47 protein-coding genes and 2 pseudogenes (1 of these 49 cut by a window edge) are annotated in these 56,548 nt (G+C 73.6%); 25 read left to right on the top strand and 24 right to left on the bottom strand.

The genetic code is table 11. From position 1 onward, the window contains the following. Positions 1 to 273 precede the first annotated feature (273 nt). From ACIBJF_RS31950 to ACIBJF_RS31980, 7 genes and pseudogenes are all read right to left on the bottom strand, one after another. Positions 274 to 1,311 (bottom strand): annotated as a pseudogene (locus ACIBJF_RS31950) (serine/threonine-protein kinase); the annotation flags it as partial. Positions 1,312 to 1,431: 120 nt separating this feature from the next. Further along, positions 1,432 to 2,730, bottom strand: coding sequence for a DUF6986 family protein (locus ACIBJF_RS31955; protein WP_399178929.1), 1,299 nt, complete (start codon positions 2,728 to 2,730; stop codon positions 1,432 to 1,434). Between the two features lie 184 nt (positions 2,731 to 2,914). Next, complete coding sequence (locus ACIBJF_RS31960; RefSeq protein WP_399178931.1) at positions 2,915 to 3,877, bottom strand: electron transfer flavoprotein subunit alpha/FixB family protein; 963 nt, start codon at positions 3,875 to 3,877, stop codon at positions 2,915 to 2,917. 55 nt (positions 3,878 to 3,932) lie between these two features. Continuing rightward, complete coding sequence (locus ACIBJF_RS31965; RefSeq protein ID WP_399178932.1) at positions 3,933 to 4,718, bottom strand: electron transfer flavoprotein subunit beta/FixA family protein; 786 nt, start codon at positions 4,716 to 4,718, stop codon at positions 3,933 to 3,935. A gap of 217 nt (positions 4,719 to 4,935) precedes the next feature. Beyond that, the gene (locus ACIBJF_RS31970; protein WP_399178934.1) at positions 4,936 to 5,445 is read right to left on the bottom strand and encodes a flavin reductase family protein; all 510 of its coding nucleotides are present in this window, start codon (positions 5,443 to 5,445) and stop codon (positions 4,936 to 4,938) included. Between the two features lie 44 nt (positions 5,446 to 5,489). Continuing rightward, positions 5,490 to 5,570: a putative leader peptide gene (locus tag ACIBJF_RS31975; protein ID WP_351617915.1), complete on the bottom strand. Its 81-nt coding sequence runs from the start codon at positions 5,568 to 5,570 to the stop codon at positions 5,490 to 5,492. Positions 5,571 to 5,653: 83 nt separating this feature from the next. Further along, positions 5,654 to 6,067, bottom strand: a complete 414-nt coding sequence (locus ACIBJF_RS31980; RefSeq protein ID WP_399179009.1) for a TlpA family protein disulfide reductase — start codon at positions 6,065 to 6,067, stop codon at positions 5,654 to 5,656. Between the two features lie 75 nt (positions 6,068 to 6,142). On the opposite strand from ACIBJF_RS31980, the gene ACIBJF_RS31985 reads away from it, so the two are divergent. Both ACIBJF_RS31985 and ACIBJF_RS31990 read left to right on the top strand, forming a co-directional pair. After that, positions 6,143 to 6,559, top strand: a complete 417-nt coding sequence (locus ACIBJF_RS31985; protein ID WP_399178936.1) for a DUF4395 domain-containing protein — start codon at positions 6,143 to 6,145, stop codon at positions 6,557 to 6,559. Positions 6,560 to 6,747: 188 nt separating this feature from the next. Continuing rightward, complete coding sequence (locus ACIBJF_RS31990) at positions 6,748 to 7,476, top strand: lysophospholipid acyltransferase family protein (RefSeq protein WP_399178938.1); 729 nt, start codon at positions 6,748 to 6,750, stop codon at positions 7,474 to 7,476. Positions 7,477 to 8,028: 552 nt separating this feature from the next. Here ACIBJF_RS31990 and ACIBJF_RS31995 read toward each other — a convergent pair. The 4 genes from ACIBJF_RS31995 to ACIBJF_RS32010 all read right to left on the bottom strand — a co-directional run bounded on the left by ACIBJF_RS31995 (position 8,029) and on the right by ACIBJF_RS32010 (position 11,950). After that, on the bottom strand, positions 8,029 to 8,619 hold the full coding sequence (locus tag ACIBJF_RS31995; RefSeq protein ID WP_399178939.1) for a transglutaminase domain-containing protein: 591 nt from the start codon (positions 8,617 to 8,619) through the stop codon (positions 8,029 to 8,031). A 78-nt stretch (positions 8,620 to 8,697) separates the two neighbouring features. Further along, positions 8,698 to 9,768 (bottom strand): threonine aldolase family protein, encoded by a 1,071-nt coding sequence (locus tag ACIBJF_RS32000; RefSeq protein ID WP_399178941.1) that lies wholly within the window; start codon positions 9,766 to 9,768, stop codon positions 8,698 to 8,700. Next, positions 9,765 to 10,556 carry an SDR family NAD(P)-dependent oxidoreductase gene (locus tag ACIBJF_RS32005; RefSeq protein ID WP_399178942.1) on the bottom strand — a complete coding sequence of 264 codons (792 nt, stop codon included), beginning with the start codon at positions 10,554 to 10,556 and terminating at the stop codon, positions 9,765 to 9,767. Before ACIBJF_RS32005 ends, ACIBJF_RS32000 begins: the two co-directional genes overlap by 4 nt. After that, positions 10,553 to 11,950: a DUF6421 family protein gene (locus ACIBJF_RS32010; protein ID WP_399178943.1), complete on the bottom strand. Its 1,398-nt coding sequence runs from the start codon at positions 11,948 to 11,950 to the stop codon at positions 10,553 to 10,555. Before ACIBJF_RS32010 ends, ACIBJF_RS32005 begins: the two co-directional genes overlap by 4 nt. Before the next feature lie 393 nt (positions 11,951 to 12,343). Here ACIBJF_RS32010 and ACIBJF_RS32015 point away from each other — a divergent pair, with 393 nt between their 5' ends. Next, a complete protein-coding gene (locus ACIBJF_RS32015) occupies positions 12,344 to 13,027 on the top strand; it encodes a glycerophosphodiester phosphodiesterase (RefSeq protein ID WP_399178944.1) in 684 nt (227 codons plus the stop codon). A 3-nt stretch (positions 13,028 to 13,030) separates the two neighbouring features. Here the strand turns inward: ACIBJF_RS32015 and ACIBJF_RS32020 are convergent, their stop codons facing one another. Next, the gene (locus ACIBJF_RS32020; RefSeq protein WP_399178946.1) at positions 13,031 to 13,570 is read right to left on the bottom strand and encodes a GNAT family N-acetyltransferase; all 540 of its coding nucleotides are present in this window, start codon (positions 13,568 to 13,570) and stop codon (positions 13,031 to 13,033) included. 71 nt (positions 13,571 to 13,641) lie between these two features. Between ACIBJF_RS32020 and ACIBJF_RS32025 the strand changes: the two genes are divergently transcribed. Both ACIBJF_RS32025 and ACIBJF_RS32030 read left to right on the top strand, forming a co-directional pair. Beyond that, complete coding sequence (locus tag ACIBJF_RS32025) at positions 13,642 to 14,034, top strand: VOC family protein (protein WP_399178947.1); 393 nt, start codon at positions 13,642 to 13,644, stop codon at positions 14,032 to 14,034. Between the two features lie 958 nt (positions 14,035 to 14,992). Then, complete coding sequence (locus ACIBJF_RS32030) at positions 14,993 to 15,757, top strand: VOC family protein (RefSeq protein ID WP_399178949.1); 765 nt, start codon at positions 14,993 to 14,995, stop codon at positions 15,755 to 15,757. Between the two features lie 52 nt (positions 15,758 to 15,809). On the opposite strand, the gene ACIBJF_RS32035 is transcribed toward ACIBJF_RS32030, so the two are convergent. Next, the gene (locus tag ACIBJF_RS32035) at positions 15,810 to 16,289 is read right to left on the bottom strand and encodes a MarR family winged helix-turn-helix transcriptional regulator (protein ID WP_399179011.1); all 480 of its coding nucleotides are present in this window, start codon (positions 16,287 to 16,289) and stop codon (positions 15,810 to 15,812) included. A gap of 224 nt (positions 16,290 to 16,513) precedes the next feature. After that, on the bottom strand, positions 16,514 to 18,106 hold the full coding sequence (locus ACIBJF_RS32040; protein WP_399178950.1) for an FUSC family protein: 1,593 nt from the start codon (positions 18,104 to 18,106) through the stop codon (positions 16,514 to 16,516). 175 nt (positions 18,107 to 18,281) lie between these two features. On the opposite strand from ACIBJF_RS32040, the gene ACIBJF_RS32045 reads away from it, so the two are divergent. From ACIBJF_RS32045 to ACIBJF_RS32060, 4 genes and pseudogenes are all read left to right on the top strand, one after another. Then, entirely contained in the window at positions 18,282 to 18,839 is a 558-nt protein-coding gene (locus tag ACIBJF_RS32045; protein ID WP_399178952.1) for a DUF5134 domain-containing protein, read from the top strand. 112 nt (positions 18,840 to 18,951) lie between these two features. Next, positions 18,952 to 19,689: a phosphatase PAP2 family protein gene (locus ACIBJF_RS32050; RefSeq protein WP_399178953.1), complete on the top strand. Its 738-nt coding sequence runs from the start codon at positions 18,952 to 18,954 to the stop codon at positions 19,687 to 19,689. A 33-nt stretch (positions 19,690 to 19,722) separates the two neighbouring features. After that, positions 19,723 to 19,845 (top strand): annotated as a pseudogene (locus ACIBJF_RS32055) (phosphatase PAP2 family protein); the annotation flags it as partial. A 35-nt stretch (positions 19,846 to 19,880) separates the two neighbouring features. Beyond that, positions 19,881 to 20,570: an HAD family hydrolase gene (locus tag ACIBJF_RS32060; RefSeq protein ID WP_399178954.1), complete on the top strand. Its 690-nt coding sequence runs from the start codon at positions 19,881 to 19,883 to the stop codon at positions 20,568 to 20,570. A 48-nt stretch (positions 20,571 to 20,618) separates the two neighbouring features. Here ACIBJF_RS32060 and ACIBJF_RS32065 read toward each other — a convergent pair whose 3' ends face one another. After that, complete coding sequence (locus ACIBJF_RS32065) at positions 20,619 to 20,867, bottom strand: DUF2630 family protein (RefSeq protein ID WP_399178955.1); 249 nt, start codon at positions 20,865 to 20,867, stop codon at positions 20,619 to 20,621. 252 nt (positions 20,868 to 21,119) lie between these two features. On the opposite strand from ACIBJF_RS32065, the gene ACIBJF_RS32070 reads away from it, so the two are divergent. Then, entirely contained in the window at positions 21,120 to 21,788 is a 669-nt protein-coding gene (locus tag ACIBJF_RS32070) for a TetR/AcrR family transcriptional regulator (RefSeq protein WP_399178957.1), read from the top strand. Between the two features lie 32 nt (positions 21,789 to 21,820). On the opposite strand, the gene ACIBJF_RS32075 is transcribed toward ACIBJF_RS32070, so the two are convergent. Beyond that, a complete protein-coding gene (locus tag ACIBJF_RS32075; RefSeq protein WP_399179013.1) occupies positions 21,821 to 22,423 on the bottom strand; it encodes a DUF6214 family protein in 603 nt (200 codons plus the stop codon). 194 nt (positions 22,424 to 22,617) lie between these two features. Between ACIBJF_RS32075 and ACIBJF_RS32080 the strand changes: the two genes are divergently transcribed. Further along, positions 22,618 to 23,952 (top strand): FAD-dependent oxidoreductase, encoded by a 1,335-nt coding sequence (locus tag ACIBJF_RS32080; RefSeq protein WP_399178959.1) that lies wholly within the window; start codon positions 22,618 to 22,620, stop codon positions 23,950 to 23,952. A gap of 161 nt (positions 23,953 to 24,113) precedes the next feature. After that, positions 24,114 to 25,481: a nucleobase:cation symporter-2 family protein gene (locus tag ACIBJF_RS32085; RefSeq protein ID WP_399178961.1), complete on the top strand. Its 1,368-nt coding sequence runs from the start codon at positions 24,114 to 24,116 to the stop codon at positions 25,479 to 25,481. Here ACIBJF_RS32085 and ACIBJF_RS32090 read toward each other — a convergent pair. Then, the gene (locus tag ACIBJF_RS32090) at positions 25,422 to 25,775 is read right to left on the bottom strand and encodes an ArsR/SmtB family transcription factor (protein ID WP_399178962.1); all 354 of its coding nucleotides are present in this window, start codon (positions 25,773 to 25,775) and stop codon (positions 25,422 to 25,424) included. The two genes, ACIBJF_RS32085 and ACIBJF_RS32090, sit on opposite strands and share 60 nt — an antisense overlap. Positions 25,776 to 25,910: 135 nt before the next feature. On the opposite strand from ACIBJF_RS32090, the gene ACIBJF_RS32095 reads away from it, so the two are divergent. Continuing rightward, positions 25,911 to 26,990 (top strand): NADH:flavin oxidoreductase/NADH oxidase, encoded by a 1,080-nt coding sequence (locus ACIBJF_RS32095; protein ID WP_399178963.1) that lies wholly within the window; start codon positions 25,911 to 25,913, stop codon positions 26,988 to 26,990. A gap of 628 nt (positions 26,991 to 27,618) precedes the next feature. Here ACIBJF_RS32095 and ACIBJF_RS32100 read toward each other — a convergent pair. The 3 genes from ACIBJF_RS32100 to ACIBJF_RS32110 all read right to left on the bottom strand — a co-directional run bounded on the left by ACIBJF_RS32100 (position 27,619) and on the right by ACIBJF_RS32110 (position 33,578). Then, positions 27,619 to 31,947: an HAD-IC family P-type ATPase gene (locus ACIBJF_RS32100; protein ID WP_399178965.1), complete on the bottom strand. Its 4,329-nt coding sequence runs from the start codon at positions 31,945 to 31,947 to the stop codon at positions 27,619 to 27,621. A gap of 8 nt (positions 31,948 to 31,955) precedes the next feature. Further along, the gene (locus ACIBJF_RS32105) at positions 31,956 to 32,549 is read right to left on the bottom strand and encodes a hypothetical protein (protein WP_399178967.1); all 594 of its coding nucleotides are present in this window, start codon (positions 32,547 to 32,549) and stop codon (positions 31,956 to 31,958) included. A gap of 270 nt (positions 32,550 to 32,819) precedes the next feature. Then, complete coding sequence (locus ACIBJF_RS32110) at positions 32,820 to 33,578, bottom strand: PaaX family transcriptional regulator C-terminal domain-containing protein (protein ID WP_399179014.1); 759 nt, start codon at positions 33,576 to 33,578, stop codon at positions 32,820 to 32,822. 71 nt (positions 33,579 to 33,649) lie between these two features. On the opposite strand from ACIBJF_RS32110, the gene ACIBJF_RS32115 reads away from it, so the two are divergent. Continuing rightward, a complete protein-coding gene (locus ACIBJF_RS32115; protein ID WP_399178969.1) occupies positions 33,650 to 35,329 on the top strand; it encodes a DNA alkylation response protein in 1,680 nt (559 codons plus the stop codon). 167 nt (positions 35,330 to 35,496) lie between these two features. Beyond that, a complete protein-coding gene (locus tag ACIBJF_RS32120) occupies positions 35,497 to 37,482 on the top strand; it encodes a HEAT repeat domain-containing protein (RefSeq protein ID WP_399178970.1) in 1,986 nt (661 codons plus the stop codon). A gap of 76 nt (positions 37,483 to 37,558) precedes the next feature. On the opposite strand, the gene ACIBJF_RS32125 is transcribed toward ACIBJF_RS32120, so the two are convergent. After that, entirely contained in the window at positions 37,559 to 38,149 is a 591-nt protein-coding gene (locus tag ACIBJF_RS32125) for a hypothetical protein (RefSeq protein ID WP_399178972.1), read from the bottom strand. A 287-nt stretch (positions 38,150 to 38,436) separates the two neighbouring features. Between ACIBJF_RS32125 and ACIBJF_RS32130 the strand changes: the two genes are divergently transcribed. The 4 genes from ACIBJF_RS32130 to ACIBJF_RS32145 all read left to right on the top strand — a co-directional run bounded on the left by ACIBJF_RS32130 (position 38,437) and on the right by ACIBJF_RS32145 (position 42,378). Then, a complete protein-coding gene (locus tag ACIBJF_RS32130) occupies positions 38,437 to 39,522 on the top strand; it encodes a WD40/YVTN/BNR-like repeat-containing protein (RefSeq protein WP_399179016.1) in 1,086 nt (361 codons plus the stop codon). Positions 39,523 to 39,613: 91 nt separating this feature from the next. Continuing rightward, the gene (locus tag ACIBJF_RS32135; protein WP_399178974.1) at positions 39,614 to 40,291 is read left to right on the top strand and encodes a uracil-DNA glycosylase; all 678 of its coding nucleotides are present in this window, start codon (positions 39,614 to 39,616) and stop codon (positions 40,289 to 40,291) included. Beyond that, positions 40,288 to 41,262 carry an N-acetylglucosamine kinase gene (locus tag ACIBJF_RS32140; RefSeq protein WP_399178976.1) on the top strand — a complete coding sequence of 325 codons (975 nt, stop codon included), beginning with the start codon at positions 40,288 to 40,290 and terminating at the stop codon, positions 41,260 to 41,262. Before ACIBJF_RS32135 ends, ACIBJF_RS32140 begins: the two co-directional genes overlap by 4 nt. Before the next feature lie 189 nt (positions 41,263 to 41,451). Then, positions 41,452 to 42,378: a sirohydrochlorin chelatase gene (locus ACIBJF_RS32145; protein WP_399178978.1), complete on the top strand. Its 927-nt coding sequence runs from the start codon at positions 41,452 to 41,454 to the stop codon at positions 42,376 to 42,378. Positions 42,379 to 42,477: 99 nt separating this feature from the next. On the opposite strand, the gene ACIBJF_RS32150 is transcribed toward ACIBJF_RS32145, so the two are convergent. Further along, positions 42,478 to 43,515: a lactonase family protein gene (locus ACIBJF_RS32150; protein WP_399178979.1), complete on the bottom strand. Its 1,038-nt coding sequence runs from the start codon at positions 43,513 to 43,515 to the stop codon at positions 42,478 to 42,480. Between the two features lie 1,193 nt (positions 43,516 to 44,708). Then, entirely contained in the window at positions 44,709 to 46,199 is a 1,491-nt protein-coding gene (locus ACIBJF_RS32155; RefSeq protein ID WP_399178981.1) for an FUSC family protein, read from the bottom strand. 240 nt (positions 46,200 to 46,439) lie between these two features. Between ACIBJF_RS32155 and ACIBJF_RS32160 the strand changes: the two genes are divergently transcribed. From ACIBJF_RS32160 to ACIBJF_RS32170, 3 genes are all read left to right on the top strand, one after another. Further along, positions 46,440 to 46,916, top strand: a complete 477-nt coding sequence (locus ACIBJF_RS32160) for an Lrp/AsnC family transcriptional regulator (protein ID WP_055707893.1) — start codon at positions 46,440 to 46,442, stop codon at positions 46,914 to 46,916. A gap of 20 nt (positions 46,917 to 46,936) precedes the next feature. Then, positions 46,937 to 47,632 (top strand): HAD family hydrolase, encoded by a 696-nt coding sequence (locus tag ACIBJF_RS32165; protein WP_399178983.1) that lies wholly within the window; start codon positions 46,937 to 46,939, stop codon positions 47,630 to 47,632. Between the two features lie 82 nt (positions 47,633 to 47,714). Further along, the gene (locus ACIBJF_RS32170) at positions 47,715 to 49,178 is read left to right on the top strand and encodes an MFS transporter (protein WP_399178985.1); all 1,464 of its coding nucleotides are present in this window, start codon (positions 47,715 to 47,717) and stop codon (positions 49,176 to 49,178) included. Between the two features lie 71 nt (positions 49,179 to 49,249). Here ACIBJF_RS32170 and ACIBJF_RS32175 read toward each other — a convergent pair whose 3' ends face one another. Then, entirely contained in the window at positions 49,250 to 50,011 is a 762-nt protein-coding gene (locus tag ACIBJF_RS32175) for a LysR family substrate-binding domain-containing protein (RefSeq protein ID WP_399178987.1), read from the bottom strand. Between the two features lie 130 nt (positions 50,012 to 50,141). Here ACIBJF_RS32175 and ACIBJF_RS32180 point away from each other — a divergent pair, with 130 nt between their 5' ends. From ACIBJF_RS32180 to ACIBJF_RS32190, 3 genes are all read left to right on the top strand, one after another. Continuing rightward, positions 50,142 to 50,540, top strand: coding sequence for a DUF5997 family protein (locus ACIBJF_RS32180; RefSeq protein WP_399178989.1), 399 nt, complete (start codon positions 50,142 to 50,144; stop codon positions 50,538 to 50,540). 173 nt (positions 50,541 to 50,713) lie between these two features. Continuing rightward, positions 50,714 to 51,568 (top strand): DUF4132 domain-containing protein, encoded by an 855-nt coding sequence (locus ACIBJF_RS32185; protein ID WP_399178991.1) that lies wholly within the window; start codon positions 50,714 to 50,716, stop codon positions 51,566 to 51,568. Next, on the top strand, positions 51,565 to 56,548 hold the 5' portion of the coding sequence (locus tag ACIBJF_RS32190) for a hypothetical protein (protein WP_399178992.1). 23 nt of this gene lie beyond the right edge of the window; 4,984 of the gene's 5,007 nt are visible here — the first part of the coding sequence; its start codon is at positions 51,565 to 51,567; the stop codon falls past the right edge of the window. Before ACIBJF_RS32185 ends, ACIBJF_RS32190 begins: the two co-directional genes overlap by 4 nt.

Raw genomic sequence — 56,548 nt, forward strand, 5'->3', positions numbered from 1 at the left:
CACCAGGCATGCAGGCAGTTCCACATGGTGCGGGCCGCGTGCCCCTGATCATCGGCCGTACGAATCCCGGCAGGGGACAGTGCCAGTCGGGCACGGTGCCCGAACTGCCGCTTCACCAGGCCGAGTTCGCTCACAACGATCACCATACTACAGTTGGTCCATGTCACCACGCTGGAACCCTGATCCCGATGTCAGGACCGGACGCCACGTCGTCCACAACCTTCACGTCCACTTGGTGTTCGTGCCTTCGGCGTACGACGGCAGCGGATGCGTGGGCCCTCCGGCCCGGGGAGCCGGGCCGTGGGCGGACGTCCGCCCGGCCGGGTCCGGCGGTACCGGGCCGAAGCCGGGCGGCACGGACGGCGCGCTGCGCCGGGTCGGTTCGGACGCCGGGGGCGGCGTCACGCGCAGGGTGGTCGTCGGGACGTCCCGGGTCCGCGTCCGAGCCACCTCGCGCAGCGCCTCGCGGGCCTCCTCGGCGTCCGGCCGGGCGTCCGGGCACTTGTCCATCAGGCGCCGCAGGACCGGCGCCAGCGGCCCGGCCCGGTGGGGCTCGGGCAGGGGCTCGGAGACGATCGCGGTGAGCGTCGAGTAGGTGGACGTACGGCGGAAGGGCGAGGCGCCCTCGACGGCCGCGTAGAGGGTGGCGCCCACGGCCCACACGTCGGCGGGCGCGCCCGGCTCGGCGCCCTGGGCGCGCTCGGGGGCCAGGTAGTCGAGGGAGCCGACGAGTTCGCCGCTGCGGGTCAGGCGGGTCGCTGAGCCGTCGCCGGGGTCGTCCATGGTGGCGATGCCTAAGTCGGTCAGGACGACGCGGCCGGAACGGTCGAGGAGGATGTTGCCGGGCTTGACGTCGCGATGCAGGACGCCGGCACGGTGGGCGGCGGCCAGCCCGTCCGTCACCGCCGCGCCGATGCGCGCCGCCTCGTACGGGTCGAGGGTGCCGCGCTCGCGCAGGACGTCGTCCAGGGACGGCCCGTCGATCAGCTCCATGACGATCAGCGGGCGCCCGTCGACCTCGGCGACGTCGTCCACGGCGACCACGCCGGGGTGGCGGACCCGCGCGGCGGCCCGGGCCTCGCGCTGCATGCGCAGCCTGAGCTCGGACAGTTCCGGTCCGGCCGCGTCGGTGTAGGTGCGCAGTTCCTTGACGGCGACCTCGCGGCCGAGGACCTCGTCCACCGCCCGCCAGACCACGCCCATGCCGCCGCGGCCGAGCCGCGCGGTGACGCGGTAGCGCCCGGCCAGCAGCCGGCCGGCCCCGTCGTCCGCGCGCCCGTACTCCTCCGGTCCCTGCTCCCCCGAAGACACCGCCGCCCCGTTCCTCTGTCGTCCTTGCTCGCGTCCGCCTGGTCGATGCGTGGCGACCAGCGTACGGGGCGGCGGTGCCGGGCCTCACCGCCGGCCGGGGGCGTGACCGGTCCGCGACCTCTACTTCGCAAAGGCCGTCAGGTCACCGCGCCGGGGGGCGGCGAAGCCCTCCAGGTCGGCGCGGGTCAGTCCGGTGAGGCGGGCGACCTCGGCGATGTCGAGGGCGCCGCAGTCCAGGCCGCGCAGCAGATAGCCGCTGAGGGCCTTGGCGGTGGCGGGCTCGTCCATGACGTCGCCGCCCGCGCGGTTCGCGTACCGGGCGAGGCGGGCCGCGGCCTGCTCGAAGCCCTCGCGGTAGAAGGCGAAGACGGCGGCGTAGCGGGTCGGGATGTGGCCGGGGTGCATGTCCCAGCCCTGGTAGTAGGCGCGGGCCAGGGCGCGGCGGGTGAGGCCGTAGTGCAGGCGCCAGGCGTCGTGGACCTTCGCGGTCGGGCCGACGGGCAGGACGTTGGTCGAGCCGTCGGAGACGCGCACCCCGGTGCCCGCCGCCGCGACCTGCATGACCGCCTTGGCGTGGTCGGCGGCCGGGTGGTCGCTGGCCTGGTAGGCGGCGGAGACGCCGAGGCAGGCGCTGTAGTCGAAGGTGCCGTAGTGCAGCCCGGTGGCGCGGCCCCCGGCGGCCTGGATCATCCGGGCGACGGTGGCGGTGCCGTCGGTGGCGAGGATGGACTGGCTGGTCTCGATCTGGATCTCGAAGCCGAACCGGCCGGCGTCCAGGCCGTGCGCCTTCTCGAAGGCCTCCAGCAGGCGCACGAACGCGGTGACCTGCTCGGGGTATGTCACCTTCGGCAGGGTGAGGACCAGGCCCTGGGGCAGGCCGCCCGACTCGACGAGGCCGGTGAGGAAGACGTCGAGGGTGCGGATGCCCCGGTCGCGTACCGCCGCCTCCATGCACTTCATGCGGATGCCCATGTACGGCGCCGCCGTGCCGTTGCGGTACGCCTCCGCGATCAGGCGGGCCGCGCGGGCCGCCGCCTGGTCCTCCTCGGCGTCGGGGCGGGGGCCGTAGCCGTCCTCGAAGTCGACGCGCAGGTCTTCGATCGGCTCGCGTTCCAGCTTGGCGCGGACGCGGGAGTAGACCGGCTCGGCCAGTTCGTCCGCGAGGCCCAGGACGGCCGCGAAGGAGGCGGCGTCGGGGGCGTGTTCGTCGAGGGCGGCGAGGGCCTGGTCGCCCCAGGAGCGGATGGTGTCGGGGCCGAAGGCGTCGCCGGGGACGTAGACGGTGTGGACGGGCTGCCGGGTGCCGGGGTCCCCGGGGTAGCGGCGCTCCAGCTCCGCGTCGACCGGTGCGAGGGAGGCGCTGATCTCCTCGCTGACGGCGCCCGCGAGGCTTGTCGCCACCTTCTCCTGCTGACCCATCCCACACCCTCCAATTTTCCGCTGTACGGAATCAACAATCCGTAGAATGAAGTTATCCGTGCGGTTCTCGCTGGTCAACACCCCGTCCGGACCGTGGGCGGCACCCGGCGGATCGTCACCAGGATGCACCGAGGCCCCGGTGACCGCGTCGGTCACCGGGGCCTCGGGTGTGCCTGAGTGGGGCTCAGCCCTTGCGGGCCTTGATCTCCTCGGTCAGCTGCGGGACGACGTCGAACAGGTCGCCGACGACGCCGTAGTCGACCAGCTCGAAGATCGGGGCCTCGGCGTCCTTGTTGACGGCGACGATGGTCTTCGAGGTCTGCATACCGGCACGGTGCTGGATCGCGCCGGAGATGCCGTTGGCGATGTACAGCTGCGGCGAGACCGACTTACCGGTCTGGCCGACCTGGTTGGTGTGCGGGTACCAGCCGGCGTCGACGGCGGCACGCGAGGCGCCGACGGCCGCGCCGAGGGAGTCGGCGAGGGCCTCGATGATCGCGAAGTTCTCGGCGCCGTTGACACCACGGCCACCGGAGACCACGATCGCGGCCTCGGTCAGCTCCGGACGGCCCGTCGACTCACGCGGCGTACGCGCGGTGATCTTCGTGCCGGTCGCCTTCTCCGAGAAGGACACGGACAGGGCCTCGACGGCGCCGGCGGCCGGGGCGGCCTCGACGGCGGCCGAGTTCGGCTTGACCGTGATGACCGGGGTGCCCTTGACGACACGGGACTTGGTGGTGAACGAGGCGGCGAACACCGACTGGGTGGCCACCGGGCCCTCGTCGCCGGCCTCCAGGTCGACGGCGTCGGTGATGATGCCGGAGCCGATGCGCAGCGCCAGACGGGCGGCGATCTCCTTGCCCTCGGCGGAGGAGGGGACCAGGACGGCGGCCGGGGAGACGGCCTCGTAGGCGGCCTGCAGGGCGTCCACCTTCGGCACGACCAGGTACTCGGCGTACTCGGAGGCGGCGTGGGTGAGAACGCGGGTCGCGCCGTGCTCGGCGAGCGTGGCGGCGGTGTCGGCGGCGCCGTTGCCCAGGGCGACGGCGACGGGCTCGCCGAGGCGGCGGGCCAGGGTCAGCAGCTCCAGGGTGGGCTTGCGGACGGCACCGTCCACGTGGTCGACGTAGACGAGGACTTCAGCCATGGGAATGCTCTCCTGCGAAAACGGAAGTTGAGGGGCGGTCAGCGGGGGCGAGCCTTTAGATGAACTTCTGGCTCGCGAGGAACTCAGCGAGCTGCTTTCCGCCCTCGCCCTCGTCCTTGACGATGGTGCCGGCCGTGCGCGCCGGGCGCTCGTTCGCGGCCTCGACCTTGGTGAACGCGCCGTCCAGGCCGACCTCTTCGGCGTCGATGTCCAGGTCGGACAGGTCCCAGGACTGAACCGGCTTCTTCTTGGCCGCCATGATGCCCTTGAAGGAGGGGTAACGTGCCTCGCCCGACTGGTCGGTGACCGACACGAGCGCCGGGAGCTGCGCCTCGAGCTGCTCGGAGGCCGCGTCGCCGTCACGACGGCCCTTGACCACGCCGTCCTCGACGGAGACCTCGGACAGCAGGGTGACCTGCGGGACGCCCAGGCGCTCGGCGACCAGGGCCGGGACGACACCCATGGTGCCGTCGGTGGAGGCCATGCCCGAGACGACCAGGTCGAAGCCGGCCTTCTCGATCGCCTTGGCCAGCACCAGGGAGGTGCCGATGGCGTCGGTGCCGTGCAGGTCGTCGTCCTCGACGTGGATGGCCTTGTCGGCACCCATGGACAGCGCCTTGCGCAGCGCGTCCTTGGCGTCCTCGGGGCCGATGGTCAGGACGGTGACCTCGGCGTCGTCCGCGTTCTCCGCGATCTGGAGGGCCTGCTCGACCGCGTACTCGTCCAGCTCGGAGAGCAGACCGTCCACGTCGTCGCGGTCGACGGTCAGGTCATCGGCGAAGTGCCGGTCGCCAGTGGCGTCGGGCACGTACTTCACAGTGACAACGATCCTCAAGCTCACGCCGGCTCTCCTACTGCATCGTCATTTCCGGGCTGCCTCTTGCACGCAGCATAGGCGCCTCAAGCGGCCGATTCCGGTCGGGGCGTCCGCGCGCTCCGACCGAAATATTACTCGTCAGTACACCCAGTTCATGCCCGCTAAGCAAGCGCTTTGAACTGTGACCTTCGCAACGCAGCGTAACCGGAATTCGACGGCTTCGCAGGCGGGGCGGACGTGATCAATCCCGCAGGCCGTTGAAGCGGCCCTGGTGGTAGAGGAGGGGGCGGCCGGCGCCCGTGGGGTCGCCCAGGACGACCTCGGCGAGCACGATCCGGTGATCACCGGCCGGGACCCGGCCGACGATCCGGCAGACCAGCCAGGCGAGCACGTCGTCGAGCACCGGTACGCCTTTTGGGCCCTCGCGCCATGCGGTCGGCGCGCCGAAGCGGTCGGCGCCGCTGCGGGCGAAGGTGGCGGCCAGCTCGCTCTGGTGCTCGCCGAGTATGTGGACGCCGATGTGCTCCGTCTCGGCTATCGCGGGCCAGCTGGAGGCGCCCGTGCCGATGCCGAAGGAGACGAGCGGGGGCTCGGCGGAGACCGAGGTGAGGGAGGTGGCGGTGAAGCCGACCGGGCCAAAGGCACCACGCGCGGTGATCACCGCCACACCGGCGGCGTGCCGACGGAAGGTGGAGCGCAACAGGTCGGGAGACGCGAGCTGAACAGTGCCGAGTTCGGGCGAGGCCGTCATGGAGTTGTCCTTCTGCTGGAGGTCGCGAGCTGGGCCGTCGGGTCTCAACAGCCCGGACAGATGGCGCTCGCGGTGCGGGCGAGGTCGACGTGGACCCGCCCGTGGAGAAGGAGTTCGGTCGGCATACGGTCAGGCTGACGATAGTTGGTGCGCCCAGTCAAGCACGGTCCGGGATGCGGAAGGCACCGCACCGTGTCCTGAGGGCCCCTCACACGGCCTCGCCGAGTGCCGCGATGACGTCGGCCTTGCGGGGCTGTCCCGTGGCCCGCCGCACGACCCGTCCGTCGGCGTCGAGCACCAGCACGGTGGGCGTCTTCAGGATCTCCAGTTCGCGTACGAGGTCCAGATGGGCCTCGGCGTCGATCTCGATGTGGGTCACCCCGGGGACGATTCCGGCGACCTCGCCGAGGACTCGCCGGGTGGCCCGGCAGGGCGCGCAGAAGGCGCTGGAGAACTGGACCAGCGTGGCGCGTTCGCCGAGGTCACCGCCCAGATCGGCGGCTCCCAGCCGCTTGCCCTCGTCCCGCCCGCGCACCCGTACTCTCCCGCTCCGCCGCTTGTGCAGCACTCCGGCGGCGCTCGCCACGACGAGCACCGCCACGCACACCACCAGTCCGGTCATCATCTGCACAAGCATTCACGAGACTGCAAAGATTCCCGCCTCCCGCGGGAGTTTCCGTTGCGGAATGCTGGATTCATGGACATCGACGTGAGGGGGCCGCGCTTCGGGGCGGCCGTGACGACGGCCGTTCTGGCCGTGGCACTGAGCCTGGAGAGCACCTGGCTACTGGGCTGGCAGACGCTGGCGTTCGCGGTGGGAGCGGCCGCGGGTGTGCAGCGGTCGCCGTACGGCTGGGCGTTCCGTACGGCCGTACGGCCGCGGCTCGGGCCGCCGAAGGAGTTCGAGGCGCCGGAACCGCCGCGGTTCGCACAGGCCGTGGGGCTGGTCTTCGCCGGGCTCGGCCTCGTCGGGTTCACCCTGGGACCGCAGTGGCTGGGCCTGGCCGCGACGGGCGCTGCCCTCGCCGCCGCGTTCCTGAACGCGGCGTTCGGCTACTGCCTGGGCTGCGAGATGTTCCTGCTGCTGAAGAGGGCCACCGTACGGGCGGAGTAACACGGGCTCAAGGATTCGAGGTGGAATGTAGGCCGACGTGACGAGAATCTCGCCGCCACCGGGCACCAGGGCTGGCTACCCGTCCGTTCTTCGGGCACGATCTGCGAGACGCCGTAAACCTACGGCTGCGTAACTTTCCCGCCGGGAGCCCCCTTTCCCGAGCAGAGCAGAAAGGGTCCGTCCCGCCCATGGCAGAGCTGGTCTACCGTCCCGTCATCGGATTCGCCAAGACGATGTTCAAGGTCTGGGACCTGAAGATCGACTGCCAGGGGTCGGAGAACATCCCGCGCTCGGGCGGCGCCGTGCTGGTGAGCAATCACATCAGCTATCTGGACTTCATCTTCAACGGCCTGGCGGCCCTGCCGCAGAAGCGCCTGGTGCGCTTCATGGCGAAGGACTCCGTCTTCCGCCACAAGATCTCCGGTCCGCTGATGCGCGGCATGAAGCACATCCCGGTGGACCGCAAGCAGGGCGAGGCGGCCTACGCGCACGCGCTGGACTCGCTGCGCTCCGGTGAGGTCATCGGGGTCTTCCCGGAGGCCACCATCTCGCAGTCGTTCACGCTGAAGAGCTTCAAGTCCGGTGCTGCCCGGCTCGCCCAGGACGCCGGCGTCCCGCTGATCCCGATGGCGGTGTGGGGCACCCAGCGGCTGTGGACCAAGGGCCACCCCCGCAACTTCAAGCGCAACCACCTGCCGGTCACCATCCGCGTCGGCGAGGCGGTCGAGGCCCCCCGCGACCAGTACGCGGGCGCCATCACCCGCCGGCTGCGCGAGGGCGTCCAGGAACTGCTGGAGGCCGCGCAGCGCGCCTACCCGGGCCGCCCCAAGGACGCCACGGACTCCTGGTGGCTGCCCGCCCATCTGGGGGGCACGGCACCGACGGTGGAGCAGCTGCGGGCGGCAGAGGCCATCTGACTTGCGGCGCCTTGGCCGGGGGTTGGGCGGCTCCAGTGGTTCGCTCGGCCGCGGTCCGATAAGGGCTGGGCACGCGCAGTTCCCCGCCCCTGAGAAGTCGCAGTGCCGTCGGCTTCACGGCGCACCGGCACCCGGCGGCACGTGGTGACGAGGCACCAGGATGGCTGATTCTTCTCCGACTTCCCGGAGCAGGGGGTCTCGCGCATATACCCCTGCCGCAGGATCTGCCGGGCTACGTCGACCAGTTCGGCGACCTGCGGTAGGACGCGGCGGGCAGACCGCGCAGGATGCCGACCACCTGCGGCCGGGTGACCAGTCGCGCTGATCGGGGCGGCTCGGCGCCGGAGGCCGGAGGCACCGGTTGCGGCGTCCACGACCTGCCCGAGCACCCGGCCGCCCGTCGCCGCACAGCGTGCCGCCGGTCGCCGCCGCCGGGTACTGCACCAACGTGCGTGTGGCAGCGGGCAGTCCCTTGCGGCCCGTGCCTCCTGCGAACCGGCGGATGCCTGTTCCTCCGTGCGATCGCGCCGGCGTCCCGGGGTTCCCCCGCCCTCAGAGTGCGGCGGGCAGCGTCTTCCATAGGTACGGCCGGTCCGGGGCCGCCTTCAGGGCGTCGAGGACGACCGGGTGCGGTTCGGCGTACAGCACCGGATAGTCCAGTTCGCCGGCCGAGGGGTCGGGGATCCAGGCCAGCCGCTCGCCGTCCAGGGAGAACCGGGCGTCCACGCCCGGCTTGTTGCCGCGCGGGTCCTGCCGGTGCCAGGCGCCGTGGAAGCGGACCGCGACCAGTCCGTGCACGGCGTGGCCGCCCTCGTCGTCGGTCAGCCGCTGGTAGCAGAGGGCCGTCGGGATGTCCTCGGCGCGCAGCAGGGCGGCCAGGGCGTGGGCCTTGGCGTAGCAGATACCGGTGCCCAGAGCGAGCACGTCGGAGGCGCGCCAGGTGACGCGCAGGTCGCCGGAGTCCTGGGAGTGCGGGATGGTGTCGCGGACGAATTCGTAAGCGGCCCGTGCATAGGCATACGAGTCGCTTGCTCCGGCGGCCAGCTTCCCTGCGGTCTCACGCACCACGGGATGGTGATGGTCGATGACCTCGTCCGCGGCCAGATAGGCGGACAGATCGGCGGTGTTCTGGATCAGCTCCATGCCCGCAGAGCATAGGAAAGCGATCACTCGACAGTCAATGACCTTTCGAGTGACCGCATACCTATGCACGACTGGGGGCTAGCGCGCCATCTCCTCCTTCAGCGCGGCCACGAAGGTGTCGACGTCGTCCTCGGTGGTGTCGAAGGAACACATCCAGCGCACCACCCCGGCAGCCTCGTCCCAGAAGTAGAAGCGGAAGCGCTTCTGCAGGCGCTCGGACACGTCGTGCGGCAGCCGCGCGAAGACGCCGTTGGCCTGCACCGGGTACAGGATCTCCACGCCGTGCACCGCGCGCACGCCCTCGGCGAGCCGCTGGGCCATCTCGTTGGCGTGCCGGGCGTTGCGCAGCCACAGGTCCTTCGCCAGCAGCGCCTCCAGCTGCACCGAGACGAAGCGCATCTTGGAGGCCAGCTGCATCGACAGCTTCCGCAGGTGCTTCATCTGCCGCACCGCGTCCTGGTTGAGGACCACGACCGCTTCGCCGAAGACGGCGCCGTTCTTGGTCCCGCCCAGCGAGAGGATGTCGACGCCGACCGCGTTGGTGAACGTGCGCAGGGGCACGTTCAGCGAGGCGGCCGCGTTGGCTATCCGGGAGCCGTCCAGGTGCACCTTCATGCCGTGCGCATGGGCGTGCTCGCAGATCGCGCGGATCTCGTCCGGCGTGTAGAGGGTGCCCAGCTCCGTGCTCTGGGTGATCGACACGACCTGCGGCATGGCGCGGTGCTCGTCCTCGAAGCCCCAGGCCTGCCGGTCGATCAGCTCGGGCGTGAGCTTGCCGTCCGGCGTGGGGACGGTGAGCAGCTTCAGGCCGCCCATGCGCTCGGGCGCCCCGCCCTCGTCCACGTTGATGTGGGCGCTCTCGGCGCAGATCACCGCGCCCCAGCGGTCGGTGACCGCCTGGAGCGCGACCACGTTCGCGCCGGTGCCGTTGAACACCGGGAAGGCCTCCGCGGTGGCCCCGAAGTGGCTGCGGATGATCCGCTGGAGGTTCTCGGTGTACTCGTCCTCGCCGTACGCCACCTGGTGGCCGCCGTTGGCGAGGGCCAGGGCGGCCAGCACCTCCGGGTGGGCCCCGGCGTAGTTGTCACTGGCGAAACCGCGGACCTCGGGGTCGTGATGACGACGCGCGTCGGTCCTGGGAGGGTTCACGGCTTCTCGGTCAGCCACAGACGATTTCCGTTCACTTCCGCGGCGGGCTTGCTCCAGACGCCCTCGATGGCCTCGGCGAGGTCCTTGACGTCCGTGAAGCCCGCGAACTTCGCGTTGGGGCGTTCGGCGCGCATCGCGTCGTGCACCAGCGCCTTCACCACCAGGATGGCAGCAGCCGCACGCGGACCGGCCTCGCCCCCCGCCTTGCGGAAGCCGTCGGCCATGGCCAGCGTCCACGCCTCGGCGGCGGCCTTGGACGCGGAGTACGCCGCGTTGCCCGCGGTGGGCTTCGACGCACCGGCGGCGCTGATCAGCAGATACCGGCCGCGGTCGCTGCGCTGCAGGCCGTCGTAGAAGGCCAGGGAGGTGTGCTGCACCGTGCGGATCAGCAGCTTCTCCAGCAGGTCCCAGTCCGCGAGGCTCGTCTCCTCGAAGGTCGCGCTGCCGCGCCAGCCGCCGACCAGGTGGACCAGACCGTCGATCCGGCCGTGCTCCTTCTCGATGCGGTCGGCCCAGGCACGGGTCGAGTCCAGATCGAGCAGGTCGACCGTCTCGCCGGTGACCGTGGCGCCGCCGCGCGCGTAGCGGGCCGCGTCCACGGCCTCCGCCAGGCGCTCGGGGTTGTTGTCGGCGCCGACGACGACCGCTCCGGCCTCGGCGAGCCGGACCAGGACCGCGTGTCCGGCGGGACCGCCCGCGCCGGCCACCGCGATCACCGCACCGCTGAGAGACCCGTTGTTCGCCACGTTCTTCCCCTCTGAAGCAGTGTTCTGGACGCGGTCGCTCACGCGGCGACCGGCTCGGCGCTGTCCGCCGTGATGCCCCTGGTGGAGGCGATCACATTCTTCAGCTTCTTGGACAGGGCCTCGTAGAACATGCTCAGCGGAAACTCGTCCGGAAGCACGTCGTCCACGAGCTTGCGCGGCGGCTGGGTCAGGTCCAGGGCGTCCAGGCCCTTGGCCCACTTGGAGCCGGGGTGCGGGGCGAGGTAGGTGGCGACCAGCTCGTAGCCGGCGAACCAGTGCACGAGCTTGGGGCGGTCGATGCCGTCCTTGTAGAGCTTCTCGATCTCGGCGCACAGCTGGTTGGTGACCTGCGGGGCGCGCTCCCAGTCGATGGAGAGCTTGTTGTCCGTCCAGCGCACCACGTCGTGCTTGTGCAGGTAGGCGAAGAGCAGCTGGCCGCCGAGGCCGTCGTAGTTGCGCACGCGGTCGCCGGTGACCGGGAAGCGGAACATCCGGTCGAAGAGCACCGCGTACTGCACGTCACGGGCCTGCGGGACGCCGTCCGCCTGGAGCTTCACGGCCTCCTTGAAGGCGGTGAGGTCGCAGCGCAGCTCCTCCAGGCCGTACATCCAGAACGGCTGGCGCTGCTTGATCATGAACGGGTCGAACGGCAGGTCGCCGTGGCTGTGGGTGCGGTCGTGGACCATGTCCCAGAGAACGAAGGCCTCTTCGCAGCGCTTCTGGTCGTGGACCATCGCGGCGATGTCCTCGGGCAGCTCCAGGCCGAGGATGCCGACGGCGGCGTCGGTCACCCGGCGGAAGCGGGCGGCCTCCCGGTCGCAGAAGATGCCACCCCAGGAGAAACGTTCCGGCGCCTCGCGCACGGCGATGGTCTCCGGGAAGAGGACGGCCGAGTTGGTGTCGTAGCCGGACGTGAAGTCCTCGAAGGTGATGCCGCAGAACAGCGGGTTGTCGTAGCGGGTGCGCTCCAGTTCGGCCAGCCAGTCCGGCCAGACCATGCGCAGCACGACCGCCTCCAGGTTGCGGTCCAGGTTGCCGTTCTGCGTGTACATCGGGAAGACGACCAGGTGCTGCAGGCCGTCCGCGCGGTTCGCGGCGGGCTGGAAGGCCAGCAGGGAGTCCAGGAAGTCCGGCACCTGGAAGCCGGCCTCGGCCCAGCGGCGCAGATCCTTCACCAGGGCGTGGTGGTAGGCCTCGTCGTGCGGGAGCAGCGGGGACAGCTGTTCGACGGCGTCGACGACACGCCGTACGGCGGCCTCGGCGTCCGCCCTGGCCGGGGCGCCCTCGGCCTCGAAGTCGATCGATCCGTCCTTGGACTGCCATGGCCGGATCTGCTCCACGGCATCCTTGAGCACGGGCCAGGCCGGGTGTTCAACCACCCTGGTCGACGAAGGAATCTGTCCCTCCGTACCCGCTTGCACAAGAATTTCCGTCATGTCCCATCCTCCACGGGAGAAGCTCGCGTAAGGACACCGTATGCATACCCCGTTTCAGCCAGCAAGAGGCAGATCGGGAAATCTTTCAGTCCATCCCCTTGGTCACCGACATTTTTCCTGCCGTAAACCGTGATGGCGCTCACTTCCGCCGAGTTTCCCCGGCGGCCGGTGCCGCGGCGATCCGGTCGGTCAAGGGGCGGGGACTCGCCACGGCAGGGTGCCGGCGGGGGCCTGTACCGGCCGGCCGACGGACGCCACGCACCCATATGCCTTGTGCACGTGCGGGTTCATCGCGGGGTCCGGCCGTTAGGCTGCGACTCTGCCCGCGCGCGGACGACGGAGTCCGCCCGTTCCGCGCGTGCCGAGCCGCCGTCGACGGAACGGAGTCGAACCTTGAACTTCCTTACCATCGGTCACCGCGGGGTCATGGGTGTCGAGCCCGAGAACACCCTTCGTTCCTTCGTCGCCGCGCAGGACGCCGGCCTCGATCTGATCGAACTCGATCTGCACCTGAGCAAGGACGGCGCCCTGGTCGTCATGCACGATGCGGAAGTGGACCGCACGACCGACGGCACCGGGCCCATCGCCGACAAGACCCTGGCCGAGCTGCGCTCCCTCGACGCGGGCCTCGGGGAGCGGGTGCCCGTGTTCGAGGAGGTCCTGGACGCGGTGCGCACGCCGCTCCAGGCCGAGATCAAGGATGTGGCGGCCGCCCGGGCCCTCGCGGCGGTGATGCACGAGCGCGACCTGGTCGGGCGGGTGGAGGTGTCCTCGTTCCACGACGACGCGGTAGCCGAGATCGCCCGGCTGGTGCCGGGCGTGCGCACGGCGCTGATCGGGGGCCGCTACGGCACGGACATCGTGGAGCGCGCGGTCGCCGTGGGCGCGTCGACCCTCTGCCTCAACATCCGCCGGCTCACCCTGGAGATCGTCGAGCACGCGCGCAAGTCCGGGCTGCGAGTCATCGGCTGGGTCGTCAACACCCAGGATCATCTGCGGCTGGTCCGCGCCCTGGAGCTGGACGGCGCGACGACCGATTTCCCGGAGATCAAGCGCACCGGGCGCTTCACGGCCTGACGGTCACACGAGCTTCTTGACCAGCAGCTCGAACTGCAGGTCGTCGCGCTGCGGGATGCCGAAGCGCTCGTCGCCGTACGGGAAGGGCGACATCTTTCCCGTACGGCGGTAGCCCCGGCGCTCGTACCAGGCGATCAGGTCGTCCCGCACGGAGATCACCGTCATGTGCATCTCGGTGACGCCCCAGGCCTCGCGGACCTGGCGTTCGGCCTCCGCCATGACCGTCTTGCCGAGACCCGCGCCCTGCAGGGTGGGACTGACCGCGAACATGCCGAAGTAGGCGTGGTCGCCTCGGTGTTCCAGCTGGCAGCAGGCGATGATCCGGCCGTCCTGCTCCACGGTCAGCAGCCTGCTCTCCGGCGACTTGATGACCTCCAGCACGCCGTCGGGATCCGTCCGCTGCCCCTGGAGGATGTCCGCCTCGGTGGTCCACCCGGCCCGGCTGGAGTCCCCGCGGTAGGCCGACTCGATCAGCGCGACCAGCGCGTCGACGTCGGCGTCGGTGGCGTCGCGGAAGGTGGGGCCGGCGGCGGGGGTGTCCATGGAACGGTCTCCGATTCTCGGGCGTGACTGAGCCAGGGTCGAGGGTAACCCTGCCACTAGGCTGCGCCTGCATGGTGCACGTACTCAGCAGCCGGATCCTGCTCACCCCCACCGACCCCGAGCGCTCCCGGACCTTCTACGGCGAGCAGCTGGGGCTGTCCGTCTACCGCGAGTTCGGTACGGGGCCCGAGCGCGGGACGGTCTACTTCCTCGGCGGCGGCTTCCTGGAGGTCTCCGGGAGGTCCGAGGCGCCGCCGTCGCCCGCGATCCGGCTGTGGCTGCAGGTCGACGACGTGACGGCCGCGCACGAGGAGCTGAAGACCAAGGGCGTCGACATCGTCCGGCCGCCGGTGAAGGAGCCGTGGGGCCTGGTCGAGATGTGGATCGCCGACCCGGACGGCATCCGCATCGCGGTGGTGGAGGTACCGGAGGACCATCCGATGCGGTACCGGCCGGGTATTTAGGGGGCTGGGTTCTGGCGGCCGGCCGCCTGGCGACTGGGTTCTTGGCGGCTGGGCTCCTGGCGCCGGGTTCCTTGCGCTGGGCATCTGGCGCCAGGCCTCCGGGTCACAGGCAGCCGGGCCTCCGGGCGGCGGCGGCCGAGCTTCAGGCTTGTGGCCTCCGGGCAACGGGCAGCCGAGCCAGTGGCCGCGGAACCAGTGGCGACGGAGCCTCTAGCCTCTGGGCCTCCAGGGCCACTGGCATCCGAGCCTCAGACCGGTGGCCTCCGGACCACGGGCAGCCGAGCCAGTGGCGGCGGAGCCTGTACCTCCGGGCCACTTGCCTCCCGCCCCCTGGACTCCGGGGTCCTGGCGCCGGGCCTCCAGCGTCTGAGCCACTTGCCTCGGGACCCCTGGACTCCTCTGGCGCCGCGCCCAGCCTCTGGCGCCGGGCTCCTGACGCTGCGGCCTCAAGCGTCCCAGCCGCTCGCCTCCGGACCCCCTGGACTCCCCTGGCGCCAGGCATCTGCGCCAGGCCCCGGGCGACTGGCGGCCAGGCCTGTGGCCTCTGGCGGCCGAGCTTCTGGTCCTGTGGTCTCCGGACCACTACAGCCCGGCCACTGGCCTCCGGGCCACAGGCAGACGAGCCAGTGGTGGCGGAGGTTCCAGCCTCCGGGCCACTTGCCTCCCGCCCCCTGCACTCCGGGGTCCTGGCGCCGGGCCTCCAGCGTCCTGGCCACTTGGCTCCGGGCCCTGGACCCCCTGGCGACCGGCCTCTGGCGCAGAAGTCCAGCCGCCCGGCGCCAGTGCGCAGCCGGGGTGTCCATGGCCGGAACCCTCGCGCACGCCGCTCCGGCCGGACAAGGGATTTCCCCGCCCGCCGGGACCGTCCCGGTTGGCCGGGGCGAGGAGCCGGGGTTAGCGTGCCGGGAGAGCGCTCTGTGCGGCGCGGCAGGCCCGACCCGGCCGGAAGGAACCCCTGATGAAGTTCGACAAGCCGGTCACCGGCGGACCGTGCTGGACCGAGCTCGGGACCAGCGATCTGGAGGGGGCCAAGCGGTTCTACACCGAGTTGTTCGGCTGGCGGCCGGATACCGACCCGCGGCAGGAGGCGGGCGGGTACACGGTGGCACACCTGGGAGACGCGGCGGTCGCCGCGCTCACCCCGCTCTACCAGGAGTCCCAGCCGGTGGCGTGGAACGTCTCCTTCGCGGTGACCGACGCGGACGCGGCGGTACGGCGGGTGGAGGAGGCCGGCGGGACGGTGATCCTCGGCCCGATGGACGTGTTCGACGTGGGCCGGTTCGCGGTGGCCCTCGACCCGACCGGCGCGGCGTTCCAGCTGTGGCAGGCGCGGGCCTTCCCCGGCGCCGGCCTGTTCAACGCGCCCGGCACCCTCGGCTGGGTCGAGCTGGCGACCCGGGACACCGAGCGGGCCCGGGACTTCTACACCACGGTGTTCGGCTGGAGCGTCAACGCCTCGGAGTGGTACACGCAGTGGGGCATCGACGGCGACGACTTCGGCGGCATGGCCGACATGGGCGACCGGTTCCCGCCCGAGGTGCCGCCGCACTGGCTGCCGTACTTCGCGGTGGACGACGTGGACGCGACGGCCGAGGTCGCGCAGCGGGCGGGCGGGGCCGTCGTCCTCGCCCCCGTGTCGGTGCCCGACGGCCCGCGCATCGCAATCGTGCGGGATCCGCAGGGCGCGGCGTTCGGAGTGCACCAGGCCGGCGAGGAGGGCTGAGACCCTGCGCTTGCCTGCGCTGCGCCTGTGCCGAGGCCGGCGGCGACCCGCCCTACGCCCGCAGCGCCCCCATCCGGCCCTCCAGGCGGCCGAGCAACTCGGCCAGCAGATCGGACAGTTCGCCCTGCCCCTCGGGAGCCAGCACGCTCAATACGGCTGTTTCATAGGCGAGTTGGTCCGGGAGGATGCCGTCGACTACGTCGCGTCCCGTGTCGGTGAGGCGGACGTGGGCGACGCGGCGGTCGCGGGTGTCGCCGCGTCGCTCGACCAGTCCGCGTTCGGTGAGCTGCTTGAGCCGCTTGGTGACGGCGGCCCCGGAGGAGAAGGTCTCGCGGGCAAGCTCCCCAGGGGTCAGCTCGTGGCCGGTGCGGCGCAGTGCGCCCAGCAGGTCGAACTCGGGACGGCTGAGCCCGGCCCGGCGCAGCGGCGCGTCCTCGGCCTGCTGGAGGAGCGCGGCACACCGGTTGATGCGCCCGATGACCTCCATGGGCCCGGTGTCCAGCTCGGGGTGAACGGCCCGCCACTGCCGCACGACGGCCGCGACGGTGTCATGGCGAGCGGCAGGGTCGGCGCCGGGAGTGCTCCCGGCCCCGGTCCCGGTCGCCGGTCCGCCGGGGTGGGCGGCTCGGCCGGCCTCGGTGTCGGTGTCGGCGGGGCCGCGACCGTCCGCCGGTTCCGCGCCGGCAGGCCGGTGGCCACCCGCCCGGCCCGTGTCGGCCGTGTCGTCCGCCGGCGCCTGTCCGCCGTTCCTCGCCGTCATGGCCGTATGTCCTCCGTCGTCCTGCCCGGGTCCTGGACCGGATCCTGGTTCCGGTGCCGCGGCACGAACCCCTGACGTCGTACCGTCGCCGCGAGCGTACGGTGCCCTGCCTGCTCGGCGAGCACGACCCGTTCCTCGGGCAGGGCGCGCTGCCACCACTCGCCGGACGCGGCGTCGGCCGTGGCACCCAGGTCCGCGAGGGCGGCGGCGAGGCTGCGCCGGGCCGACTCCAGGGCGCGGGGTGCCGGGTGCGGCTCGGCCAGCAGCCGGGCGGCGTTCTCGCGGGCGCGTTCCGCCGTGGCCAGCGCGTGTTCGAGGCGGTCGCCCGCGCGCCGGTTGGTGACGGCGACGGCCGCGACGAAGCCGACCAGCGCGCCGACCAGGGTGTCCGCGACCCGCTCGCTGATCAGCTCGGCCGGGTTCTGGGCGCGGGCGAACTCGGTGATGAGCAGGGCCATCGGGGTCACGCAGACGGTGCCGAGCCAGTAGTTGCGGGCGATCAGCGCCTCGGCGCCGAAGTTGAAGGCGAGGCAGCACAGCACCAGCGCCACCGGGTGGAGATGGGCGAGCGGGGCGATGACGGCGAACACGAGGACGCCGACCACGTTGCCCACGACGCGCTGGATGCCCCGCCTCCAGGTGAGGGTGACGTTGGCCTGGTAGAGGGAGGCCGCGGTGACCAGCGCCCAGTAGGGGCGGCCCACCCCGAGCGCGAGGGAGGCATAGCCGGCGAGCGCGCAGCCGATCGCGGTGCGCGCGGCGATCGGGGCGAGGGGAGCCAGACGATGCCGCAACGGCCGTCGGCGGAGGGAGAGTTCGGTGTCGATGCCGAGGAGTTCGTCGGCGGACTCGCGGGGGGACGCGACGCGCGGTATCCGCCCGGTGCCGCGCAGCTCGCGGGCCCAGGCGCGCAGCCGTGCGGGGTCGGTGTCGGCGGGGGCGGCGAGGGCGACCTCGGCGCGGACGAGGAGCCGCTCCCGGGCGTGCCCGTCGGCGGTGCCGCGCGTGTCGGCGTAGGCGGCGGCCGCGTTCAGGGCCTGGGCGGTGGCGCGGCGCTCGGGGCCGTGCGGGCGGAGCAGCCCCGGTGCCATGCCGACCAGCCAGGCCCAGGCGCCGGCGGCCAGGGCCAGCCCGACATGTCCGGGCACCTGGCCGGGGGTCTGCGGCGCGAACAGCGAGGCGGAGCTGATGAAGGTCAGAACCACGTTCCCGGGCGGTCCGAGCCGGGTCGCGTCGCTCACGGTCTTCTGGACGGCGGCCATGACGGCGCCGACGGTGACGAGGACGACGGCGTTGCTCGTGAGCGATGCGGCCAGCAGCGAGACCGCGAGGCCGACGACCATGCCGAGCACGACCCACGCCAGGACGCGGGCACGGGCGGCGTAGGGCCGGCTGTGGCCGTAGAGCGCGCACAGGGACCCGGCCATCGTGTACATCGCGAGGTCGAGGCGGCCGAGCGCCACCAGGATCAGGTTGGCCGGCGCGACCGCGGCGACCACGCTCAGCGCGGGCTTGAACCAGATGTCGGAGGGCCGCCCGAGGCGGAGCACTCCGGCAAGGGGAAGTCGATGGAGGGTCGCACTGCTCATACCACTAAATTAGCATGTGTTTTACTCGTAAAATTCCTGGCTTCCCTGCCCCCCAGGGGCCCGCTCACCTGCCGTGCTCCGCCGAATGCTCCCCGTGTACCCCCTTGCGCTCGCGTGCGCTCCGCACGGCGTGGGCATCGCATCCCTCGACCGACCGTCGAACGGGGAGGTGCGCGTGCACGGACCGGTACCGGCAGCGTGGCTGCTGGTCGCCCTGTGCGCGGCGACCGGCGCCTACTGCCTGCTGCGGATGCGCAGCCGTGTCGAGGAGCAGCGCAGAGCCGCGGGCGGCGAGGCGCTGATGGGCTTCGGCATGGCCGTGATGGCCGTACCGGCGGCCGCGTTCTCGCCGCCGAGGTGGGCGTGGCCGGTGTACGCGGCCGTGTTCGGCGCGGCGGCACTGCGCGCGCTGTGGGCCGCGCGCTCCGCCCCGCATCACCTGCACCACCTGGTGGGCACCTGCGCGATGGTCTACATGTCGCTGGCCATGGCCGCGGCCCCGCCCGGCGCCCACCATGGGCACGGCGCCTCGGGGATGCCCCTGCTGACCAGCGTGCTGCTGCTGTACTTCGCGGGTTACGTGCTGCTCGCCGGCGCCCGTCTGGTGCCGGCCGCAGCCGCGGTGGCCGGGGCCGGCGGCGGCCCGGTCGGCTGGGGCGACCGGCCCGAGCTGGCGCGGACCTGCCGGCTGTCGATGGGGATCGGCATGGTGGCGATGCTGCTGGCCATGTGAGCCGGGTCTTCGTAGGTGCGTTGTCCGGCTGGGAGACCCCCTGTCGGCACCGCACGCCGCGCGGGTCGGCCCGATGGTGGCCGACGGCCTCCCGATCCACAAGGATCACGGCATGCCCCGCAGCCCCCGCCAGAGTCAGAGCCCCCGCCCCAGCGCGATCGCACCGCCCCGGCCCCGCCCACCGAGCCTGCGTGCCGCGGCCCTCCTCGCCGCCACCGTCGGCATGGGCTGCGCGCTGCTGACGGCCCTCGTCGTGGTCCGCTGGCACCCTCTGCTCACCGTGGACGGCGACGTCTCCCGCGCGACCCACCACTGGGCGGTGCACGACCACGCTCTCACACACATCTTCCGGGTGCTGACCGACTGGGTCTGGGATCCGCTGACGATGCGTCTGGTGAGCGCGGTCGCCGTGGTGTGGCTGGTGTGGCGGCACGCCGCCTGGTGGACGGCGCTGTGGCTGGCGGTCACCGTGGGCCTCGCGGCGGTCGTGCAGCAGTCGTTGAAGAGCGCCGTCGACCGGCCCCGCCCGGTGTGGCCGGACCCCGTCGACTCCGCCGGGTACGCGGCCTTCCCTTCCGGTCACGCCATGACGGCCACCGTGGTGTGCGGCCTGCTGCTGTGGCTGCTGCACCGCTTCGGCGCCGGCCGCGCCCGCCGGCGTACGGCCGTGGCGGCCGCCGTGGTCTCGGTGGTGGGCGTGGGCCTGACCCGGGTGTGGCTGGGCGTCCACTGGCCCTCCGACGTACTCGGCGGCTGGCTGTACGGCGCGCTGGTGGCGGCCCTGGCCGTGGCCGCCTACGAGTGGCCACGCCCCCGCCACACCGACACCGCCCCGCATCGACCCGGATAGGGCCGGCGGCCTGCTGCCGTGGCGGCCGCCCTGGTCTCGGTCGTGGGCGTGGGCCTGACCCGAGTGCGGCTCGGCGTCCACTGACCCTCCGACGTACTCGGCGGCTGGCTGTACGGCGCGCTGGTGGCGGCCCTGGCCGTGGCCGCCTACGAGTGACACCCTCGCGCAGCGGCCCGGATAGGGTCAGGTGCATGGCTGCAGTGTTGTTCGACTTCTCCGGAACGCTCTTCCGGATCGAGTCCACCGAGTCCTGGCTGCGTGCGGTGCTGGCCGAGGCGGGGCACACCCTGCCCGAACCCGAACTCAAGGCGACCGCGCGGGCCTTGGAGACGGCCGGCGCGTTGCCGGGCGGAGCGGATCCGGTGGAGCTGCCGGCGTACCTGGCCGGTGTCTGGGCGGTGCGGGACGAGAGCGCGAAGCTGCACCGGGCCGCCTACACGGGCCTGTCCCGGCTGGTGCCACTGCCTGACCCCGGGCTGCACGACGCGCTGTACGAACGGCACAAGACCCCGGCCGCCTGGGCCCCGTACCCGGACGCCCCCGAGGTGCTGCGCACGCTGCGCGAGCGCGGGATCGGCGTGGGCGTGGTCAGCAACATCGGCTGGGATCTGCGCCCGGTGTTCCGCGAGCACGGGCTCGACCAGTACGTGGACACGTACGTCCTGTCGTACGAGCACGGCGTGCAGAAGCCGGACCCGCGGCTGTTCTCGGTCGCCTGCGCGGCGCTGGACGCCGATCCGCGGCAGGTGGTGATGGTGGGCGACAGCAAGGAGGCGGACGGTGGCGCGGCCGCGCTCGGCTGCCGGGTGCACTTCGTCGACCATCTGCCGGTGACGGACCGGCCCGACGCGCTGCTGCCCGTGCTGAACCTGGTGAGCTGAGGCCCGCGGCGCTGCTCCCCGTGCACGACCCGCCGGCCGCGCGGGCGGTCAGCCCTGGTAGTCCTCGACCTGGCCGGCGGGGCGCACGTGCGCCTCGTCCTGGTTCTCGCCGAACTCGGCCTTGGCGCGGCGCTGCCGCAACAGGTCCCAGCACTGGTCGAGTTCGCGCTCCAACTGGCCCAGCCGCTGTTGCTCGGCAGAGCTGTCGATCCGGCCCGAGGCCAGCTCCGCGCGGAGTCTGCGCTCGTCCTCGACCATCTCCGAGATCCTGCTCAGGATCCGCTGGTCCTGATCCATGACGACCCGCCTCCTCGCCTCGGCACCGCTGCCCACTCTAGGGAGCCGGCGGCCGCCCTGCGACACCGATCGGCACACGGGTCGGGCACGGCCGAGCGCGACGCGGAAAAGTACTCGCTGCCATGCCGTCCGCCTGAGACGATCCCCCGCGTCGCCCCAGACGGACGGCAGCCCTGGACAGGGCACGCGCATGGCGGTGCCCACTGCGGTGAGTATAGTTGGCTGGCAGCCAGTCAACGCAGGAGTTACAGGATGTCCCCGCGCAGCGCCTCGGTCAATGAAGAGTTGCGGCGGCGTTCCCGGGAGCGGCTGTTGCAGGCCGCCGTGGAGCTGGTCGACGAGCGGGGCTTCGAGGCCACCACGCTCGGCGACATCGCGGACCGTGCCGGTTCGGCGCGCGGACTGGTGTCGTACTACTTCCCCGGCAAGCGCCAGTTGGTGCAGTCCGCCGTGCACCGGCTGATGCACCGCACGCTGGAGGAGGCGCTGGAGCGGGAGCCGCACACCGAGGACGGCCGGGAGCGCCTCGCCCGGGCCATCGACGCGATCCTTGGCCTGGCCCGCGACCGGCCGGTGCTGATGCGGCAGCACATGGCGGGGCTGCTGCAGGCGGAGGGCTTCGTGCAGTGCCCGGAGCAGCGCCGGCTGTCGGAACTGCTCGGTGACACCGTCGCCCGGTACGGCTCCCAGGATGTCGGCGCCGACTATCCGATGCTGCGGGCCCTGCTGATGGGCGCGGTGTACGCGGCGCTGGTGCCGGGGGTGCCGATGCCGGTTCCCGCGCTGCGGGCCGAACTGTTCCGGCGGTACGGGCTCGACTGGGAGGCCGGCGTGCCGCCGGAGAGCGAGCAGGGCAGGGAGGCGCGGGAGCAGGACCTGTCCCGGTTCTTCGCGACGGAGGAGCGGCCGAGCAGCCCCTGAGGGCCGCGTGAGCCGCCGCGGCGGCAGCCCCCTCAGTCGCGTCGCGCGTGGCGGGGCGTCAGGAATCCCGCGTCCCGTGCCTGGGCGATCAGCCTGAGGGAGCGGCGGCGGCTGTGTCCGGTCGCGCTCATCACGGCGAGCACCGGGTCACACCCCTCCTCCTGTGCGGCACGGTACTCCTGGGCCACCAGCCGACGGCCCTCGATGCCGCGCGGCCAGACCGGCCGGGCGCGCCGCGGAGCCGCACAGAGCGCGTCCTCGTTCTCGCCGCGCTCCTCCTCGCCGTGCTCCTCCTCGCCGGCCTCGACATCGACATCGACATGGACATGGACCTCGGCATCGACCTCGTCGTCGGCTTCCGGCTCGTACCGCTCACCCAGTGCCTCGTCGTCGCCCTCGTGCGACCGCTCCACCCCGCACGACTCGAACAGCGGCCCCTCGATCCAGTCGGCGAGCACCGTCAGGTCGGCGAGCGACAGGGCCGGCTGGGCCCTGACGTCCTCGATGGACACGCGGCCCTCGCGCACGACGGCCAGGGCGTCGACCTGGGCACCGTCCGGGAAGACCAGTCGCACATGGAACCAGGACGTGGCCTCGCCGTTCTCCCGCACCTTCCACGCGGGCCGCACGGACACCACGCCGTCCTTCGCGTCCCGCTCGGAGAGATCAAGAAAGGATGCTTCCAGCACGCACGCAACGTAGCTGCATGGTTACATTCGATACGAAGGACACGCTTCGCAGTCACCCCGCCGGCCCCTGCCGTCATGGGCCGGCGGGTGCCATGCTGGAGCCGTCCGCACACCACCTCCTTCGGCCGAGGAGCATCGCTGTGCTGCGTGTCGCCGTCGTCGGTTCGGGGCCGAGCGGGTGTTACACCGCCCAGACCCTGGTTCAGCAGGATCCCGAGGTGTCCGTGGACGTCTTGGACCGTCTGCCGTGCCCGTACGGCCTGGTCCGGTACGGCGTCGCCCCGGACCACGAGAAGATCAAGTCCCTGCAGGGCAGCCTGAGGACGGTGCTGGAGCACGAGCGGGTGCGGTTCCTCGGCGGGGTCCGGGTGGGCGGTCCCGGCGGACTGCCCGTCGAGCGGCTGCGGGAGCTGTACCACGCCGTGGTGTACTGCGTCGGCGCCGCCGCTGACCGCCGGCTCGGGATTCCGGGCGAGGAACTGCCGGGCAGCTGGTCGGCGACCGACTTCGTGGCCTGGTACAGCGCGCATCCGGACGCGGCCGACGCGGGCTTTCTGCGCGGAGTGCGGTCGGCCGTCGTCATCGGCGTGGGCAATGTGGCGGTGGACGTCACCCGGATGCTGGTCCGGGGTGCCGCGGAGCTGCGCCCGACGGACATGCCGCAGGCGGCACTGGACACACTGACGGCGAGCGGGATCACCGAGGTGCACATGGTGGGCCGGCGCGGCCCCTCGCAGGCCCGCTTCACCACCAAGGAGCTGCGCGAGCTGGGCGCGCTGCCCGGCACCGCTGTCGGCGTCGATCCGGCCGACCTGGCGCTGGATCCGGCGGACCCCGCCGCCCTGCCCGCCGTGCAGCGCCGGAATCTAGAGGTGCTGCGCGGCTGGGCCGCCCTCTCCTCCGCCGATGCCGCCCGGCGCATCCGCCTGCGGTTCTTCCTGCGCCCCGTGGAATTCCTCGCGGACGCCGGCCGGGTGGGCGCGGTGCGCTTCGAGCGGACGGCACCGGACGGGCGGGGCGGGGTGACGGGCACCGGCCGGTTCGTGGACGTGCCCGCCCAGTTGGTGCTGCGCTCGGTGGGCTACCGCGGGGTGCCGCCGGAGGGGCTGCCGTTCGACGCGCCGAGCGGCACGGTGCCGAACGCGGCAGGGCGTGTCGTACGCGAGGGTGCCGCCTCCCCCGGCGAGTACGTCGCCGGGTGGATCAAGCGCGGTCCGACGGGTGTCATCGGCACCAACCGGCCCTGTGCCAAGGAGACGGTGACCTCCTTGCTCGCGGACGCTGCGGCGCTGTCGCTCCGGCAGGTGCCCGAGGATCCGGTGCCCGCGCTGCGGGCGGCCGGGATCGAGCCCGTGCCGTGGGCGGGGTGGCTGGCGATCGAGCGGGCCGAGGCCGAGCTGGGCGCGCGGCTCGGGCGGGGCGTGGTCAAGCTGGCCGAGTGGGACGCGCTGCTCACGGCGGCCCGGTCGACTTAAGGCTCCGGTGGCCGGGATCCCGGTGGAGCCAGGGATTCCGCACGGGCCGGGCGGGCATGACACACAGCGGCAACAGGCCGGAAATCAACAAACTGTTCAAGAAGCTTACGGTCTCGTCCTGTTCGGATGTCGCTCCCCGCCCGCTCACCGCTGGAGTCCCCATGGCCACCACCGCAGCCGCCCACCCCGTCGACGAGATACCACCGGCACGGCAGTTGGCGGCCTTCGGGCTGCAGCACGTGCTCGCGATGTACGCGGGCGCCGTCGCCGTGCCGCTGATCGTGGGCGGCGCCATGAAGCTGTCGCCCGCCGACCTGGCGTATCTGATCACCGCCGACCTGCTGGTGTGCGGGATCGCCACGCTGATCCAGTGCGTCGGCTTCTGGCGGTTCGGCGTCCGGCTGCCGATCATGCAGGGCTGTACGTTCGCGGCGGTGTCGCCGATGGTGCTCATCGGGACGACGGGCGGCGGGCTGCCCGCGATCTACGGCTCGGTGATCGTCGCGGGTCTGGCGATCATGCTGCTCGCGCCGGTCTTCGGCCGGCTGTTGCGCTTCTTCCCGCCGCTGGTGACCGGCACGGTGATCCTGATCATCGGCGTCTCGCTGCTGCCGGTCGCGGGCAACTGGGCGGCGGGCGGGGCCGGCGCGAAGGACTTCGGGGAGCCGAAGAACCTGGCGCTGGCGGCCTTCGTGCTGGCGGTGGTGCTGGCCGTACAGCGGTTCGCGCCACCCGCCCTCGGCCGGATCGCCGTCCTGATCGGGATCGCGGTGGGCCTGGCGGTCGCGGTGCCGTTCGGGTTCACCGACTTCAGCGGGGTCTCCGGCGCCGACTGGGTGGGCATCAGCACGCCGTTCCACTTCGGGGCGCCGCAGTTCAGGGCCTCCGCGATCGTGTCCATGCTGGTGGTCGCCCTGGTGACCATGACCGAGACGACCGGCGACCTGATCGCCGTGGGCGAGCTGACCGGGCGGAGGGTCGAGCCGCGCCCGCTCGCCGACGGGCTGCGCGCGGACGGTCTGTCGACGGTGCTGGGCGGAGTGTTCAACACCTTCCCGTACACGGCGTACGCGCAGAACGTGGGCCTGGTCGGGATGACCCGGGTGCGCAGCCGCTGGGTGGTGGCGACGGCCGGCGGGATCCTGGTGCTGCTCGGTCTGCTGCCCAAGCTGGGCGCGGTGGTCGCGGCGATCCCGGCGCCGGTGCTGGGGGGCGCCGGACTGGTCATGTTCGGCACGGTCGCGGCGAGCGGGCTGCGGACGCTGGCCCGGGTCGACTTCGGGGGCAACCACAATCTGACCGTGGTGGCCGTGTCGGTGGCGATCGGCATGCTGCCGGTGGGTGTGCCGACGGTCTACGAGAAGTTCCCGGACTGGTTCCAGACGGTGATGAACAGCGGGATCAGCGCGGGCTGTCTGTCCGCGATCGTGCTCAACCTGCTCTTCAACCACCTTCCGGTGAAGGCGGGTTCAGGCGCCGCCGAGGCGGGCGGACTGCCGGTCGGCGGCGGCGAGGAGACTGTCCAGTAGCCCCGGGAAGAGAACGTCCAGGTCGTCCCGGCGCAGCGCGTTCATCTTCGCCGTGCCGCGGTAGATCTGCCGGATGACCCCGCTCTCGCGCAGCACCCGGAAGTGGTGCGTGGTGGTGGACTTGGTCACCGGCAGTTCGAACTGCGAGCAGGTCAGCTCCGCTTCCCGGGCGGCGAGTTCGCGCACGATCTGCAGCCGCATCGGGTCGGAGAGCGCGTGCAGCACGGCCTCCAGGCGGATCTGCTGCCGCTCCGGGTGCGGCAGCGCGCGGCCGGCGGTGGCGGTGTCGGTCACGGCGGCTGCCCTTCGTCGCGGAACTCCTCGGCTCCGAGCATTGTACGAGAGACGTCGTAGTTTGACATCTGTCGTAGTACGAGGGGTACCGTACGAGCCGATCAACCAGCGGTCCGGTGACGAACGGAGTCTGCCGTGAGCGCGCTCTTCGAGCCCATCACCCTGCGCGAAGTGACCATCCCGAACCGGGTGTGGATGCCCCCGATGTGCCAGTACTCGGCCGAGCCCGAGGGCCCGGTCGCCGGCGCCCCGCACGACTGGCACTTCGCGCACTACGCTGCGCGCGCCACGGGTGGCACCGGCCTGATCATCGTGGAGGCCACCGCGGTCTCACCGGAGGGCCGGATCTCCCCCTACGACCTCGGCCTGTGGAACGACACACAGGTGGAGGCCTTCCGCCGGATCACCCGCTTCCTCACCGCCCACGGCACGGTGCCGGGGGTCCAGCTCGCGCACGGTGGCCGCAAGGCGTCCACCGACCAGCCGTGGAAGGGCGGCGCTCCGCTCGGACCGGCGGCGCGCGGCTGGCAGCCGGTCGCGCCGAGCGCGGTGCCCTTCGACGAGCACCACCCCGTGCCCACCGCGTTGACGGTGGACCGGATCCAGGAGATCGTCGGCCAGTTCGCCGCCGCGGCCCGCCGGGCGCTCGCCGCCGGCTTCGAGATCGCCGAGATCCACGGCGCCCACGGCTACCTGATCAACGAGTTCCTCTCCCCGCACTCCAACCACCGCACCGACGCGTACGGCGGCTCGTACGAGAACCGCACCCGGTTCACCCTCGAGGTCGTGGACGCCGTACGGGAGGTGTGGCCCGAGGACAAGCCGGTGTTCTTCCGTGTCTCGGCCACCGACTGGCTCCAGGACGGCGGCTGGACCACGGAGGACACGGTCCGCTTCGCCCGCGACCTGCACGCCCACGGCGTCGACCTGCTCGACGTCTCCACCGGCGGCAACGCCTCCGGCGTGACCATTCCGACCGGGCCCGGCTACCAGGTCCCGTTCGCCGCCCGGGTGAAGGCCGAGACGCCGCTCCGCGTCGCCGCCGTGGGTCTGATCACCGAGGCCGGGCAGGCCGAGAAGATCGTGACGAACGACGAGGCCGACGCGGTCCTGCTGGGCCGCGAGCTGCTGCGCAACCCGTCCTGGGCCCGGCACGCCGCCCGCGAGCTCGGCGGCGAGATCCGGGTACCGGACCAATACCACCGGTCTGTCTGACCACGTCCACCGCAGACACCGGCCGGTCCGAGCGCGACTTCCGCGACCACCGGCCGGTCCGAGCACGGGCGCCCCCGCCACCACGGGTCGGCCCAACCTCGGCCAGCCGCCACCACCGGCCGATCCAGCACGGCAATCGGCACCACTGGCCGACGTAGCGACGACTGCCCACCACGGCCCGGTCCACCCACGGTCACCCGCCACTTCGGCCGGCCCGAGCGCCGCCGCCGACCGATCCAGCACGGCGACCACCACCAGCCGGTGTAACGACCACTGCCCAACACCAGCCCGTCCGACCACGGCCACCCGCCACCACCGCCGGTCTCAGCGCCAGCGCGCACCGCCACGGGTCAATCCAGCACGGCGACCGCCACCACCCTGCTGACCTAACGACCACCGCTCGATCCACCCACAGTCACCCGCCACCACGGCCGACTCGAACGCCGCCGCACGCCACCAGCCGATCCAGCACGGCGACCGCCAGCGGTGGGCTGACCACGACCGCCCCCACCACCGGCTCATCCGACCACGGCGCCATCACCACCGGTGATCGACCACGGCCACCCCACACCAGACACCAGCCGATCCGAGCACAACCACGCCCGCCCCCAGCTCCGCCACCCGGCGTTCAGTCCGGCAGCAGGCGGCCGATCGTTTCCTCCAGGCGGGGTAGGACCCGCTGGCCCGCGAGGGCCAGGGTGATCGCCGCCAGGACGCCGGTCCAGGCGACCGGGCCGAGCGGGGTGCACCCGACGGCGTGGCTGACGACCGGGATCTGTACCGCCGCGACCAGCGCCACGGCGGAGCCCAGGCAGGTGATCTGCACCAGGCGGCTCTCGCGCCGGTCCAGCCACGTCTGCGCGAGCTGGGTGCCGACCACCCCGCACAGCGCCATCGTGCTGGAGCGGCGCGCGGTGCCGGGCGTGAAGCGGCCGATCAGCCAGGCCGTCACCGCGCCCAGGCAGGTGGTGAGCGCCCGGTGCCGGATCTGCTGCAGCAGCGGCCCGCCCAGGACGGCGGAGGCGTCCTCCGGCGATCCGCTGCGGGCGCGTACGGTGCCGGGCTCGGCGTCCTCCGGCGATCCGCCGCGGAACGGTGCCGGCGCGTCCTCCTTCTCGGTCACCGCCACCGCCATCGACGGGAACAGGTCGGTGAAGAGGTTCACCATGAGCATCTGCCGGGTGGACAGCGGCGCCCGGCCGGACAGCAGCGTGCCGAGGATGCCGAACGAGACCTCCCCCGCGTTGCCGCCGATCAGGATGGCGATGGCGTCGGCCACGCTGTGCCACAGCGCCCGGCCCTCGCCGACGGCGTCGATCAGGACCGTCAGATCGTCATCGGTGAGGACGATGTCGGCGGCGTTGCGCGCGGCGGCCGAACCGCGCGCGCTGATCCCGACGCCGATGTCGGCGGCGCGGATGGCCGCGGCGTCGTTGGCGCCGTCGCCGACCATGCCGACGACCCGGCCCGCGTCCCGCAGCGCCTCCACGACCTGGAGCTTCTGCTCGGGCGCCACCCGGGCCACCACGCCCGCGTCCCGCAGCATCCGGGCCCTGGCCGCCCGGTCCGCCGCCGCCAGTTCGTCGCCGGTGACCACCACGGTGTCCTCGGGCCAGCCCAGCTCGGCCGCGATGGCCCGCGCGGTCTGCGGATGGTCCCCGGTGAGCATGACCGGTCGTACGCCTGCCCTGAGCAGCTCCGCCACGAGCGCGGTGGACGTCTCGCGCGGTACGTCGGACAGGGCCAGGAGCCCGATGAACTCCAGCTCGCCCAGCGGCTGTTCGAGAACGTCGTCCTCCTGCTCGTCCGCGCCGAGCCGCCGTTCGGCCACCGCCAGCACCCTCAGGCCGTCCCGCGCCAGCGCCTGGGCCGCCTCGGAGGCGTGCTCCGGCAGCCCGGAGCAGGCGGGCAGCACGGTCTCAGGGGCGCCCTTGACCACCAGCATGAGCGGGCCGTCCCCGCTGCAGCCGACGGCGGCCGCGTATCCGCGTGCCGCCTCGAAGGGCAGGTCCTCGAGCTGTGTCCACTCCGGGTCCGGACCGGCGGCCGCCAGCACGGCCTCGTCGGTGGCGTGCACCGGCCGCTCGGAACCGCCGTCGACGCGCGGACAGGCGCGGACGGCGGCCCGGACGGTGTCCGCCGACCCGGCGTCGTCCACCGGGCGCACCGTGCCCTCGGCGTCGGAGGTGCGCACCAGGCGCAGCCGGTTCTCGGTGAGCGTGCCGGTCTTGTCGAAGCAGAACGTGTCCATACGCCCCAGCGCCTCCAGGGTGCGCGGGGTGCGGACCAGTACACCGCCGCGGCTCAGCCGCCGGGCGGCCGCGAGCTGCGCGACCGTGGCCACCAGCGGCAGGCCCTCCGGTACGGCCGCCACGGCCACCGCCACCCCACCGCTGACCGCCTCCCGGATGGCGGTGCCGCGCACCAGGGCCAGGCCCGTGACCGCGGCGCCGCCCGCCAGGGTCAACGGCAGCGCCTTGCGGGTGAGTTCCTGCAGCCGGGCCTGTACGCCGCCGGCCGGGGGCGTACGCGCGGCCAGGTGGACGGCGCGGGCGGCCTCCGTCTGGTCACCGATGTCGACCACCACGGCCCGGGCCTGGCCCGCCACCACGGTCGTACCCTCGAAGACCATGCAGCGCCGGTCGGCGACCGGGGCGTGCGGGGTGCGGTCCGTCTGTTTCTCCACCGGCAGGGACTCGCCGGTCAGGGCCGACTCGTCGACCTCCAGACCGTCCTGCCACAGCAGGCGGGCGTCGGCGGGCACCACGTCGTCCCCCTTGAGCTGGATCACATCGCCCGGACGCAGCTTGCCCGCCTCCACGGTGCGCGTGCCGCCGGCCGGCGCCTCGGTGTCCGGCGGGACGAGGCGCGCCTTCTGCCGCTGCTCCGCGAGCAGTCCGGACAGCGCCCGTTCGGCGCGCAGCCGCTGGATGCCGCCGACCAGGGCGTTCAGGTCAAGGGCGCCGACGACGAGCAGGGCGTCCACGACCGAGCCGAGGAGCGCCGACGCCGCCGAGCCGACCGCGAGGACCGGGGTGAGCGGGTCGTGGAGTTCGCGGCGTACGGCCCGGCCGAGCCGGTAGGACCAGCGCACGGGCGCGACCACCGGGTGCTCGAGGAGACCGGCGGCGGCCTTGCGCGCGCGGGCGGTCAGCGGCTCGAACGCGCCGCCCTCGGCGGCCGGTTCGTGCTCCAGCCGCTCCCTGGCCTCCTCGGGGTCCAGCTCGTGCCAGTGCACGCGCGCGTGCGGATGCGGGGGCCGGGCCGCCGCCACACCAAGCGCGGCCCGGCCCCCGGAGAGCAGTGCGGACACGGCGGCGGCGTCGACGGGGGCGTGCCGCAGCCCCGGCAGCGCGGCGAGACGTCCGCGGCCGCCGCCCGACTCGCCGATGGCCACGAGCAGCCCGGAGAGCGCGGCACCGGAACGGGCCAGGATCTGGGCATGCCCGCCGACCGTGCGGGCGGCCGGGATCGCGGTCAGCACCCGCCACACGTCGGACAGCCCGTGCAGCGCGAGGAGGTCCGCGCCCCAGACCACGGCGCCGTCGCGGTCGGTGAGGGCGAGGGCGATGTCGGCGCAGCGCAGCCCGGCCAGCACGTCGTGGTCGTCGGCCGTGCGCACCCGGGCGACGACGAGCACCGCGCCGGCGTCGCCGCGCGCCTGGTACACGACGTCGTCCAGCGGCCGGCGCGCGTCGACGACCTGGTCGGCGAGTCCGGTGAAGTCCTCCAGGGCGGGGTCGTCCACGAGCACCACGCGCAGACGGGCCCGGCGGGCCGCGTCCAGGACCGGTTCGGCCCACGGGTCGGCCTCGCCCTCGTCGGTGCACAGTGCGCTGGAGTGCAGGACGACCGTGCCGGCCATCTCCAGCCGGCGCAGCCGGTCCGGGTCGCGGACCAGGACACCCGTGCGGGCGAGTGCGGCGCTCAGCAGCGCGTGGAAGGCGGCGGGGCCGTAGCGGGCGGCCTTCGGCGAGCCGGCGAGAACCGCCTCCGCCGCCTCGGCGCCGTCGTGCTTGACCAGCAGGGTGGCCGCGGCGCCCAGCACGCTGCCCGCGGAGGCGTGCTCGGCGTACTCCTGGGCCGGAGACTCCAGCAGCGGCGGGCGGGGAGCGCCGTCCGCCGGGAGACTGACCCGCCCGGGCGCGCACAGCTGGTCGTGCACCACGTCGAAGGCGGCGGCACGCGCCACCGTCTCGGCCACCTGGCAGGCCCGCAGGGCGCCGTCGAGGACGAGGGAGGTGGGGGTCTGTCCGGCTCCGTGGACGGTGGCGTTCGCGCAGGCCAGCAGGAGATCCATGCGGGTGTTCCCGAGCCGGGCGCGCAGCCAGGCTCGAAAGCGGGGGTTCTCCCGCAGCAGCGTCACCACCGCGGTCGCCAGGCGCGGCGAGGGCGGCAGCCGGAGCATGTACGCCGTGACCGCGACGCCGATGCCCACCATGTCGGCGGTGAGCGCGGCCACGGCCGCGCGCACCCCGGTCGGGTCGGCCGGATGCGTGGTCTCGTCCACGTCCGCGGCGGCCAGGAGCAGTCCGTGCCCCTCGGCCAGTTCGGCGGCGTGGTCCACGATCCGGTCGGTGGCCTCTTCCTCGGTCGCGATCACCACCAGCCGCGCCAGTCCCTCGTCCCAGTAGGCGACCAGCACGTCGGGCCGTTCGGCCAGCGTCTCGGCCACCCGGCACGCCAGTTGCGCCGTGCCGCCCGTGCGCCGCACGTGCTCCACCGGCCGCAGGGCGAGGTGGGCACGGGCGCCGGCCCGCCAGTGGCCGCCGGTGCCGGGCAGCGCGTTGCGCGCGACCCGCGCCACCCGTACAGCGGCGTCCGCGCCGCGCACACCGGCGCGGGCCGTTCCCGCGGCGGCACCGGCGGCCGCCCCGACCGCCGGCGCCAGCAGTCGCGGTGCCGAGGGCAGCAGCCGTACGGCCGCCGAGGGCACCGCCAGGAGTCGGAGCGCCATGGCCCTCCTCAGAGCGTGGTGCGGTCGGGCCGCGCGGTGGGACCGAGCGGCCCGGTGGACGGCTTGCCCGCCGCGTCCTCGGCGCTGCGGGTACTCAGGGCGCTGCCGGATGTCCTGGTGCTTCCGGGCGTCCCCGTACCGCCGGCTGCCGGGCTCTCGCCGGAAGCCTCGGCGGCCCCGGCGGCCTCGACCCCGGCCTCGGCGGCGCCGGCGTCCCAGGGTCCGGCGGAAGCCCCGGCGTCCGTGGCGGACCCGCCGCCGTGGCCGGACCTGAGGGCCGCGCTGCCGAGGTCGTGGGCGGGCTCGGGGCTCTGCCCGGCCTCGTTCCCGCCGCCCACCGGATGCCTGGGCCGGGGCTGGGTCAGCCAGGCCACGGCCGCGCCGGTGAGGGCCACGGGCCACTCAACCACGCCCGCGGCGCCGAGCACGCCGGCCCCCGCGTACACCGCGATGCGGCGCCCGCGGGGCGAGACCGCACCGACCTTGTCCAGGGTTTCCTCCGCCGCCCTGCCCACCATCCCGGCGCCGGGCACCCTGCGCAGTGCCGAGGCCGCGCCGCGCAGCGGCGCCGTGAGGGCCGACGACGACTTCTGCTCAGCCATGACTCTCCTCCGGTGAGATCCCCTTGCGTGCCCACCGAGTGCCCGCTTCCGCGCTGGTCATCCCGTGCCCCCTCTCCGGGGGTGCCCACTTCCCAGGGAACGCCCCGCGCCGCTCCCGCGCCACCGCACCCCGCGAGCGCCCCGCCCCGGACGCCTCAGCGGCGTCCTGGAAAGAGGATCAGCCAGGCGACCCCGCTGCGGGAGCGGACGGCGCGGTAAGCCCGATGGCCTGGAACCGGTCGCGCAGGAACCGTTCGAGGGCCGAGGCGGTCATGCGGCTCGCTCCCTTCGCCCGACCGAGGCGGCCAACTCCCGCTGATACCCGGCGTAGGCCGCGCGCAGGGCCTCCCCGGGCCAGTCGGCGGGAAGGAGTCCGGGCGGCAGTACGGGGTCGGTGAGCAGGTGGCGCACGGCCGCGGCGTAGGCGGTGAGACGGTCCGCCGGGGTCCGGGCGGCCGCCGCGTGGTCGAGCAGTGTCCGCGCGGTGGCCGCCCAGGCGTCCAGCGGCCAGAGCCGGGCGACCAGGTCGTGCGCGGGCTCGTCGGGTCGCGCGGTGTAGGTCTGGGCGACGGAGCCCAGCATGTCCGGCAGGGCGCGGTCGAGGTTGGCCGGGCGCAGCCATACGCCCTCGCGGAGTTCCGCCAGGCGCAGCGCGGCCAACCGGGCGCGCAGATCGGCGCGTTCGGCGGGGCCGCGGCCGGTCGCCGTGATGACCACCATCTCCCAGTCGCCGTCCCACGCGCGCGTGCCGGGCATCAGCGCCTCGTCCTGGCGCCGCTGGCGCGCCAGCAGCCGGTCGCTGAGCCGGTAGACGGCGTCGGTGCGGCGCAGGTCCCCCGCGGTCACCATCCGGCTCAGCGCGGCCCGCAGTGTGGAGCCGCCGACGCCGAAGGGCTCCACCAGCCGGACCAGGTCCCGCACCGGCAGCTCGGCCGGGTGCGCGCCGAGGAGCAGGCTCAGCACGACCGACCGCGCGGACAGCGGCCGCAGCCCCGACTCCGCCGGCTCGGGCGAGACGTTCATGCGCATGGGCACGTACTGTACGTCCACCTCCTTGTTGCAGTATTGCTACGACCGCAGAAAGAGTGCAACATGCTCCTATGGTCTCGATTCCCGGGCAGTCGCCCGCGCAGCCGCAGTCCCAGCCGCAGTACGCCACGCACGAGGTCACCAACCAGGCCCCGCCGTTGGCCCCGTACGACGCCTCCGACGACGCCGCCCTGCTGGAGGGACTGCGCCGGGAGGGTGCCGGGTGGGCCGAGGACGACATCCGGCGCCTGGGGGCGCGGGCCGGCAGCGCCGAGGCCCAGGAGTGGGGCGAGCTGGCGAACCGGCACGAGCCGGTCCTGCGCACCCACGACCGCTACGGCCACCGGGTGGACGAGGTGGAGTTCCATCCCAGCTGGCACCACCTGATGCGCACGGCGGTCGCCGAGGGCCTGGCCGGCGCACCCTGGGCGGACGAGCGACCCGGCGCCCATGTGGTCCGAACCGCGGGCGGGCTGGTGTGGGGGCACACGGAGGCCGGCCACGGCTGCCCGACGTCGATGACGTACGCCGCCGTGCCCGCGCTGCGCGCACAGCCGGATCTGGCCAAGGTGTACGAACCGCTGCTCACCAGCCGGGAGTACGACCCGGAGCTGCGCGTGCCGGCCGAGAAGCCGGGGCTGCTCGCGGGCATGGGCATGACCGAGAAGCAGGGCGGGTCGGACGTCCGGACGAACACCACGGTGGCCACGCCCACCGGGGAGCCCGGCGTGTACACGCTGCGCGGGCACAAGTGGTTCACCTCGGCGCCGATGTGCGACGTGTTCCTGGTGCTGGCGCAGGCCCCGGGCGGGCTGTCGTGCTTCCTGGTGCCGCGCGTGCTGCCGGACGGCAGCCGCAACACCTTCCGCATCCAGCGCCTGAAGGACAAGCTGGGCAACCGCTCCAACGCGTCCTCGGAGCCGGAGTTCGACCGGACGGTGGCCTGGCTGGTCGGGCCGGAGGGGCGCGGGGTGAAGACCATCATCGAGATGGTCAACTGCACCCGGCTGGACTGCGTGATGTCCTCGGCGACCCTGATGCGCAAGACGCTGGTCGAGGCGGGGCACCACGCCCGGCACCGCAGCGCGTTCGGCGCCCGGCTGATCGAGCAGCCGCTGATGCGCAACGTCCTGGCCGACCTGGCGCTGGAGTCGGAGGCGGCGACGACGCTCACGCTGCGGCTGGCCGGCGCGGCCGACCGCGCGGTGCGCGGGGACGCCGGGGAGCGGGACTTCCGACGGATCGCCACCGCCGTCGGCAAGTACTGGGTCACCAAGCGGGGCCCGGCGTTCACCGCCGAGGCCCTGGAGTGCCTGGGCGGCAACGGCTATGTGGAGGACTCCGGCATGCCGCGGCACTACCGGGAGGCTCCGCTGCTGTCGATCTGGGAGGGCTCGGGCAACGTCAACGCGCTCGACGTGCTGCGCGCCCTGGGCCGCGAACCGGACACCACCGAGGCCCTGTTCGCCGAACTCGCCCTGGCGCGCGGGGCGGATGCCCGCCTGGACACGGCGGTGGCCGCCCTGAAGGACCAGTTGGCCGAAACGGACCAGGTGGGCGCCCGCCGTCTGGTCGAGCGGATGGCGCTCGCCCTCCAGGCCTCCCTGCTGGTACGGCACGCCCCGCACCCGGTGGCGGACGCCTTCTGCGCGAGTCGGCTGGGCGGCGACTGGGGGCACGCGTTCGGCACGCTGCCCTCCGGGACCGACCTCGACACGATCCTGGAGCGGGCCCTGCCCGGCCTGAACTGACCCCTCCCACCAGGCGCCGGTGCCCTGCTCGGCGGGCGGGCTCGGGCGGTTCGCGGCCTGGCCGGTGACAGCCGACGGATCGCACACAGTCAGCGCGCAACTCCGGACCGTTGTCAGTGCCGTGGTGCACACTCGCGATCAGGTGGCACTCGTCTCGGGAGGACAACGTGTTCACGGGGATCGACGAGGTCGACTGGGCCTCGCTGCGACACGCGCACGGCAGCGCGGAGGACATGCCCGGCTGGTTACGGGCGCTGGCTTCCGCGGACACCGCCGAGCGGGCGACCGCGCTCGACGGGATGTACGGCGCGCTCCAGCAGCAGGGGTGTGTGTACGACTCGACGCTGGCCTGCGTCCCGTTCCTGCTCTCGCTCGCGGCGCGCGAGGAGGTGCCGGACCGGGGCGGCATCGTGGAACTGCTGGTCGGCATCGGCGCGGAGAACGCGGACGGGGACCCGCGCGCCCGCGAGGCCGTGTGCGCCGGTGCCGAGGTGTTCGTCCGGCTCGCCGGGGACCCGGACCCCGCGGTGCGCCGGGCGACCACCTCGGCCCTCGTGCACTTCCTGCCGGCTCCGGCCCGGGTCCTGGAGCTGTTACGGCAGCGGCTGCGGGCCGAGCGGGACGACCGGGTCCTGTTCGCCCTCCCGGAGGCGCTCGCGCTGTTCGTCCGCCGGTACCCCGCGCACGCCGACGCCGCGGTGGACCTCCTGGCCGAGCAGAGCGCGCCGCCGTACGCGCCGGGGCTGCGGCTCGCCGCACTCGGTCAGCTGGCGCTGGTCGCGCCCGCCCGGCTGCCCGCCGACCTGGTGCCGACGGCGGTCCGGCTGCTGCGGCAGCGCTCCGCGCACCGCGCCCGGAGCACCGAGCCCTGCGCCGCTGACTCCCTCGTCGGGCGCATACGGCGGCTGCGCCCGTCCGACGGGGAGGGCTCCCGGCTGCTGCGCACCCTGCACACCGCGCTGGGCGACCGCGTGGCCGACCGGATCGCGCTCCTCGGCGGACAGTTGACCGGCCCGAACCCGGTGGACCGCTGCCATGGCGTCTGGATGGCGGCGGCGCTGCTGCGCGGCTGGCGCGCCGACCACAGCGGCACGGTCCGGCTGCTCGGCGCCCAACTGGACGCGGAACAGGACTGGTTGCGGGACGCGGCGGTCGCCGTGCTGGCGGAGCTGTTCGAGCTGGCCGCACCCGCCGCGGACGACCTGCACGCCCTCGTGTACGCCCGGCCCGACCTGTGGACGTACCGCGTGGAGCGCGGCTCCTGCACGCTGGGCGGCCCGCTCAAGGCGCTGGCCAGGAGCGGCGATCCGCGCGCGGTCCCGGCCCTGGCCCATCTGCTGGCCGGCCCAGCCGCACCGGTGGACCTCGGGTTCGCACTTGCCCACCTGGGCGCCGCCGCGGCCCCGCTCGCTCCCGCGGTGCGGCACCGGCTCGGCCGGATTCCGCCGGCCTCCCCCACCACCGCCCGGCTCGCCGCCCCGCTGCTCGCGGCGGTCGGCGCCCTCGGGGACGAGGAGGCCGTTCCGCAGGTGCTGCGGCTGCTGTCGGGCGCTCGCGGCGGACCGGGGGCTCGGGAGGACGCGGTCACGGGCCAGGTCATCGAAACGCTGGAGGTGCTGGGCGCCACCGCGCGGGCGGTCCCGGCTCTCCGCGCGCTTCTGGGCACCCGGCATGCCGCCGCCGCGACCGGTGCGCTCTGGTCGGCGCAGCAGGACGCCTCCGTCGTAGTCCCGGTACTGGTGCGGGAGTTGACCCAGGGTGATCCGGCCGGGCGGCGCGTGGCCGCCGTTCAGCTCGGCCGTCTGGGTCCGGCCGGGCGCGCCGCCCTGCCCGCGCTGCGCCGCACGGCCCGGTCGCATCTAGCGCGGGAGCGGGTGTCGGCCGCGTGCGCGCTGTGGCGCATCGACGCCGATCCGGAGCCGGTTCTGCCGGTGTTCCGGGAGGCCTGGGCGCAGGACCCGCACACCCGCCGCCCCATCGCCCGGTGCCTGACCGCGATGGGCCCGGCCGCCGCCCCCTTACGGCACCTGGCGGCCGAGGAACTGGCCGCCCCCCGCCGCCACCTGGCCCATGCGCCCGGAAGCGGCGGGCGGGGCATTCCGGAGGACGAGGGTCTGCTGGACGCCTGCCGGGAGGTGCTGGCGACGGTGTAGGGGTGTCATCGCAGGCACTCGCCCGAGCCCATGCATTCGGGACGGGGACCTGAGGCCGCGGGCCGCGGGCCGCGGGTCAGACCATCCGTCCCCACTGCGGTCCGAGCCGTGCCCACTCCGTGTCCCAGGCGTGCATACGGCGGCGTTCCAGACGGCTGCGCAGGGCGAGGCCGCCGACGAAGGGGACGGCCGCCGCGCTCACGCCCACCAGGCAGCCGATCAGGGTGCCCCGGAAGGCGGCCTCGGCGGCGGAGGCGGGGCGGCTGACGAGCCGGCCCTGCGGATCGGTCCAGACCGTGACCGGCGTGCCGGCCTTGCTGCCGGGTTCCACCCGGACCTGGCCGGTGTGGGCGGAGCCGTCGGCCGCGGTCCAGCCCACCTTGGCCCAGACGCGTTCCGCGGAGGAGGCCTGGCGGTGCGCGGGGGAGGATCCCGGGGCCCGTGTCACCACGTGGGCCACGACGGGTCGCCAGTCCGCTCGCTCCTTCGCGAGGCCGTGCTCCACCGACCCGGCCGCCACGAGACCGGCCGAGACCCCCGCCAGGACCGTCAGCAGCCAGGCGCCGAGCACCACCCAGGCCTCCACCACGTCGGCCCGGCGTTTGAGCGGGTTGCGCCGCCAGCGCCACAGCCACACCTTCGGACCACGGAACGCCTTCAAAGGCATCCTCCTCACGAGCGCACCGACCGGCCGGACCGCTCTCCATACGCAGGAGACCGCTCCGTTGCTCACGACGAGCCGTCTCCCCGACGGTCGCACGAGGGGCCCCTCTTGCGCAGGCGCATGCCGCAACGACTCCGGGCCGATCTTCGTGTCTGGTCGACGACACCTCCGTGACCTGCGAGAACGTGCGCATCGAGGGTGACTGTCAGTGGTGGGGTGCAGACTGGCCGATAACCGACGACTACCTGTCTCATGACTACCTGGACGAAGACGTCCCGGAGGTGATCGGCATGACCGAGGTACTGCTGGCGGTGGGCACCCGCAAGGGCCTGTTCATCGGGCGGCGCAGGGGTGGCACCTGGGAGTTCGACGACAGTCCGTATTTCAACGCGCAGGCGGTCTACTCGGTCGCGATCGACACCCGGGAGGGCCGGCCGCGGCTGCTCGCGGGCGGCGACAGCGCGCACTGGGGCCCGTCGGTCTTCCACTCCGACGACCTCGGCCGCACCTGGACCGAACCGCCGCAGCCGGCCGTCAAGTTCCCCAAGGACACCGGGGCTTCCCTGGAGCGCGTCTGGCAGCTGCACCCGGCCGCCGCCGAGCCCGGCGTGGTGTACGCGGGCACGGAACCGGCGGCGCTGTACCGCTCGGAGGACCGCGGCGAGAGCTTCGAGCTGGTCCGGCCGCTGTGGGAGCACCCGACGCGCTCGCGGTGGGTGCCGGGCGGCGGCGGCGAGGGCCTGCACACGGTGGTCACCGACGCCCGCGACCCCAAGGCGGTGACCGTCGCCGTCTCCACGGCCGGGGTGTTCCGCTCCACCGACGGGGGTGCGAGCTGGGCGCCGTCCAACTCCGGTGTGTCCGCGGTGTTCCTGCCGGATCCGGAGCCGGAGTTCGGCCAGTGCGTGCACAAGATCGCCAAGGACGCGGGCGACCCCGACCGGCTGTATCTGCAGAACCACTGGGGGGTGTACAGAAGCGACGACGGGGGCGCGCACTGGACGGACATCGGCGCGGACCTGCCGTCGACGTTCGGCTTCGCGGTGGCCACCCATCCGCGCCGGGCCGACACGGCATACGTCTTCCCGATCAACGCCGACGCGGACCGGGTGCCGGCCGAGCACCGCTGCCGGGTCTTCCGCACCGCGGACGCGGGCCGGACCTGGGAGCCGCTGTCCAAGGGCCTGCCGGAGCAGGATCACTACGGCACGGTGCTGCGGGACGCGCTGTGCACCGACGACGCCGACCCGGCGGGTGTCTACTTCGGCAACCGCAACGGCGAGGTGTTCGCCTCGGCCGACGACGGCGACAGCTGGCAGCAGTTGGCGGCGCATCTGCCGGACGTGCTGTGCGTGCGGGCGGCGGTGATCGGCTGAGACAGGCGGGCGGGCTACAGGGGGCGGGCGTCACCGCCGGCTTCGGCCATCGGTTGATCACCGGGCCGTGTGCGGCAGTAGGGTGACGCCCGTGGCACCACGACCCTTGCATGAAATCGTCGAACCGGGCTGGGCGAAGGCCCTGGAACCCGTCGCCGGACGGATCGCCGGGATGGGCGACTTCCTGCGCGCGGAGATCGCCGCGGGACGCACCTACCTCCCGGCCGGACCCAACGTCCTGCGGGCCTTCCAACAGCCCTTCGACGACGTACGGGTCCTGATCGTCGGTCAGGACCCGTATCCCACCCCGGGGCACGCGGTGGGCCTGTCGTTCTCGGTCGCACCCGAGGTACGCCCGCTGCCGCCCAGCCTGATCAACATCTTCCACGAGCTGAACACCGACCTGGGCCTGCCCCAGCCGTCCAACGGCGACCTCACGCCGTGGACCCAGCAGGGCGTTCTGCTCCTCAACAGGGCGCTGACCACGGCTCCGCGCAACCCGGGCGCCCACCGCGGCCAGGGCTGGGAGGAGGTCACCGAGCAGGCGATCCGGGCCCTGGCGGCGCGCGGCAAGCCGCTGGTGTCCATCCTGTGGGGCCGGGACGCCCGGAATCTGCGTCCGCTGCTGGGCAGTCTGCCGGCGGTGGAGTCCGCGCATCCGTCGCCGATGTCGGCCGACCGCGGGTTCTTCGGCTCGCGTCCGTTCAGCCGGGCCAACGACCTGCTGCTCCAGCAGGGCGGACAGCCGGTGGACTGGCGACTGCCGTGACCGTCCCCGGTTACCTGGCGGTGGACTCCGGAGGCTCCGGTCTCCGGATCGCCGTCGGTGTGCCGGGCCGGGCGCCCGCCGCGCAGCGGGAGTCGCGGGAGCCGGTGCGCACGGGCATCCGGGGCATCGATCCCGCCCACCTGATGGGCCAACTCGTGCCGCTGGCCCGCGCGTCCGCCGCCGAGGCCGCCGTGGACGAGCTGGAGACGGCCGTTGTCGGCGCCGCCGGGTTCGCCACCCTGGGCGACGCCCTGCGCGCCGAACTGCCGGGCGCCCTCGCCCGTGAGCTGGGTGTACGGCGGGTGGCGCTCGCCGCCGACGCGGTCACCGCCTACGTCGGCGCCCTGGGGCCGCGTCCGGGCGCGGTGCTCGCCGCGGGCACCGGGCTGATCGCGGTCGGCACCGATCTGAAGGCCTGGCGTCGGGCGGACGGCTGGGGCCATCTGCTCGGGGACTGCGGCAGCGGCGCGTGGGTCGGGCGGGCCGGCCTGGAGGCGGCGCTGCGCGCCCACGACGGCCGGGACGGCGGCTCCGCACCGCTGCTGGCCTGCGCGGAGGAACAGTTCGGGCCGGTGCGCGGGCTGCCGGGGCAGCTGTACCCGCGCTCCGACCGGCCCGCCGTACTGGCCTCCTTCGCGCCGCGGGTGGCCGCGTGCGCCCCGCACGACCCGGTCGCCGCGGACATCCTGCGCGCGGCGGCCCGGCACATGGCCGAGTCGGTCGAGGCCGTGTGCCCGGCGGACGGCACGCCTCAAGTGGCGCTCACCGGCGGCCTGTTCCGGCTGGGCGAGCCCCTGCTCGCACCCCTGCGGGAGGAGTTGGCGAGCAGGCTGCCGCACGCCCGGCAGGTGCCGGCCGAGGGCGATCCCCTGCATGGCTCGGTACGGATCGCGAGCGACCTGGCGGCCGGCCGGCTCACTCTGCCGGGTGAACCGACCATGCTCTACGTGGTCCCCGCGGAAGGCGATTGAGGTCCCCGATCGAGGTCCCCGCAAAAGCGGATTGTTCCCCCTTGTCACCGCTTTGTCGGCGCATGTTCCCGGCACGTGCCCGCAACACCTGTCCCTGGCGCGTGACTCATCAGACAAAACCGGACGGATACCTCTCACCTGCACCCTCCCCGAACGGAGTAACCCAGGAAGCCAGTAACATGCGGCGCCATGAGCACCCCCACTGGGCCCGAGTCCGGCCTGCCAGTACGAATGCCGCGACCCCGCCAGCCCGGACGGCACCGCCGACCGGAACCGCTGGTGGCTCCCGAGGGTGCGCCCGCGCTCGCCCTCGCGGTGCCCGGTGCGCCCAGTGCCGCCACGCGCGCCCTCGCCGAGGAGGTCGTGAGCATCGCCCGCTCCGAGCTGCCCGGCCTGGACGCCCGGATCGGATACCTGGACGGGGACGACGACGAGTTCCCCACGCTCCGCTCGGTGCTCGCGCGAGCGGCCGAGGAGCGCACGGCCCGTTACGAGCAGGCCGTCGCCGCCGGGGCCGAGGGCGTCAAGGAGCCCGACGGCCCGGTCGCCGTCGTCGTCCCGCTGCTGGCCGGTCCGGACAGCTCCCTGCTGCGCCAGATCCGCCAGTCCGTGATGGACAGCCGGGTCGCCGCCGAGCTCACCGACGTGCTCGGCCCGCACCCGCTGCTCGCCGAGGCGCTGCATGTGCGGCTGTCCGAGGCGGGGCTGGCCCGCGCCGACCGCGCGCGCCTGTTCACCGTGGCCACCGCCGCCGACGGCATCATCCTGGCGTCCGTGGGCGGCGAGGAGGCCGTGCAGGCGGCCGGGATCACCGGCATGCTGCTCGCCGCGCGCCTCGCCGTGCCGGTGATGGCGGCGGCCCTGGACCAGGAGGGCTCCATCTCCTCCGTCGCCGAGCAGCTGCGGTCCTCGGGCTCGCAGCAGCTGGCCCTGGCGCCGTACCTGATCGGCCCGGAGATCGACCCCGCGCTGCTGGCGGCGGCCGCCGAGGAGGTGGGCTGCGCCACGGCCGAGGCGCTCGGCGCGTACCCGGCGATCGGCAAGCTCGCCCTCGCCAAGTACACGACGGCGCTGGGCATCGCCCCGCAGCAGCCGCAGGGCATGCCGGTCCGCTGACCCACGCCGGCACCGCACGGCACCCGTACGACACAGGGCCCGCTCCCCACCCCGGAGCGGGCCCTTCGCCTTGCCTGGACGCCCCGTCCCCCGCGGGGCTCAGCCGAAGACGACGCAGGAGGCCGCGGGGACCGGCACGGAGCCCTCGTAGCGGAGCAGCCCCGTCGCCTCGTCCACCGCGAACCACGTCACGTCGCCGGAACGCTCGTTGGCCGCGTAGAGGAAGCCGTCGTGCTCGGCGAGCGCGCGCGGCCAGTGCCCGCCGCACGGCACCGTGCCGATCAGCCGCAGCGACTCGCCTTCGACGGCGAGGATCGACAGCACGTCCTCGCCGCGGGTCGCGGTCCACACGAAACGGCCGTCGGGCGAGACCACGATCCCGGACGGATAGGCGTCGCCGGCCGGGACGCCGGGCAGCACGGGGACCTCGGCCAGCGGCCTGAGCGAGCCCGCCGCGGCGTCCCAGCGGCACACGGTGACGGTGGGAGTGAGTTCGTTGACGACGTAGGCGTGCGTGCCGTCCGGGTGGAAGGCCAGATGGCGGGGGCCGGAGCCCGGGCGCAGGGCGAACTCGCCGTGCAGGGCGGGCACGCCGTCCTCGAGGGTGCAGATCCGCACCGAGTCCGTGCCGAGGTCGACGCTGACCGCCCACCGGCCGCTCGGGTCGGCCTGCACCTGGTGGGCGTGCGGACCGCGCTGGCGGCGGTCGTGCGGGCCGGAGCCGGTGTGCTGGAGCCGCCCGGAGGGTTTGGCGGCGAGAGAGCCGTCCGGATGCACCGGTACGGCGGTGACGCTGCCGCAGCCGTAGTTGGCGGTCAGCACGTGCCCGGAGTACAGGCCGAGGTGGGTCGGTCCGCTGCCGTCGACCCGTACGGGCGGCCCGGCGGGCTCCGGACGGCCGCCGTTCACCCGGTACGCGGCGACGGCGCCCTCGGCCGTCTCGCTGACGGTGTACAGCGTGGCGCCGTCCGGCGAAAGGAGCAGGTAGGACGGGTCGGGTAAGTCGTTGACCGCGGTACCGAGGAGGAGGCGACCGCCCTCCGGCGCGACCTCGGCGGTGACGAGACCGGGGCCGCCCGCCGCCGTGAACGAGCCGATGAAGGCCCGGCGCCTGCCGGACCTGCCGTCCTGTGCCACCGCTGACCCCTCTCGGTCGACCCCGTCCGGGCCCGACGGTAGCAGCCGATCACGGGCGGTCTAGACCAAGAGGCGGGGTTGTCGGCGGTTCTTTTCCTCGCGGGGTCGTGTCATTGCTGTTGCGATGCTGTCCGGCCGAGGGTGGCCTGGCCGGGAAGAGCGGCGCTACGTCATCGCCACTTGGCCTGCTGCCCTCGCTTCCCGCCCGTGTCCACGCCTTGTGGGCCCGCCCGTGCCCGACGGGGCCGTGTCCGCGCCTTGCCTGGCCGCCCAGGGTCCGAGGGGGCTATGTCTGCGCCTTGCGTGGCCGACCGGGGCCCGAGGGGTCGTGCCTGTGCCTCGCGTGGCCGCCCGGGCCCGAGGGGTCATGTCCGTGCCCTGCGTGGCCGTCCGCGCCCGGCGGGTCGCGTCCGTGCCTTGCGTGGGCGCCCGCGCCGACGGGGTCGCTTCCGCGCCTCGCCCGTATCTCCCGTGCTGGGGACCCGTCCCGTGCCCCGCTGGCCCATGTAGGTGCCTCGCGGCCTGCATCCGCGCCTCGGATGGTCCCCCCGAGTGGTGCAGCCATCCGGACCACGCCGTTCCGGATGGCCTGCCCACGACCTCCGTGCCGAACCGTTCCGCGTCGCTGTGCGAGCCGGGCGGGGCGGGATGGGCCCGCCCGGCGCCCGGCTGCCAGGCCGATCACTACCGTCACCTGCGAAGCTGCGAAGGCTGACCGTCTACACCACTCGGCGGGACGCGACCGCGCCTCGCGCCCCGTCCCGTGCGTGTGGGCCCAACCCGTGCCCTCACGGCCGGGATCTTTGCCTGGCGGCCCGTGTCGGCGCCTCGCGGCCCGCGTCCGTGGCTCGCGGCCCACGTCGGCGCCTCGCACTATCCGTCGCGCTGGCACCGCGACCTGAGCGCGGCCGGCTCAGCCTCCACGAGACGCATACCCGACAGCCCAGACTCAGCCCCCAGCAACCACAATGCCGACGCCCCCGACCTCAGGCCTCATGAGTCGCACCCGAGCGGTGCCAGCCCGGCTCCGGGCAGAGCGACCCTCCCCAAACCACCCATTTGCCCCACTTGAAGCCGTGTCCGACCCAGAACCCTCAGCCGCCGCCCCCGGCGCGCCAGGTTCCGGCCACCAGCCGCAACCCGACCTACGGACTCAGACCTCATCACCGGGCGCACCCACGACCGTGCCCGGCTCAGGCCCCCACCAACCGCGACCCCGTCGGAGCCCGCAGGGGCTCGGCGAGGTCGGCGAGGGCGCGTTCCAGGCCGTGCAGGTGGGCGAGGGCGGGCTCGGCGGGCGGCTCGGCGGGGTCGCGGACGTGCTCCAGCCGGCCCGCGGTAAGCGCCTCGACGGCCGCCTCGACGCGCCAGCAGGCCGCGGCCAGGCGGGCGTCGTGCGAGGCCTCGGGGTCGGCGGCGACCGCCACCAGGCCACGCACCTCGCGGGCGCAGTCGTCGAGGAGCGCGAGGACCCGGCGGGCGCGCCGCTTGCGGGCCGGCATCGGGTAAAGCGGGTGCACCAGCGGGGCCACGGCCAGCCGGACCCGGCCGAGCAGCTGCTCCAGTTCGGCGACGCGGGGCGCCGGGTCGGCCGTGGCGGAGCCCGCGAGCCGGGCCGCCGCCTCCGCCGTGCAGGCGTGGACGCAGCGCAGGGCACGCTGGATCCAGGCGTCGGTGATGGCGTGGGTGGTGACCGGCAGGACGAACAGCACGGCGAGCGCGGCGCCGAGCGCACCCACACCGGTCTCGGCGAGACGCAGCGCGAGCAGGCCGGGGTTCAGGACGCCGAGGAGGCCGTAGAGCAGTTCGGCGAGCAGCGTCACCCAGAGCATCATCCAGGTGTAGGAGACGGCGGCCGTGTAGAAGATGCCGAAGACGGCGACGGCGACCAGGACCGCCGTCGGCACCGGCGCGCCGCCCACGGGGACGGCGACGAGGAAGCCCAGGCAGATACCGATCGCCGTGCCGAGGACCCGGCGGAAGCCGCGTACCAGCGTCTCGCCGCGTGAGGCGGTGTTGACGAAGATCCACCAGGTGGCGCCGACGGCCCAGTACCAGCGCTGTCCGGACACCAGTTGCCCGACGACGAGCGCGAAGCCCGCGCCGGCGGTCGCCTGGACGGCCTGCCGCGTGGTCACTCGGGCGAGGCCGCGGCCGGCGGGCGGGGAGGGCACGACGGCCGGGGGCAGCCGGCGCTCGTAGCACCACACGCCGAACCGCACCGCGGCCGCGCTGAGCACGGACAGCAGGACGGCGGCGTACAGGTCGGGCAGCTGGGCCGGGGTGGCGTGCAGGAACTGGGCCACGAAGAAGGTCATGAAGGCGAACACGCCGAGGCTGTGCCCGCGCGGTCCCCAGCGGCGCGCGTACACGCCGGCGCCGACGACGGTCAGGAAGACGAGGTCGCGCGCGACGGGTACGGCGTGCAGTTCGGCCGCGGCGGCGAGCACCGGCACGCCCACGGCGGGCAGCAGCGCGGTGGTGACGGCCTGCCCGCGCACGGTCGGGTCGGCGACGGTGAACAGGGCGAGCAGCGCGGCGAGGCCACCGGTGACCGCGCCGACGAGGGAGTGTCCGGCGAGGGAGCAGACGACGACCGCGAGGCCGATGCCGAGGACGGCCCGCGCGGCGAAGCGCAACCGCGCCCGCCCCGGGTCCGGAGCCACGAACATCCTCTTCAGCACTGCTGCCCTCCCCATGGAAACCGGACGGAACACGGCACAGAAAAGGCGCCGCGGGGGTCCGCAGCGCCATCGACGCCTCCATGAGAGCATCACTGAGGACATTGGCTCAAGTGAGACTCGAATCACTGGGCCATTGGACCAGCGGAGCGGAGCTAGTCCAGTTGGGCGGAGGGCCAACGGCCCAGGTCGGACGGTATGGGCGAACTGCGGCCCGCTGGGCCATTGGTACAGTCGTCCATCATGGCCGTGGACGAACTCGACACCCGCATCCTGCGACTGCTTTTGGAACAGCCGCGCACCAGCGTGCGCGAGTACGCCCGTATCCTCGGCGTCGCGCGCGGCACGCTCCAGGCCCGGCTGGACCGACTGGAGCGGGACGGCGTGATCACCGGCACCGGGCCCTCCCTGTCCCCCGCCGCCCTGGGCCATCCGGTGCTGGCGTTCGTGCACATCGAGGTCACCCAGGGCCACCTGGACGATGTCGGGGACGCGCTGGCCGCCGTGCCGGAGATCGTGGAGGCGTTCTCGATCACCGGCGGCGGCGATCTGCTCGCCCGGGTGGTGGGCCGGGACAACGCCCATCTGGAGGACGTCATCCAGAAGCTGATCAGCCTGCCGGGCGTGGTGCGCACGCGGACCGAGGTGGCGCTGCGCGAACGCGTCCCGCACCGGCTGCTGCCCCTGGTGGAGTCGATCGGGCGGGCAGCGCGCGCCTGACACTGGGCATGCTGGAGCGCATGAGCGATCTCGGCGCCCTCTCGGTCATCTTCGATCTCGACGGAACGCTGGTGGACAGCGAGCCGAACTACTACGAGGCGAGCCGGCAGACCCTGGCCGGGCACGGCGTCCCGGACTACACCTGGGCGGACAACGAGGCCTACGTCGGCATCGGCAACCAGGACGCGACGCGGCTCTGGAAGGAGCGCTACGGCCTGAGCGCGCCGGCCGAGGACCTGCTCGCCGAGCTGAACCGGCGCTACCTGGAGATCGCCCGTACCCGTACGCCGGTGTACCCGGAGATGCGCAAGTTCGTGGAGCTCCTGGCCGCCGACGGAGTACCGATGGCCGTCGCGTCGGGGTCCTCCCCGGAGGCGATCGAGGCGATCCTCGCGGGCACGGGTCTGGGCGCCTACCTGCGGACGGTGGTGTCCGCCGAGGAGGTGCCGCGCGGCAAGCCCGCCCCCGACGTGTTGCTGGAGGCGGCCCGGCGGCTCGGCGCGGACCCCGGTGACTGCGTGGTCCTGGAAGACGCGGCACCGGGCGCGGCCGCCGCCCACGCGGCCGGCATGCGCTGCATCGCCGTCCCGTACGTGGCCGCCCAGGCCGGCATGCCCGAATTCGCCACGGCGGCTCTTCTGCTGCGCGGCGGCCAGACGGAGTTCACGGCCCAGTCGGCGTACGCGTGGCTGCGGACCACGGCCCGGTCCCGCTGAGCAATACCGGCACCCGTCAGCCCCGTCCTTCTTTGAGCGTTCCCGCCGTGCGCGGGAGCCGGTGGCTGCCTAGCGTGATCCCATGACCACAGACCGGGGCGGACCGGCCCCGCACGACCGACGGTGGAAGGCGCTCGCCGTCTGTCTGACCGCCGCCTTCATGACCTTGCTGGACACCTCGATCGTGAACGTGGCACTGCCCTCGGTGGAACGCGGGCTGGGCGCCAGCACGGCCGAACTGTCCTGGGTGATGTCCGGATACGCCCTCACCCTCGGTCTGACCCTGGTCCCGGCAGGGCGGCTCGGTGACATGCGCGGGCGACGCCAGACCTTCCTGACCGGGCTCGCGCTGTTCACGCTCGCCTCGGCGGCCTGCGGGCTGTCCACCGGTGCCGCGTGGCTGGTGCTGTTCCGGCTGGTCCAGGGAGCGTCGGCGGGCCTGATCGCGCCGCAGACCTCGGCGCTGATCCAGCAGATGTTCCAGGGCGCGGAGCGGGCCCGTGCGTTCGGCATGATGGGCAGCACCATCGGCATCTCCACGGCGGTCGGCCCGCTCGCGGGCGGCCTGCTGATCCAGGCGGCCGGCGGCCCCGACGGCTGGCGCTGGGTGTTCTACGTCAACCTGCCCATCGGCGCGGCCGTCTTCTGCGCGGCGCTGCGGCTGCTGCCCCACTCCCCCGGCGCACCGGGCAAGCGCGAGTGCTTCGACGTGCCGGGCGTCCTGCTCCTCGGCTCCGGCGTGCTCGCCCTGATGCTGCCCCTGGTGCAGGAACAGCAGTGGCAGGGACGGCTGAAGTGGGCCCTGCTCCCGGTGGGCGCCGGGCTGCTGGCCGCGTTCTGGGCGTGGGAGCGGCACCAGGCGCGGCGGGACCGGGCACCCCTGGTCGACCTGCGGCTCTTCTCGCTGCGCTCGTTCACGCTGGGCGCGCTGCTGAGTCTGGTGTACTTCGGCGGCTTCACGACGTTGTTCTTCGTCTACACCCTGTTCCTGCAGAACGGCATGGGCTACGGCGCGCTGGCGGCGGGCCTGTCGTCCATGCCGTTCGCGGCGGGCTCGGCGGCCGGTGCCGCCGCGGGCGGCCGCCTGGTGGTGCGCTTCGGACGCAAGCTGGTCATCGCCGGGCTGTGCACGGTGACGGCGGGAATGCTCGGGGTCGTCGCGGCCGTGCACTGGGTACCGGGGCGGGGCGTGGCCTGGGCCGCCGCGCTCCCGCTGCTCGTCGCCGGCATCGGCTCCGGCCTGACCATCTCGCCCAACACCACGCTCACCCTGTCCCTCGTGCCCGTCCGGCGGGGCGGGGCAGCGGGCGGGGTGCTCCAGACCGCGCAGCGCATCGGCGCGGCGGCCGGTGTGGCCGTGGTGGGCTCGGTGTACTTCGCCCACCTGGCCAACCACGCCAACCCCGCCACCGCGCTCCAGTACGGCCTGCTCACCTCGGTCGCCATCATCCTGCTGGCCCTCTGCCTCGCCTACGCCGACCTGCGGGAACGCCGGGTCCATGCCCAGCCGGAGCAGAGGAGGGAGGCGGCGCGGCAGGAGGCGTAGCGGCGGCCGGGGGCTGTGAGGCATGAGGCAGATCGCCGGCGCGTTCGCGGCCGCCGCCCCGGACCCGGCCCTCACGACCTCCGGCGTGGCTTGCCCCGCTTGGGGGCCGGCTTGCCCCCCGCCGTGCGAGCGCGCGGGGTGCGGCCCGTCGGCTTCGGCGCGGGCTTCTGTCGGGTGCCGGCCGGCTCGGAGCGCTTGCGTTGCTGCTCGGTCTGAGGCTTCGTACGGCCCCGGGTGCTGTTGACGGTACGGCCGCGGACGATGCCGATGAAGTCCTCCACCAGGTCGGTGGTGGCCCCCTCCGGCCAGGACAGGGCGACGCTCGACTGGGGGGCGTCGGTGACCGGGCGGTAGGTGAGGTCCTTGCGGTGGTAGAGACGGGCCAGGGACTGCGGGACGATCAGGAGGCCGACGTTCGCGGCCACCAGCTCGATCGCGTCCTCCGTCGTCGCGGGGCGCTCGAAGGCGGGTTCGCCCGGCGGAGAGTCCCAGTCGTAGACGTCGTCCAAGGGGTGCAGGAGCACCTCGTCGGCGAGGTCGTCCAGGGTCACCTCCTCCGCCGCCGTGATCAGGTGGTCCTTGGGGACGACGACCACCGTGGTCTCGGTGTAGAGGGGGATCGCGCTGAAGAACGCACGGTCCACGGGGAGCCGTACGAAGCCGGCGTCGGCCTCGCCCGCGCGCAGCACCTCGGGCGCCTCGGCGGCGGGGACCTGGACGAGGGTGAGCGGGATGTCCGGCAGGCGCTCGTTCCAGATCCTCACCCATTTGGCGGGCGTCACTCCGGGTACGTACGCGAGCCGGAACGACGGTGTTTCCTCCGAGCCTGTCACCAGGCCAGGTTACCGGCCGTGGCCCGCCCTCCGTCACCGGCCGTGGTCGGGCCACCGTCACCAGCCGTGGTCGGGCCACCGTCACCGGCCGTGGTCGGCGGCCCGGCAGGCGGCCGATACCCTTAACCTCATGAGTTCGCAGCAGAGCACCCAGACGATGAAGCCCGCGACCGCGGCGAAGAAGCTGGGTGTGTACCTCCCCGCCACCCCCGCCTCGTTCCAGGAGGGCGTCGTCACGCGCGCCGAGCTGAACGAGCTGCAGGCGAACCCGCCGGAGTGGCTGAGCGAACTGCGGCGCAACGGTCCCCACCCGCGTCCGGTGGTCGCCGCGAAGCTCGGCGTGTCCATCGCCGGCCTCGCGCGCGGCGGCGTCACCGAGCCGCTGACCACCGAGCAGATCGAGGCGCTCAAGCAGGAGCGGCCCGAGTGGCTGGAGAAGGAGCGCGCCACCCAGGCCGAGGTCCGCAAGGAGGCCGCGCGGATCAAGCAGCTGAAGAAGGAGAAGGAGGAGCGCGCCGCCGGGCACTGATCCTCCTGCGCCTGTCCGGAGCGGCCTTTTCAGAGTCGCTTTGACGGCACCGTTTGACGGCACCGTTCCTCCAGAACCGTTTTTCCACAACGCCCTCCGGCTGCCGGAGGGCGTTGTCAGTGGCCTGCCCTACAGTTCCCGACACTTGATCAACACGGGTGCGGGAGGCACGTATGGGGTGGGTGTCGGCAGGTGACTACGAAGTCGCCCTCGACGGCGGGAAGGTGGTGTGCCGCAACGCGTCCGGGCGGCGGCTGAAGTCGGTGGCGCCGAAGATCACCGACGATCCCGCGGTCGTGGGCCTCAGGCAGCTCGTCGAGTGGCTGGAGCGGCACGAACGGCAGTGCCTGGCCACGGCCGAGCGGTGGATGGTCCGCTCGCTGCCGGTGCCGCTCGCCGTCGTCTCGCGTGTGTGGCCCGACCCGGCGTGGCGGGCGGCGCTGCGCGACCTCGTGGTCACCGGCGCCGACGGGCAGGTCGCCGGCTTCCTGCGGGACGCGGATCCCGAGCGCGGCCTCGGCCTGGTCGACCTCGACGGCGACACCGTCCGCATCGCGCCCGACCTCGTCCGCATCCCGCACCCGGTCCTTCTCGAAGACCTGGAGGAGCTCCGGGAGTTCGCCGTCGAGCTGGGTGTCGAGCAGGGCGCGCAGCAGCTCTTCCGGGAGGTCTGGCACCGCCCGGCGACGCTGGACGCCGAGGGGACCCAGGTCGAGGAGTACGCCGGCGGCTCGTTCAAGGAGCTGCGCTTCCTGCACGGCCGGGCCGCCCAGCTCGGCTACCGGGTGCGCGGCGGGTACGCCGTTTGTCCCGTCCTGGAGGACGGCCGGGGCGTCGAGGCCCGGGTGTGGGTCGGCGACTACGACGGCTACCTGGAGACCGAGACCGGCCCGCTGGTCTGGTCCGACCCCGCCGGGCGGGTGCTGAGGCTCGGTCAGGTCGGGCCGGTCGCCTGGTCGGAGGGCATGCGCATGGCGGCCGCGCTGTATGCGGGGCGGGACATCGAGGACGAGGAGCGGGCGGCATGACGTACGACGAGACCACGGTGGCCGCGCTGCTGGACGCCGGCGCCGTCCTGCCCCCGGGCAGCACCGCGCGCGAGGACGCCGACAGCCTCACCGTCCGCACCTACACGCACCCCGCCCTCGACGGCCGGCAGGTGGTCCGGCTGGTGCCGGGCACGCTGGGCGAAGCGGAGGATCTGGCGCTGGAGTTCCTGGGCCTCGCCCGAGAGACCGAGGCGCCCGAGGTGGGGCAGGTACGCCGGGAGACGCTGGGCTTCCCGGCCTGGGCGCTGGTCAACGACCCGGCCAACGGGCATCACGCGCTCGCACTGGTCAAGGACGTCGAGCGGCTGGCGAGGCAGGCCAAGTCCCGTCCGGGCGCAGCCAAGGAGGGTTTCGAGACGCTCGGCGAGCGGCTGGGCCGGGCCGTGCCGCACTTCCTGCCGACGTTCTACGAGCAGGCCGCGCGGGTCTTCCTGGAGCATGAGAACACCACGTACGCCGCCGCGTTCTTCGGCAAGGCCCGCGAGGCCGAGCGGGTGCACGCGCTCGCGGTGGACGAGGAGCGGCAGCGCGCGGTCTTCCTGGAGTTCGCCTTCGCCGGGGCGCTGACCGTGAAGGCCCTCAAGGAGCATGTGCGGGACCTCGCCGGGCGGCTCGAACCGGCCGCGGCCTGGGCGCAGTTCCGGCAGCTGATCGTGGAGCGCTGTGCGGCCGGGATGCCGCCGTACGCCTCGCTGCCGCAGGACGCGCGAGGGCTGATCAAGGCGGCAGGCCTGACCCGGGTCACCGAGGAGTGCGCGCTGGTCGCCGACCTGATCGCCTCCCCCGCCGCGGTCCGCGCGCCGCGCTCCTTCTGGACCGCCTACCGCGCCGTGCTGCCGGTCCTCGCCAAGGAACGGCCGGAGATCCGGCTGCGGTTGCTGGAGATCATGCCCGAAGGTCTGGGCCGGGACGCCGAGGACGAGGAGTTCTGGCTGACCCTGCTCGCGGAGACCGGGGCCGACCGGCTGCTGACGGACGAGTCGGCGGCGGCCGGGCAGGGCGCCGATCCGGCGGACTGGCTGACCCGCTGGGCCTCCTTCCGCAAGCACGGCGGCTCCTACTCCCGCCGCTGCCCGGCCACGCTCGCGCTGGTGGAGCACATGGCTCCGCTGCTGCGCGCCGCCGGTCGTCCGGTGGACCTGTGCACCGGCCGCTGGCACGCGGGCGCCGATCTCGACCTGCTGGACCTGTGCGCGGCCGAACGCGTCCCGCTGACGCTGCCGGGCGCCGACGTCCCCGTGTATCTGCCGCTGCCCGAGTGGCTGCTGGACACCCGCGCCGGCCGGCGTGACCTGGCCGCCGTCGCGGCCGACCCGCGGCTGCGGCGGCTGCTGCACCAGGCCGTGGACAAGGTCGGCGGCCATCAGCGCGGCGAGGGGATGCTGAGGACGATCGCCGCCCATCCGGTCCTGTCCGAGGTGCTGCGGGAGTGGCTGGAGGAGGCCGTCGGCGACTTCACGCGCGCGGCGGGCCTGCCGGGCGCCCGTGCGGCGCTGGACCGGCTGCGCCCCTTCCGGGTGATCGCCTCCGAGGTCGCACCGGACGCGGTGGACCGGGTGGCCGGCCGCGAGGTGGCCCCGCTGCTCGTCCGTACCGTGCGGGCGGGCATTCTCGACGAGCTGGGCTGGCCCGCCCTCGATGAAGCGCTGACGTTGCTGGACGGCCACAGCAGGAAGGGCGAGGACAACTCGCTGACCGTGCACGAGGCCTGGCCCGCGCTGATCCTCTGCCTCGGTCGGAAGGCTGTCGTCGTCGGCCCGGAGCGGATCCTGCTCGACCACGACCTGCATCTGCCCCATGACCTGGACCGCTGGCAGCGCCCCCGCTTCCGGTACGTGGACGGGGAGCTGCTCGTGATGTGGCGGCACGGCGGCAAGCAGTACGGCTACTGGTCGGCCCGGCCCGCCGACGTGTTCCAGCTCGGCGGCGAGCAGCTGCCCACCTGGTGGTCCGGCCAGGAGGCCGTCGTGCCGTCGATCCCGCTGGCCGGCGGTGGACGCGCCACCGGTGGCCGCACCCTGCACGCGGGGGACACGGAGCTGCCACCGTGCCGCGCGATCATCGGCGACGGCACCACCCTGTGGCGCCAGGGCCGGCAGGGCAGGCGGACGGTGTGGCTGGAGTACGACCCGGTGACCGGCACACACGGACGCGCGTCGCTGCCCGCGCTGCTGCGCTCGGCCGTCCGCGAGGACGCCGAACTGCTGCCCGGCGTGTGCGAGGTCCTTCCGCTGCAACCGGGCCTGGAGCACAGCCCGTTCGGCACGGACGGCACGGTGCTGGGGCGCTGGGTGCGCAAGGAGGGCGAGGGCGCCGAGGGGCGCCGTACCGCCGGGACGCCGGACGGGCGGACCGTGTCGGTCGCGGTGGACCACGAGGGCCGGGTGGGTGTGCCCCTCGGTGCGCTGCGGCTGCCCGGCGGCGCCGAGCCGATCGTCGCCCACCTGGGCGGCTACCGGGCGCAGTTGACCGGCACGATCGGGCTGTACGCGGGCGACGACACCTCGCACACCGGTCTGCTGGGCCGGCTGACGCCGAACGACCGCGGCGGTGAGTACGCCGCCGGCACCCGGTTCGTGCCCCCGCTGCCCTTCTGGCACGCGCTGCGCCCGCGCGACGAACAGGGCTCGGCGGTGCTGCGCGCCCTGGCCGACGAGCAGGCCGCAGAGCTGCTGCGGCTCACGGCAGAGGCGCTGAAGCTCCGCCAGGAGGCGCTGAAGGCGGCCGGTTCGGACGAGACGGCCAAGGCCGCCGTGCCGACCGCGGACGCCGTGGCCCTGAAGGCCGTCGAGCACGTCCTGCCGGCCCTGACGGACGAACGGCTGCGCATCGGCGTCGCCACGCTCGTCAGATCGGCGCTGCGCATCGCCGACTCGGCCACCACCTTCGCGACTCCACCGAAGGAAAGGCCGGTGCAGGCGCGCAACCGGACCAAGGGCATGTTCGCCGACTACAGCCCAGCGCACGGTGACGACCGCTCCTTGTACTCCGCCGTGTCCGGTGTCGTCGGGCTGCGCGGCGGATGGTACGGCGAGCGGTGGAGCATCCTCCGCCAGATCCGCGCGGTGAACCACGTGCTCTCCGGCAGGCCCGCCGACGGCAAGCCGCTGCCCGGGCTGGCCCGCATCGGCGCCCTCACGGACGGCTGGACCAGCGAGGAGCACACCGTCCCGGCGATCGGCATGATGTGGCCGCCCGTCCTGGGCGCCCTGCGGGCGCTGCTGTACCGGGCCGCCTCGCCCGCATTGACCGACGCCCAGCGAGAACCGCTGCTGTTGCTGGCCGAGGCCCTGGCCGAGGGTCCGCTCGTCGAGGCGGGCGGCACACTGCGGGAGGTCGTGCTCAGCGAACCGCAGGCGGAGCAGCAGCAGCGCTCCGGACAGGTGCTGCGCCGGGCCGGCCGCACGGTGGTGATCCTCGGCTCCCACGGCGTCGACACGCAGCGGGAACGGGTCAAGTGGCTGGCGCTGGACCACGATCCGTCCGGGGCGTTCGGCGCGGTCGCGCACTTCACGCTGGAGCAGGAGACGCGGTACACCCCGACGATCTCAGCCGAGGACCTGACCGCCGTCACCCACCTGATCCGCGACAAGGGCGCCGCGCCGTGGCAGCCCGCGGCGCCCGAGGCGCTGGAGGCGGCGACCGGCGGCGCGCTGGGCCCGCTGCAGGCCACCGTGCTGCTCGCCGGGCTGCCGCAGCAGCCCTCTGCCGAAGGCCTCGCCACCATGGGGCTGAAGCCCCGGCAGCGGGAGTTCGGCGCCGCGCTGCTGCACGGTCTGGGGATGGAACGGCGCTCGGCGCTGATGGGCGCGCTGCTGCCGGACGATCCCGCCGCCCTGTGGACGACCGGCCCCGACACGCAGGCCGCGGGACGGATGTGGGCCGACCGGTTCGGTTCGCTGGTCCGGTTGCCGGAGGACCTCGGCGCCGAGCTGGCCGGCATGGGCGCCGGAGGCGCCGGGGACGTGCTCAATCCGTCCCTCACACCGTGGCTGAGCCGCACCACGGTCCTGCGTCCGGACAAGGACGGCACCCTCGTCCCGGAGGACCCCGAGGCGATGCCGAACGGCTACGCCCTGACGGGTGCCGTCGGCGCGCTCTGCGCACTGGCGTACGTCCTGCCGTACGGCCATCCGTTGCGTGCCGCCCTTCCGGAGGGCCTCGCCGCGGTGCGGCGCCGGATGTCCGACCCGGAGCTGATGCTCGGCCTGGACGTGGAGTTCACGGAGAAGGGTGGCTCCACCGCCGTGGAGCTGCGCAAGGTGTACGGACTGCCCGCGACCGGCGGCGCGGACGCCCACGGCACCACCCGGGTCGGCGAGGCGCTCGCCCTGCGCCCCTCGTACCGCGACACCGAGACAGTCCTGGTGCGGCCCGCCGGACTGACCGGACCCGACGACGCGGTGTTCGGGCTGCTGGAAGGCCTGGTGGGTGCACAGCGCGGCCACGGCCTGCGCATGCTCCGCACGCTTCTCTGCGAGGAGCTGGGTCGCGCCGTCGCGGCGGGCACCGAGGGCCCCACGGGTGACGCCCAGGACCCGACGGCCAGCGTGCCCGCGCTCGTCACCGAGGTGGCCGCCACGCACGGGCTGGGCGAGGACGCGGCCGCTCTCTACCTCCAGTTGCTGGCCCTGCCCGACCCGACGGACCGCAACTGCGCCCGCTGGACCGGCTGGAAGCCCGCGCGCCTGAAGAAGGCCCGTGCCGAGCTGGCCACGACAGACCTGGTGGTGGAGGCCAAGCGGCCGCGCGCCGGACGGACCCTGTTCCTGCCGGGCGGCTGGCGCGACCTGAAGTCGCCCGCGCTGCCGGTGGAGACCTGGAAGGAGGGGCTCTACCCGATTCCGGGCCACCAGCGCGCGATACCGCTGGTCCCGGTGCCGGAGCTGTTCACGCGGGCCTGGACCCGCGTCCGCGCGGGCGACGCCCCGGCGTACGAACAGCTGGCCACCCGAGCGA

This window comes from Streptomyces sp. NPDC050743 (assembly GCF_044456925.1).
Taxonomy (GTDB): domain Bacteria; phylum Actinomycetota; class Actinomycetes; order Streptomycetales; family Streptomycetaceae; genus Streptomyces.

What these genes read in the sequence shown, in the direction of transcription:
- ACIBJF_RS31955 (WP_399178929.1), bottom strand. Translation starts at nt 2,730, where the DNA reads ATGGGTCAGCAGGAGAAGGTGGCGACAAGCCTCGCGGGCGCCGTCAGC.
- ACIBJF_RS31960 (WP_399178931.1), bottom strand. Translation starts at nt 3,877, where the DNA reads ATGGCTGAAGTCCTCGTCTACGTCGACCACGTGGACGGTGCCGTCCGC.
- ACIBJF_RS31970 (WP_399178934.1), bottom strand. Translation starts at nt 5,445, where the DNA reads ATGACGGCCTCGCCCGAACTCGGCACTGTTCAGCTCGCGTCTCCCGAC.
- ACIBJF_RS31975 (WP_351617915.1), bottom strand. Translation starts at nt 5,570, where the DNA reads ATGCCGACCGAACTCCTTCTCCACGGGCGGGTCCACGTCGACCTCGCC.
- ACIBJF_RS31980 (WP_399179009.1), bottom strand. Translation starts at nt 6,067, where the DNA reads ATGACCGGACTGGTGGTGTGCGTGGCGGTGCTCGTCGTGGCGAGCGCC.
- ACIBJF_RS31985 (WP_399178936.1), top strand. Translation starts at nt 6,143, where the DNA reads ATGGACATCGACGTGAGGGGGCCGCGCTTCGGGGCGGCCGTGACGACG.
- ACIBJF_RS31990 (WP_399178938.1), top strand. Translation starts at nt 6,748, where the DNA reads ATGGCAGAGCTGGTCTACCGTCCCGTCATCGGATTCGCCAAGACGATG.
- ACIBJF_RS31995 (WP_399178939.1), bottom strand. Translation starts at nt 8,619, where the DNA reads ATGGAGCTGATCCAGAACACCGCCGATCTGTCCGCCTATCTGGCCGCG.
- ACIBJF_RS32010 (WP_399178943.1), bottom strand. Translation starts at nt 11,950, where the DNA reads ATGACGGAAATTCTTGTGCAAGCGGGTACGGAGGGACAGATTCCTTCG.
- ACIBJF_RS32020 (WP_399178946.1), bottom strand. Translation starts at nt 13,570, where the DNA reads ATGGACACCCCCGCCGCCGGCCCCACCTTCCGCGACGCCACCGACGCC.
- ACIBJF_RS32025 (WP_399178947.1), top strand. Translation starts at nt 13,642, where the DNA reads ATGGTGCACGTACTCAGCAGCCGGATCCTGCTCACCCCCACCGACCCC.
- ACIBJF_RS32030 (WP_399178949.1), top strand. Translation starts at nt 14,993, where the DNA reads ATGAAGTTCGACAAGCCGGTCACCGGCGGACCGTGCTGGACCGAGCTC.
- ACIBJF_RS32040 (WP_399178950.1), bottom strand. Translation starts at nt 18,106, where the DNA reads ATGAGCAGTGCGACCCTCCATCGACTTCCCCTTGCCGGAGTGCTCCGC.
- ACIBJF_RS32050 (WP_399178953.1), top strand. Translation starts at nt 18,952, where the DNA reads ATGCCCCGCAGCCCCCGCCAGAGTCAGAGCCCCCGCCCCAGCGCGATC.
- ACIBJF_RS32060 (WP_399178954.1), top strand. Translation starts at nt 19,881, where the DNA reads ATGGCTGCAGTGTTGTTCGACTTCTCCGGAACGCTCTTCCGGATCGAG.
- ACIBJF_RS32065 (WP_399178955.1), bottom strand. Translation starts at nt 20,867, where the DNA reads ATGGATCAGGACCAGCGGATCCTGAGCAGGATCTCGGAGATGGTCGAG.
- ACIBJF_RS32070 (WP_399178957.1), top strand. Translation starts at nt 21,120, where the DNA reads ATGTCCCCGCGCAGCGCCTCGGTCAATGAAGAGTTGCGGCGGCGTTCC.
- ACIBJF_RS32085 (WP_399178961.1), top strand. Translation starts at nt 24,114, where the DNA reads ATGGCCACCACCGCAGCCGCCCACCCCGTCGACGAGATACCACCGGCA.
- ACIBJF_RS32100 (WP_399178965.1), bottom strand. Translation starts at nt 31,947, where the DNA reads ATGGCGCTCCGACTCCTGGCGGTGCCCTCGGCGGCCGTACGGCTGCTG.
- ACIBJF_RS32105 (WP_399178967.1), bottom strand. Translation starts at nt 32,549, where the DNA reads ATGGCTGAGCAGAAGTCGTCGTCGGCCCTCACGGCGCCGCTGCGCGGC.
- ACIBJF_RS32110 (WP_399179014.1), bottom strand. Translation starts at nt 33,578, where the DNA reads ATGCGCATGAACGTCTCGCCCGAGCCGGCGGAGTCGGGGCTGCGGCCG.
- ACIBJF_RS32115 (WP_399178969.1), top strand. Translation starts at nt 33,650, where the DNA reads ATGGTCTCGATTCCCGGGCAGTCGCCCGCGCAGCCGCAGTCCCAGCCG.
- ACIBJF_RS32125 (WP_399178972.1), bottom strand. Translation starts at nt 38,149, where the DNA reads ATGCCTTTGAAGGCGTTCCGTGGTCCGAAGGTGTGGCTGTGGCGCTGG.
- ACIBJF_RS32130 (WP_399179016.1), top strand. Translation starts at nt 38,437, where the DNA reads ATGACCGAGGTACTGCTGGCGGTGGGCACCCGCAAGGGCCTGTTCATC.
- ACIBJF_RS32145 (WP_399178978.1), top strand. Translation starts at nt 41,452, where the DNA reads ATGAGCACCCCCACTGGGCCCGAGTCCGGCCTGCCAGTACGAATGCCG.
- ACIBJF_RS32160 (WP_055707893.1), top strand. Translation starts at nt 46,440, where the DNA reads ATGGCCGTGGACGAACTCGACACCCGCATCCTGCGACTGCTTTTGGAA.
- ACIBJF_RS32165 (WP_399178983.1), top strand. Translation starts at nt 46,937, where the DNA reads ATGAGCGATCTCGGCGCCCTCTCGGTCATCTTCGATCTCGACGGAACG.
- ACIBJF_RS32170 (WP_399178985.1), top strand. Translation starts at nt 47,715, where the DNA reads ATGACCACAGACCGGGGCGGACCGGCCCCGCACGACCGACGGTGGAAG.
- ACIBJF_RS32180 (WP_399178989.1), top strand. Translation starts at nt 50,142, where the DNA reads ATGAGTTCGCAGCAGAGCACCCAGACGATGAAGCCCGCGACCGCGGCG.
- ACIBJF_RS32185 (WP_399178991.1), top strand. Translation starts at nt 50,714, where the DNA reads ATGGGGTGGGTGTCGGCAGGTGACTACGAAGTCGCCCTCGACGGCGGG.